The 57671-nt window shown below is 58.9% G+C and carries 50 protein-coding genes (2 of these 50 running past the window's edge); 15 read left to right on the forward strand and 35 right to left on the reverse strand.

Annotated elements, in window-relative coordinates; translation table 11 throughout:
- Positions 1–1234: the 5' portion of a chemotaxis protein CheW gene (locus tag DXZ77_RS07890; protein ID WP_115031197.1), read on the reverse strand. It extends 1229 nt beyond the left edge of the window; only the first 1234 of its 2463 coding nucleotides appear in the window; it begins with the start codon at positions 1232–1234; its stop codon lies off the left edge, out of view.
- A 394-nt stretch (positions 1235–1628) separates the two neighbouring features.
- On the opposite strand from DXZ77_RS07890, the gene DXZ77_RS07895 reads away from it, so the two are divergent.
- The 3 genes from DXZ77_RS07895 to DXZ77_RS07905 all read left to right on the forward strand — a co-directional run bounded on the left by DXZ77_RS07895 (position 1629) and on the right by DXZ77_RS07905 (position 3048).
- Complete coding sequence (locus tag DXZ77_RS07895) at positions 1629–2078, forward strand: chemotaxis protein CheX (protein ID WP_115031199.1); 450 nt, start codon at positions 1629–1631, stop codon at positions 2076–2078.
- A 112-nt stretch (positions 2079–2190) separates the two neighbouring features.
- The gene (locus DXZ77_RS07900) at positions 2191–2553 is read left to right on the forward strand and encodes a response regulator (RefSeq protein ID WP_028326752.1); all 363 of its coding nucleotides are present in this window, start codon (positions 2191–2193) and stop codon (positions 2551–2553) included.
- Positions 2554–2559: 6 nt separating this feature from the next.
- Positions 2560–3048 carry a hypothetical protein gene (locus tag DXZ77_RS07905; protein WP_115031200.1) on the forward strand — a complete coding sequence of 163 codons (489 nt, stop codon included), beginning with the start codon at positions 2560–2562 and terminating at the stop codon, positions 3046–3048.
- Between the two features lie 75 nt (positions 3049–3123).
- Here DXZ77_RS07905 and DXZ77_RS07910 read toward each other — a convergent pair whose 3' ends face one another.
- The 10 genes from DXZ77_RS07910 to DXZ77_RS07955 form a co-directional block, all read right to left on the reverse strand.
- Positions 3124–4107 (reverse strand): GDP-L-fucose synthase family protein, encoded by a 984-nt coding sequence (locus DXZ77_RS07910; protein ID WP_115031202.1) that lies wholly within the window; start codon positions 4105–4107, stop codon positions 3124–3126.
- Positions 4108–4218: 111 nt separating this feature from the next.
- The gene (locus tag DXZ77_RS07915) at positions 4219–4791 is read right to left on the reverse strand and encodes a hypothetical protein (RefSeq protein ID WP_115031204.1); all 573 of its coding nucleotides are present in this window, start codon (positions 4789–4791) and stop codon (positions 4219–4221) included.
- Positions 4792–4907: 116 nt separating this feature from the next.
- Positions 4908–5804 carry a flagellar hook-associated protein FlgL gene (flgL, locus tag DXZ77_RS07920; protein ID WP_115031206.1) on the reverse strand — a complete coding sequence of 299 codons (897 nt, stop codon included), beginning with the start codon at positions 5802–5804 and terminating at the stop codon, positions 4908–4910.
- Between the two features lie 33 nt (positions 5805–5837).
- The gene (gene flgK, locus DXZ77_RS07925; protein ID WP_258553211.1) at positions 5838–7322 is read right to left on the reverse strand and encodes a flagellar hook-associated protein FlgK; all 1485 of its coding nucleotides are present in this window, start codon (positions 7320–7322) and stop codon (positions 5838–5840) included.
- Between the two features lie 186 nt (positions 7323–7508).
- Entirely contained in the window at positions 7509–7823 is a 315-nt protein-coding gene (locus DXZ77_RS07930) for a hypothetical protein (protein WP_115031210.1), read from the reverse strand.
- A 3-nt stretch (positions 7824–7826) separates the two neighbouring features.
- Positions 7827–8216, reverse strand: a complete 390-nt coding sequence (gene fliS, locus DXZ77_RS07935; RefSeq protein WP_115031212.1) for a flagellar export chaperone FliS — start codon at positions 8214–8216, stop codon at positions 7827–7829.
- A gap of 180 nt (positions 8217–8396) precedes the next feature.
- Positions 8397–9752: a flagellar filament capping protein FliD gene (gene fliD / locus DXZ77_RS07940; protein WP_181816073.1), complete on the reverse strand. Its 1356-nt coding sequence runs from the start codon at positions 9750–9752 to the stop codon at positions 8397–8399.
- 132 nt (positions 9753–9884) lie between these two features.
- Complete coding sequence (locus DXZ77_RS07945; RefSeq protein ID WP_115031215.1) at positions 9885–10703, reverse strand: flagellin N-terminal helical domain-containing protein; 819 nt, start codon at positions 10701–10703, stop codon at positions 9885–9887.
- A gap of 202 nt (positions 10704–10905) precedes the next feature.
- Positions 10906–14331, reverse strand: a complete 3426-nt coding sequence (locus DXZ77_RS07950) for a glycosyltransferase (RefSeq protein ID WP_115031217.1) — start codon at positions 14329–14331, stop codon at positions 10906–10908.
- Complete coding sequence (locus tag DXZ77_RS07955; RefSeq protein ID WP_115031219.1) at positions 14328–14837, reverse strand: histidine kinase; 510 nt, start codon at positions 14835–14837, stop codon at positions 14328–14330. The genes DXZ77_RS07950 and DXZ77_RS07955 overlap by 4 nt, the downstream gene beginning before the upstream one ends.
- A 144-nt stretch (positions 14838–14981) precedes the next feature.
- Here DXZ77_RS07955 and DXZ77_RS07960 point away from each other — a divergent pair, with 144 nt between their 5' ends.
- Together DXZ77_RS07960 and DXZ77_RS07965 are read left to right on the forward strand one after the other, a co-directional pair.
- On the forward strand, positions 14982–15659 hold the full coding sequence (locus tag DXZ77_RS07960; protein ID WP_115031221.1) for a glycosyltransferase family 32 protein: 678 nt from the start codon (positions 14982–14984) through the stop codon (positions 15657–15659).
- A 50-nt stretch (positions 15660–15709) separates the two neighbouring features.
- Positions 15710–16507, forward strand: a complete 798-nt coding sequence (locus tag DXZ77_RS07965) for an FkbM family methyltransferase (protein WP_115031223.1) — start codon at positions 15710–15712, stop codon at positions 16505–16507.
- 121 nt (positions 16508–16628) lie between these two features.
- On the opposite strand, the gene DXZ77_RS07970 is transcribed toward DXZ77_RS07965, so the two are convergent.
- The 3 genes from DXZ77_RS07970 to DXZ77_RS07980 form a co-directional block, all read right to left on the reverse strand.
- On the reverse strand, positions 16629–17429 hold the full coding sequence (locus DXZ77_RS07970) for a S1 family serine peptidase (protein ID WP_115031225.1): 801 nt from the start codon (positions 17427–17429) through the stop codon (positions 16629–16631).
- Positions 17430–17820: 391 nt separating this feature from the next.
- Positions 17821–19719, reverse strand: coding sequence for a chorismate-binding protein (locus DXZ77_RS07975; protein WP_115031227.1), 1899 nt, complete (start codon positions 19717–19719; stop codon positions 17821–17823).
- A gap of 89 nt (positions 19720–19808) precedes the next feature.
- On the reverse strand, positions 19809–22385 hold the full coding sequence (locus DXZ77_RS07980) for a glycogen/starch/alpha-glucan phosphorylase (protein ID WP_115031229.1): 2577 nt from the start codon (positions 22383–22385) through the stop codon (positions 19809–19811).
- A 164-nt stretch (positions 22386–22549) separates the two neighbouring features.
- On the opposite strand from DXZ77_RS07980, the gene DXZ77_RS07985 reads away from it, so the two are divergent.
- Positions 22550–23470: an NADP-dependent oxidoreductase gene (locus DXZ77_RS07985; protein ID WP_115032763.1), complete on the forward strand. Its 921-nt coding sequence runs from the start codon at positions 22550–22552 to the stop codon at positions 23468–23470.
- Here the strand turns inward: DXZ77_RS07985 and DXZ77_RS07990 are convergent.
- The 7 genes from DXZ77_RS07990 to DXZ77_RS08020 form a co-directional block, all read right to left on the reverse strand.
- Positions 23457–24551 carry a flagellin N-terminal helical domain-containing protein gene (locus tag DXZ77_RS07990; RefSeq protein WP_115031231.1) on the reverse strand — a complete coding sequence of 365 codons (1095 nt, stop codon included), beginning with the start codon at positions 24549–24551 and terminating at the stop codon, positions 23457–23459. The two genes, DXZ77_RS07985 and DXZ77_RS07990, sit on opposite strands and share 14 nt — an antisense overlap.
- A 123-nt stretch (positions 24552–24674) precedes the next feature.
- Positions 24675–25355, reverse strand: coding sequence for a Wzz/FepE/Etk N-terminal domain-containing protein (locus tag DXZ77_RS07995; protein WP_181816074.1), 681 nt, complete (start codon positions 25353–25355; stop codon positions 24675–24677).
- A gap of 72 nt (positions 25356–25427) precedes the next feature.
- The gene (locus DXZ77_RS08000) at positions 25428–27173 is read right to left on the reverse strand and encodes a glycoside hydrolase family 71/99 protein (RefSeq protein WP_115031235.1); all 1746 of its coding nucleotides are present in this window, start codon (positions 27171–27173) and stop codon (positions 25428–25430) included.
- 34 nt (positions 27174–27207) lie between these two features.
- Positions 27208–28485, reverse strand: coding sequence for a hypothetical protein (locus DXZ77_RS08005; protein WP_115031237.1), 1278 nt, complete (start codon positions 28483–28485; stop codon positions 27208–27210).
- Positions 28486–28661: 176 nt separating this feature from the next.
- Positions 28662–30002, reverse strand: a complete 1341-nt coding sequence (locus tag DXZ77_RS08010) for a glycosyltransferase family 2 protein (RefSeq protein WP_115031239.1) — start codon at positions 30000–30002, stop codon at positions 28662–28664.
- A gap of 2 nt (positions 30003–30004) precedes the next feature.
- A complete protein-coding gene (locus DXZ77_RS08015; RefSeq protein WP_115031241.1) occupies positions 30005–31081 on the reverse strand; it encodes a glycosyltransferase family protein in 1077 nt (358 codons plus the stop codon).
- Between the two features lie 555 nt (positions 31082–31636).
- Positions 31637–32653: a sigma-70 family RNA polymerase sigma factor gene (locus DXZ77_RS08020; protein WP_258553214.1), complete on the reverse strand. Its 1017-nt coding sequence runs from the start codon at positions 32651–32653 to the stop codon at positions 31637–31639.
- A gap of 385 nt (positions 32654–33038) precedes the next feature.
- Between DXZ77_RS08020 and DXZ77_RS08025 the strand changes: the two genes are divergently transcribed.
- Positions 33039–34454, forward strand: a complete 1416-nt coding sequence (locus DXZ77_RS08025) for a class I SAM-dependent methyltransferase (RefSeq protein WP_115031243.1) — start codon at positions 33039–33041, stop codon at positions 34452–34454.
- A gap of 312 nt (positions 34455–34766) precedes the next feature.
- Here the strand turns inward: DXZ77_RS08025 and DXZ77_RS08030 are convergent, their stop codons facing one another.
- The gene (locus DXZ77_RS08030) at positions 34767–35687 is read right to left on the reverse strand and encodes a sigma-70 family RNA polymerase sigma factor (protein ID WP_258553216.1); all 921 of its coding nucleotides are present in this window, start codon (positions 35685–35687) and stop codon (positions 34767–34769) included.
- 453 nt (positions 35688–36140) lie between these two features.
- On the opposite strand from DXZ77_RS08030, the gene flgN reads away from it, so the two are divergent.
- From flgN to DXZ77_RS08050, 4 genes are all read left to right on the forward strand, one after another.
- Positions 36141–36668, forward strand: a complete 528-nt coding sequence (gene flgN, locus DXZ77_RS08035; protein WP_115031247.1) for a flagellar export chaperone FlgN — start codon at positions 36141–36143, stop codon at positions 36666–36668.
- An 88-nt stretch (positions 36669–36756) separates the two neighbouring features.
- Positions 36757–37158, forward strand: a complete 402-nt coding sequence (locus DXZ77_RS08040) for a flagellar assembly protein FliW (RefSeq protein WP_115031249.1) — start codon at positions 36757–36759, stop codon at positions 37156–37158.
- An 80-nt stretch (positions 37159–37238) separates the two neighbouring features.
- Positions 37239–37547, forward strand: coding sequence for a carbon storage regulator CsrA (gene csrA, locus DXZ77_RS12755; RefSeq protein ID WP_115031251.1), 309 nt, complete (start codon positions 37239–37241; stop codon positions 37545–37547).
- A 270-nt stretch (positions 37548–37817) separates the two neighbouring features.
- Positions 37818–38024 (forward strand): DUF3073 domain-containing protein, encoded by a 207-nt coding sequence (locus tag DXZ77_RS08050; protein ID WP_028326778.1) that lies wholly within the window; start codon positions 37818–37820, stop codon positions 38022–38024.
- A gap of 163 nt (positions 38025–38187) precedes the next feature.
- Here the strand turns inward: DXZ77_RS08050 and purM are convergent, their stop codons facing one another.
- The 4 genes from purM to DXZ77_RS08070 form a co-directional block, all read right to left on the reverse strand.
- A complete protein-coding gene (purM, locus tag DXZ77_RS08055) occupies positions 38188–39324 on the reverse strand; it encodes a phosphoribosylformylglycinamidine cyclo-ligase (RefSeq protein ID WP_115031252.1) in 1137 nt (378 codons plus the stop codon).
- Positions 39325–39355: 31 nt separating this feature from the next.
- On the reverse strand, positions 39356–40957 hold the full coding sequence (gene purF, locus DXZ77_RS08060) for an amidophosphoribosyltransferase (RefSeq protein ID WP_115031254.1): 1602 nt from the start codon (positions 40955–40957) through the stop codon (positions 39356–39358).
- 60 nt (positions 40958–41017) lie between these two features.
- Entirely contained in the window at positions 41018–41362 is a 345-nt protein-coding gene (locus DXZ77_RS11815; protein WP_147279234.1) for a magnesium transporter, read from the reverse strand.
- 104 nt (positions 41363–41466) lie between these two features.
- Positions 41467–41859: a sterol carrier family protein gene (locus DXZ77_RS08070; protein WP_115032768.1), complete on the reverse strand. Its 393-nt coding sequence runs from the start codon at positions 41857–41859 to the stop codon at positions 41467–41469.
- A gap of 135 nt (positions 41860–41994) precedes the next feature.
- Here DXZ77_RS08070 and DXZ77_RS08075 point away from each other — a divergent pair, with 135 nt between their 5' ends.
- Entirely contained in the window at positions 41995–42927 is a 933-nt protein-coding gene (locus DXZ77_RS08075) for a spermidine synthase (protein WP_181816075.1), read from the forward strand.
- Positions 42928–42965: 38 nt separating this feature from the next.
- Here DXZ77_RS08075 and DXZ77_RS08080 read toward each other — a convergent pair whose 3' ends face one another.
- Both DXZ77_RS08080 and purD read right to left on the reverse strand, forming a co-directional pair.
- A complete protein-coding gene (locus DXZ77_RS08080; RefSeq protein WP_115031259.1) occupies positions 42966–43886 on the reverse strand; it encodes a phosphoribosylaminoimidazolesuccinocarboxamide synthase in 921 nt (306 codons plus the stop codon).
- Positions 43887–43892: 6 nt separating this feature from the next.
- Positions 43893–45218 (reverse strand): phosphoribosylamine--glycine ligase, encoded by a 1326-nt coding sequence (gene purD, locus DXZ77_RS08085; RefSeq protein WP_115032773.1) that lies wholly within the window; start codon positions 45216–45218, stop codon positions 43893–43895.
- 74 nt (positions 45219–45292) lie between these two features.
- Here purD and DXZ77_RS08090 point away from each other — a divergent pair, with 74 nt between their 5' ends.
- Both DXZ77_RS08090 and DXZ77_RS08095 read left to right on the forward strand, forming a co-directional pair.
- Positions 45293–45979: a helix-turn-helix transcriptional regulator gene (locus DXZ77_RS08090; protein ID WP_115031261.1), complete on the forward strand. Its 687-nt coding sequence runs from the start codon at positions 45293–45295 to the stop codon at positions 45977–45979.
- 93 nt (positions 45980–46072) lie between these two features.
- Entirely contained in the window at positions 46073–48394 is a 2322-nt protein-coding gene (locus tag DXZ77_RS08095; RefSeq protein WP_220181613.1) for a HelD family protein, read from the forward strand.
- 73 nt (positions 48395–48467) lie between these two features.
- Here DXZ77_RS08095 and DXZ77_RS08100 read toward each other — a convergent pair whose 3' ends face one another.
- Both DXZ77_RS08100 and DXZ77_RS08105 read right to left on the reverse strand, forming a co-directional pair.
- Entirely contained in the window at positions 48468–50231 is a 1764-nt protein-coding gene (locus tag DXZ77_RS08100; RefSeq protein ID WP_115031263.1) for a lysine--tRNA ligase, read from the reverse strand.
- A 14-nt stretch (positions 50232–50245) separates the two neighbouring features.
- Complete coding sequence (locus tag DXZ77_RS08105) at positions 50246–51529, reverse strand: adenylosuccinate synthase (RefSeq protein ID WP_115031264.1); 1284 nt, start codon at positions 51527–51529, stop codon at positions 50246–50248.
- Between the two features lie 534 nt (positions 51530–52063).
- Between DXZ77_RS08105 and DXZ77_RS08110 the strand changes: the two genes are divergently transcribed.
- On the forward strand, positions 52064–52615 hold the full coding sequence (locus tag DXZ77_RS08110) for a hypothetical protein (RefSeq protein ID WP_115031266.1): 552 nt from the start codon (positions 52064–52066) through the stop codon (positions 52613–52615).
- A gap of 107 nt (positions 52616–52722) precedes the next feature.
- Here the strand turns inward: DXZ77_RS08110 and fbaA are convergent, their stop codons facing one another.
- The 5 genes from fbaA to DXZ77_RS08135 form a co-directional block, all read right to left on the reverse strand.
- Complete coding sequence (fbaA, locus tag DXZ77_RS08115; RefSeq protein WP_115031268.1) at positions 52723–53754, reverse strand: class II fructose-bisphosphate aldolase; 1032 nt, start codon at positions 53752–53754, stop codon at positions 52723–52725.
- A gap of 124 nt (positions 53755–53878) precedes the next feature.
- The gene (locus DXZ77_RS08120) at positions 53879–54559 is read right to left on the reverse strand and encodes a TrmH family RNA methyltransferase (protein WP_115031270.1); all 681 of its coding nucleotides are present in this window, start codon (positions 54557–54559) and stop codon (positions 53879–53881) included.
- Positions 54560–54659: 100 nt separating this feature from the next.
- On the reverse strand, positions 54660–55397 hold the full coding sequence (locus tag DXZ77_RS08125) for a LemA family protein (protein ID WP_115031272.1): 738 nt from the start codon (positions 55395–55397) through the stop codon (positions 54660–54662).
- 135 nt (positions 55398–55532) lie between these two features.
- Complete coding sequence (pyrE, locus tag DXZ77_RS08130) at positions 55533–56138, reverse strand: orotate phosphoribosyltransferase (RefSeq protein ID WP_115031274.1); 606 nt, start codon at positions 56136–56138, stop codon at positions 55533–55535.
- A gap of 112 nt (positions 56139–56250) precedes the next feature.
- A protein-coding gene (locus DXZ77_RS08135) for a methyl-accepting chemotaxis protein (RefSeq protein ID WP_115031276.1) crosses the window boundary here: on the reverse strand, positions 56251–57671 show its 3' portion. Its footprint extends 223 nt past the window's final position; only the last 1421 of its 1644 coding nucleotides appear in the window; its start codon lies beyond the right edge, outside the window — the gene reads right to left on this strand; it ends in the stop codon at positions 56251–56253.

Genomic DNA, 57671 nt, shown 5'->3' on the forward strand with positions numbered 1-57671 from the left:
GGTAGGCCCGCATCGTCAGTACACCTTCGGGGTCTTTGCCTCGGGATTGGCGTACGTCTGGTGGCTCGATGCCGTGGTCACAGGAGTTACGCACCAGGTGCGTCAGTGGGTCTTTGATGGCCTCGAGGATCGTCTTGTCGAGCTCGGTTTCTTTACCTTCGAAATCCACCCGGATCTGGCGGCCTAGGGAGGTCGCTAGGTCGCGGACAACGCGGGGGAAGGTGCGCCACACATGGTCGATGGGCTGCATACGCGTCTTCATGACGCCTTCTTGCACCTCGCTAGCCACGAGCGAAAGCTGGTGCATTGATCGGACGAGCTCTGGGTCATCAGATCGGGCAGCGTGCTGGATAGCTTGGTTACGGGCCAGAACGAGCTCGCCGACGAGGTTGACGAGGCTGTCCAGCAGGTCCACGTCAACACGGATGGAGCTGTCGGCTACGGAGCGTTTGTTCTCGTCGGGTTTCTTAACCTTTGGCGCCGGCTTTTCTGCCTCTGGAGCTGTTGTTTGGGGAGTTTGGGCATCGGCGGCAGCCTGGGCTTGAGCCTCGGCTGCTGCTTTGGCTGCGTCTTGGGCAGCTGTCACTGCGGCTGCTTGGGTGACAGAGAGGTTTTCTTCTGCCGGTGGTTGTTCCGGTTGCGCAGGTACCTCTGCCGCTGGTGGTGCTGTATCTGAGCCTGCAGGGGTGGAGGTTGCTGTTGCTACCGCAACCGCGACTGCCACTTCAGCTTCAGCTGCACCGGCGGCTGCGTCGGCAGATGCTTCAGTTGCGGCTGCCGGGGCTGTTGCCTGCTCCCCCATCGCCAATGTGCCCGCTTTAGCTGCATCGACGACTGCCTGGGCATCTTGGCCATCCAAAATGGCGTGGAGCTTGGCTCGCAGTTCGTGGTACTCCTCGGTACCTTCACTGCCTTCGTTTTCGATTTTTTCCAGCAGGGCACGCACCGCGTCGACCATCTCTAGCAACACGGTTGTCATTGCGGGGTTGAGCGTCATCTCGCCGTCGCGCAGCTTGCTCAGCAGCGACTCACCGGCGTGTGCGACTTTTTCCAGCGTGTGCAACGCAAGGAATCCTGCTGTGCCCTTAATTGTGTGCAGCGTCCGGAAGATGCTGGACAGCAGATCGCGCGACGTCGGATCCTGCTCCAACGCGAGCAAGTCCTGGTCCAGCTGATCCAGGTTCTCGTGGGATTCGACCAAGAATTCTTGGACGATCTCCTCCATGCCTTCCATCGGCAGTCTCCTCGGGGGTGGTCAATGGGAACCGCTCTGCTCATCGGCCCCGGCGACACCGACCTGAGCCACGTTCACCACCAACGTGTCTGACTCGGGTTTGCGGCGGCATTGCTGCAGCGTTTCCGCACCCTCTCTCCCCGTATATATGCCTCGGTTGTATTCGCTGTATATGTTGTTGCACCGAAAATGCTGCCAATACAGGCAGATCGAACCTGACCCTTAGAACGTGATCCCTCAAGTCCGTTGCGACACCGCCGATATGGCGTGTGTCCACACTCATGGGCTCGAGACACGACGGGGTTTCGCCGACGCGGCAATGCTTCCCGCCTCGGCAGATCCTCGAGACCACCCGCTCGGAGGGCGAACCCCGAGACTCACCGAAGGACCGAGAATGCAACTGTTGAGCGACGACGTCGCCGCGATCGTCCAAGAGGTCTGGAGCTCAATGCTCGGACTCGACATCGAACCTATCGGCGAAACCGAGGGCGTTAAAGGCCAGGCCATCGCCGGATCCGTTGGGGTCACCGGCGCTAGCGACTGCCTCATTGCCCTTGAAATGACTGTCGACACCGCCAAGCTTGCCGGAGCGACGATGTTCATGATGGGCCTCGATGAGGTCTCCATGGGTGATGTCACCGACGCCGTCGGTGAACTCACCAACATGATTGGCGGCAACATTAAGTCTTTGTTGCCTGAACCCAGCACGCTGTCGTTGCCGGTCGTTGCCCAGGGCGAGCCCCCCACGATGAAAGTTATTGGCGGGGAGACCATTCTCTCCCAGGGCTTTGCATGTGGAGATGGCCGCGTTTCTGTGACGGTATGGAACCGGCAGGCCAAGTGAGGCGCGTTCCTACTCTCTCGCACTATCTATCTTTCAGCCCTTTAACGCCGGGAGTGGTTCTGCTACCGGTTTTTGATTCACTGCCTTCTGGGCAGTAGGAAGCGAGTTACTTGTGAAGGTCGTAGTCGCCGACGACAGCCGAGCAATGCGCATGATCGTGGTCCGCACACTTCGCCAGGCTGGGTATGACTCTGCCGAGATCATCGAGTGCGAGGATGGCGCTGAGGGTTTGGCCAAGGTGAAGTCTGAGTCTCCCGATCTGGTTTTGTCTGACTGGAACATGCCAAACATGAGCGGGATTGAGTTTCTTCAGGCTCTTCGTGCTGAGGGAAACAATGTGAACTTTGGGTTCGTAACCTCTGAAGGGTCCGATGCGATGCGTGAGCAAGCTTCTGCTTCCGGAGCTTTGTTCCTCATCGCCAAGCCGTTCACTGCTGACATGTTCTCTGAGGCACTTGCGCCGGTTTTCGGCTGATCTGATATGCCGATCGCGATACCCGACCCCAAACCGATCAAGGACTTGTTTGAGTCGTTGCTTGGTCGGGATGTCAGCATGCTCCCTTTGGACAAGCCCGTTGTGCCTACGGCTCGACGTGCTTGCTGTGTAGGGCTCTACGTCGATACAGATCAGAATGTGAAAGCACTGGTAGCGGCGGATCTTCCGTTGGCTGCTCGTGCTGGTGCCGCGCTTGGTCTTGTTCCTAAAGCAGGGGCAGATACCGCTATTGAGAACGATGAGTTGCCTGCTGCGTTGTACGACAACTTTTACGAGGTGATGAACATCTTCTCGTCGTTGTTCAACGTGGGTGATCCGGAGGATCACTTGAAGTTGTCTCAGGTGTTTCAGCCGGGGATGGTGATTCCGACGAATGCGGCGAAGATGCTGCGTGGGTTGGGCAAGCGCGCAGACTTCACGTTAAGTGTCGATGGGTACGGCGATGGTGCTCTTGGTGTGGTGGTTCCTTTCTGATTGGTATCACTTACGTGCATGTGTGAGGGTGGCGCCCGGTGTGGGCGCCACCCTCACACATGCATTGTCCGGTGGTTAAGAGTGGGTGGTGTGGTCGGCGACGTTCGCGCCGCGGGCGTCAGTGGTGTTGTTTTTGTACCAGTTGTAGGCGTCGGTGATGCCTTCGCGCAGGCTGATGCGGGGCTGCCAGCCGAGTTTTTTCATGTTGGTGACGTCTAGGAGTTTGCGGGGGGTGCCGTCGGGTTTTGTGGGGTCGAGTGTGATGGTTCCGGTGAATCCGACGATGTCGGCGACGAGGTGGGCTAGGTCGGCGATGGTGATGTCTTCGCCGGTGCCGATGTTGATGGGGGCTGGGTTGTCGTAGTTTTCCAGGAGGGTGAGGCAGGCTGCGGCGAGGTCGTCGACGTGGAGGAATTCGCGTCGGGGGGTGCCTGTTCCCCAGATGGTGACGGTGTCGGTGCCGTTTTCTTTGGCTTCGTGGAAGCGGCGGATCATGGCTGGTAGGACGTGGCTGTTTTGGGGGTCGAAGTTGTCGCCGGGGCCGTAGAGGTTGGTGGGCATGGCGCTGATCCAGTGGCGGCCGTATTGGGTGCGGTGGGATTGGATGGCGATGATGCCGCTGATTTTGGCGATGGCGTAGGCGATGTTGGTTTCTTCTAGTGGTCCGGTGAGCAGGGAGTCTTCGCGGATGGGCTGTTCTGCATGTTTGGGATAGATGCAGGATGAGCCGAGGAAGAGGAATTTTTCGACGCCGGCGGTGGCGGCGGCGTCCATGAGATTGAGTTGGATGCGTTGGTTGTCTGAGAGGAATTCGGCTGGGTAGGTGGAGTTGGCGAGGATGCCGCCGACTTTGGCTGCGGCGTCGATGATGACGTCTGGTTTCTCGCGGTGGATGAAGGTGTGGGTGGCGTGTGCGTCGCGGAGGTCTAGTTCGGTGGAGGTGGCGCCGATGAGGTTGGTGAATCCTTGGTCGTGGAAGTGGCGCCAGAGTGCGGAGCCGACGAGGCCGCGGTGGCCAGCGATGTAGATTTTGGCGTTGCGGTCGAGGGTGCCCGGCATGGCTCTCCTTGGGTCGCGTTGGGTGCACCGGTGCCGTTGGTGGCGTGGTGTGTGAAAAACAGTAACGCGGCCGGTGGGGTTGGTTGGGTGGGCGCGACCGGTGGCGGGTGGTTAGGGGATGTTGGTGGTGGGGGTGTAGGCGTTGAGGCGGCGACGAAGTAAGGGGTTGGGGCCGTCGGGTGGGGCGGGGTTGGCGTCAAGGGTGGCGGGGTCGGTGCAGGTGAGGGTCAGTTCGTGGCAGGCGGTGATGGCTAGGGCGAGGTCGCGTAAGAGTAGTTCGGGGTCGCCGGTGGGGATGATGGAGGCGATGGCGTGTTTGGTGGCGGTGGTGTCGAAGGATTCGATGAGGATGCCGGCGTGGGGAGTGTTGGGTGCGAGGGATTGCAGGAGCAGTCGGGCTGCGGTGTGGTCGCGGCGGGTTGGGGTGTGAGGCAGGGTGAAGACGAGGTCGATGGGGGCTTGTGGTGGGACGATGCGGGTGAAGGCGTGGAGGATGAGGTAGGGGACGGTGGCGGCGTGCCAGTCGGTGGCCACGACGATGCGGTAGTGGCGTGGGATGGTTTCGGTGTGGCGTGGGAGTGTGTTGGGGGTGCCGGTCAGGCCGCGCAGGATGGGGCCCATGATGGTGTCGATGTCGTGGGCGAGGTGGCGTTGTTCTTTGGGTAGGTGATCGTAGGTGCCCATGCTGGAGTCCTTTCCGGTGCACCGGTGGCGGTGGTGGGGCCGCGTCCGTGCGGCGGTGGGTGGTGCATGAGGCAGGGCGCCGCGGTGTGGCCGTGGCGCCCTGGGGTGGGGTGTGGTTAGCGGAGGAAATCCATGAGGGAGGGTTGGATGATTTTTGCTGAGGCGGACAGGGCTGCTTGGTAGGCGTTGGATTGGATGGATAGGTCCATGGCGGCTTTGATGAAGTCGGTGTCTTCGACTTTGGAGAGGGAGATTTTGGAGGAGTCGTCCATGCGGCCGTTGAGGTTTTCGAGGCTTTGGAGGCGGTTGACGCGTACGCCGACGCTGGTTTGGACGTTGAGGATGCTGTCGTTGAGTCCTTCGACAGCGGTGAGCCCGGCTTGGATGCCGGCGTTGTCGCCTGCTTCGATGGCGTCGGCGAGTTTGTCGAGGGCGCCGCTGCCTTTAACGAGGGCTGTGCCAAAGGCGTCGGATCCGCTGATGCCGACGTTCATTTGTCCGGCGTCGCCGGGTGAGTCGGAGACTTGGCGTAGGACGGGCAGGGTGTTGCCTTGGTAGGTGCCGTTGGCGTCGAAGGCGTTGTCTAAGGGGGTGGTTCCGCCGAAGAGGGGTTGGCCTGCGTATTGGGAGTTGGCTTGTTGGAGGATGCCCACGCGTAGTTCGCGGATTGATGAGGCGAAGGCTTTGCGCTGGGCGTCGCCGTTGACTCCGTTGAGCGCGGAGACGGTGGTGGAGCGGATTTTTTGCACCATGCTCAGGGTTTGGGAGAGGGCGTCGTCGCCAGCGGAGAGGCGGGAGAGACCGTCGGTGATGTTGGCGCCGAATTGGGCGAGTTGGCTTTGTTCGGAGCGGAAGCGTAGGGCTTGGACGGTGCCGACGGGGTCGTCGGAGGGGCGGTTGAGGCGTTTGCCGGTGGTGAGTTGTTCTTGGGTTCCTTGCAGGCGAGACAGGCTGGTGTTCAGGCCCATCATTTGGGTGCGGTTCATTGCGTTTTGGGTGATGCGTAGTGACATGGTTCGCTCCTTTCTTGCGGTGTGAGGGCCTGATTAGTTGGTCATGTGGATGAGGGTTTGGAGTGTCTCGTCGATGACGCCGATGAATTTGGCGGCGGCGCTGAAGGAGTGCTGGTAGCGGACGAGGTTGGTCATTTCTTCGTTGAGGGAGACTCCGGCGACGTTGTCGCGGGCGTCTTCGGCTTGGCGGACGACGTTTTGTTGGACGGTCACGTTGCGGTTGACGGACTGGGTTTCGACGCCCATTTGGACGATCATGGCGTTGTAGGTGGCGTCGGCACCGCTTTTGTCGTTGATGTGGCGTGACATGGCCAGGGCGTTGTTGCCGTCGAGGCCGGCTTTGGTGGGGTCGCTGTCTTTGGGGTTGGAGGAGGAGACGGCGATGCTGTTGGGGACGGCGTCGGCGGGCACGCGGATGTTGCCGGCGGTGATAGCTCCGCCGGTGGCGCTGACGAAGAGGTTGCCGCCGGTGGCGCCGTTGACGGTGTACCCAGCAGCTTGCTGGGTGTTGACGGTGGCGGCAAGGGAGGCTGCCACCTGGTCGAACTGCTTCATGTAGTTCGGGATGGTGGTGTTGAGGTTGGTGAGTTGTCCGGCAACACGACCGGTGTCGATGCCGACGTCGGCTCCGGCGGATGGGCCGTTGGGGTCGTTGGCTGCGGGTTTGGCCCATTGCACGGCGATAGGTTTGGGGTCAGAACCGTCGGTGGGGTAGGTGCCATTGTTTGGGTCATTGACCTGGAGTTGGGCAGCTTCTGTGCCGTAGACGAGGGCTTTGTCGCCGATCATGACGTCGACGGCTTGGCTGTGGAACTCTGCTCCTGCGTCCATGGCAGCGGGCCGCACGGTGGCGCCGGTGAGGGTGGAGAGTTTTTTGATCAGGACGTCGCGTTGGTCGAGCAGTTCGTTGCTGGGTACGCGGGCGATGTCGTTGTTGCGGATTGCGGCGTTGAGTTTGCTGACGTCTTCGGCCATCTTGTTGATGTCGGTGACGTTGGCTTGCAGCTCAACGGTGGTGTCGTGCCACTGGGTAGTGGTGGAGTTGCTGATGAGGTTCAGTTGACCGGCAACGCCTTTGGCGCGCTCTAGTGCTTCGGCGCGGGGGGCCTCATTAGCGACGCTGGGGCTGTTGCCTGCGGCGCCCATGGCGTTCCACATTTCTTGCAGTTTTTTCTGCAGGCCGGTGTCGCTGGGTTCCCCGACGGTGCGTTCGAGGGCGGCCATGGTTTTTTGTTGTTCTTCGAGTTTCCCTAGGGCGGCGTTGGAGTTGCGCGCCCGCGCCTCGAGGAACTCGTCGTTCATGCGGGTGACGCTGGTGACTTTGACGCCTTCGCCGGTGCCGTCGTAGCGGGACCAGAAGGCGGGGACGCCGGGGCCACCGACTGCTTCGAGGTTGACGCGTTGGCGTGTGTAGCCCTCGGTGGCTGAGTTGGCGATGTTTTGGCCGGTGACATCGAGGCCGCGTTGGGCGGCGTGCACCGCTGAGGTGCCGATGAAGAGTCCTCCGAAGGCTGACATGATTTCCTCGTCCGTGAGTGTGGTGGCGCCAGCGGTGGTGGGGTCCGTGGTGCCGATCCGTGGGGTGGTTTGAGTGCTGTTCAGGCCGGGAGGGTGATCTGAACGGTTGTCTTTTACATCGGCTGTTGGGGCGGTGGTGTGAAGGTTTGTGCGAAGTGTTCACACCTGGGTGGGTGAGCGGAGGGTTTAGACGCTGGCGTCGAGGAATACAGCGACGGCGTGGTTGAGGGTGTTTTTGTGTTCTTGGCGGCGGGCGTGTTCTCGGTCGGCGTCGAGAGCTTGAAGTTGGTATTTGACGAAGGTGGAGAGCAGGTTGACCCGTTCGAGGAGGTGGTGGACGCGGTCGGCGAGTTCTGGAGGCAAGTCGCCGAGATCTTCTGGTGGTTCCCATGGCGGGACGGGTGCGGTGGAGCCGTTACGAACGTCGGCTTCGTGGGCGTTGAGTTCGTCTTCCATGCGGGTGAGGGCGGCTTCCCAGGCCGTGCGGTTGTAGGCGGGCATGGTTTATTTCTCGCCGGTGATGCCGCTACGGGCTACTTCGGCCCAGGTGTCGCGCAGGGGCTGCATGACGTCGCGGGCGTTGGCGACGTGGGTGGCGTTCTTTTCGAGGTTGGCGGCCATGAGTTCTTCGAGGACCCAGTCGTAGAGACGGGCGAGGGATTCGCCTTCTTTCCAGATGGAGGTGTCGAGGGAGGAGCGTAGTTCGCGGACGATTTCTTGGGCGTGCATGAGGCTGCTGTGGGTGGCAGCGATGTCGTTGCTGCCGAGGGCGGTTTCGGCGGTGGAGAGGTCTTTGAGGAAGCGGTCGTACAGCATGACGACCAGTTGCGCTGGTGTTGCTGTGGTTACTGCCTCGCGGGCGTAACGGCTGCGGAGTTGGGCCTGCGTGCTCATGAAGTGTCCTCTCGGTGTTCCGCATCCGGCGGTGGGTGGGTTGGGGGGTGCCGGTGTGGTCTTTTTCTCATCGGTTGGGCGGGGGTTCTCTTTACCTATGTGGGGATTTGGGGTGTTACCGATGAGTGGGGATACGTGATGGTGCTGGACCCTGAACAGGGTCCAGCACCATCACGGGTTTTACTGCAGCCCGGCGAGCTGTCCGGAGAGCCAGTTGCCTTGGGTTTTCATCTTGGATAGGAGGGAGTCCATGGCTTTGAACTGTGCTTCGAGGGACTGTTGGCGCAGTTCCATGCGTTCGTTGAACTTAGTGATTTGGGAGGAGTAATCCTTAATCACTGAGTTCTGACCGTTGATCTGCATGGTGATCAGGCCTTTGTCAGCATCCGTGGCTTGGGTCGAGACGTCAGACAGGGAGCTAGCGAAAGCGTTAACTGCTTTTTGGGCTGCTGCTGGATCTTTGGCGTAGAGCTCTTCGAACTTTTTCTTGTCGAAGGTGATAGCTCCGGTCTTGTCGATAGAGATTCCAGCAGCCGAGGGGGCTGCTGCGGAGGTACCGACAGCGGCGCTTTGGAGCCGGTTGGTCAGATCGCGGGTGAGGGAATCCCCGACGAAGGGTCCGGAGTCCGATGGCTTGTCTTTGACGTACCTGCTGTTGATGCGGATGTTTGAGAGGGCATCGTTGGCAGCGGTGACAAGGTCTTCGACTTTTTTGCTGATCCCGGCGGTGTCTTGGCCAACATCAACGGTGACTTGAGTGTTGGGGTCGGCTTTGACAGGTGAGATGGTGATGCCAGGCAGAAGGTTTTTCACTTCTTTGGTGGTGGAAGTGACGTCGTAGCCGCTTGTGGCATCACCAATGTGCAGAACGGTGTCTTGGCCTTTGGTGACCTCATTGAAGTTTCCGAGCACGTCGGCAACGACTGGCGGGGTGGAGCCGTTGGTGACGGTGACACTGCTCTGCGCGCCAGTGGTGGCTGAGGTGAGCTGCATCTGGTAGCTACCGGTAGCGGTTTGCACCATGGTGGCTTTAACGTCGGCGCCAGCCTGCTGGTTGATCGCGGCGACAACGTCAGCAAGTTTGGCGCCTTGGCCAACGGAAACGTTAGTGGTTTTTCCGTTAGCAGTGATGTTGAAGTCGAAGGCTGCACCACCATTTGCGCCGTTGATGGTGTCCGTGCTGTTGAATGACTTGTCAGCCAGGGAGGTGCTGGCTTGGGCGATGCTCTTGACTGCGAAAGTAAGAGTTCCTGCCTGAGCACCGGTTCCAGTGGTGACTTTGGCAATGCTTTCGTCGCTGCTTTTGGCGGTGACGCTGTTCCACGCCGGGGTGTCAATTACCGATTTGGGCACGAATTGGTTGGCGGCATCTCCGATAGCCTTCATTTTGGTGTTGAGGCTGGTGTACGCGTTAACGAGTGCCTGGGCGTTGATTTTGCCTTTGGTGAGGTAGTTACCAGCTTGGCGCTCAACGCTCATCAGCTGGGAAACCATCGCGGCGGTGTCGACGCCTGATCCGAGTCCTGAGATTTGCATGGGTTTCTCCTTTTCCTTCCGTGGATTGGTGTTCCGGGTGAGCATATGAGAGGGGGCTTCATGCCCAAGGGGGCGCAGGCGCAAGGCCTACGCCCCCTTGAGGGTTATGAAGTTTTCTCAGATCACTCCGGATCAGCCCAGGAGACGCAGGACGCCCTGGCTGCTCTGGTTTGCCTGCGAGAGCATCGCGGTACCGGCCTGCTGCAGGATCTGCGAACGGGTGAAGTTCGTCATTTCCTTGGCCATGTCGGTGTCGCGGATGCGGGACTCGGAGGCGGCCAGGTTCTCGCTCGAGACACCGAGGTTCTTGATGGTGTGGTCGAGGCGGTTCTGGAGAGCACCCAGGTCAGCACGCTGGTCGGAGACCTTGCTGATGGCCTTGTCGATCTTGCCAAGAGCGCTCTTGAGGCCGGTTGTGGTGGAGACGTCCAGCCCGCTGATGCTCAAACCTGCCTGGTCCATCTTCTTGATGGAGACGGACATGGTCTGGCCGCTGTTGGCACCGATCTGCAGGGACTTTCCGGAGAAGGTTCCGTCGAGCAGGTTCATACCGTTGAACTGCGTGCGGGTGGTGGTCGAGTCGATCTCTTTGAGGAGAGCGCTGACCTCCTTCTGGAGAGCCTTGCGGTCCGACGAGGTGTTGGTGTCGTTGCCAGCCTGAACGGCAAGCGTGCGCATGCGCTGCAGCATGGAGTGGGTCTCGTTCATCGCGCCTTCAGCGGTCTGAATGAGGGAGACACCATCCTGAGCGTTGGCCTGGGCCTGGTTGAGGCCGTTGACCTGCGAACGCAGTTTCTCGGAGATCGCCAAACCTGCAGCGTCATCCGCAGCACGGTTGATACGAAGACCAGAGGACAGACGCTCGAGGGAGGTCTGCTGCGAGCCTTGCGTACCGGACAGGTTGCGGTATGCGTTGAGGGCGGCGACGTTGGTGTTGATCTGAAGACCCATGATGAAAGCTCCTTCGTGGAATCGGGTCCGGGTTCGCCATCCGTGGTGAACCCGAGGGACTTCCGCTGTGAAAGCCCCGACGGGGTGTGGCCCCGGCACAGTGCCGAGGTCTTGTCCCCGACACCTGCCTTATCGACGTCGGTGAGGGCGCTCTGAGGAATCCGCGGCAGTTTTTATGCCGCGTCCCGAACATGCGACCCGGTCACGGCAGCTGCAGGGCAGCACGCGCTTTGTGGACTAGCTCGTCATCGCCCCGGACTTGGCCTAGGCGTACGAGGGCCTGAGCAACCGCTCGGGCATCGTCTGCTTGGCGTGCGGCCACGAGCTGTGCTTCGGCGAGATCTTCAGGCGGCAGTAAAAGACCTACTGCATCAACTACTTCGTCAAGTCGCTGCAGTATCTTGCTGGCCTGGCTTGCGTGTTTGTTGGCTAGGAGTAGGTGTGCTTCTAGCCAACGGGTGTAGGAGTCGGTAGGGGCCATGCCTTTGAGGGCATCGATGGCTTCGGCGGCTGCTTCCGGGGTGCCTTCGGTGAGCTCGAGGCGGGCGAGCCACTGGTACGCCCAGCGGTAGTAGGTGGTGCTTGAGCTCATCGCTGTGGCTTGTTGCAGCGCTTCTCGAGCGTGTTCGACATCTCCGTGTGACCACAGGGCGCGGGCTTTGTCGACGAGAACTGCCAGGCTGTCTGATGCATCCGCGCGGCTGGTTGCAGCCACATCCGTGAGGTGCAGGGCCCGGGCAATGCTGGCTTTGATGCGGTCTTGGCCGAAGCCGTCGTTTTCCAGCCGGATGGCTGTTCGAGGAACATGCGTTTCGCGGCTGTATCTTTTTCCTTTTTTGCTGCGTAGCTCTGCGTGCACGGGGCGGGCATAACTGGCCAGGTCAGGCCGGTACAGGCGGGGGGACATCCAGTACTCACCGCTTGCTCGAACTTTGCCGTCCGTATCGGTGGGGGCGGCTTCGATATAGAGGGTTTCGTCGTTGCGCTGCTCGCCTTTAGCCAGTTCGAGAGCTAGCTCAGTGGGGTTGGCGAATACTCGTTCGTCTGCGTCAACAACAAGTAGCCATGGTGAGTTGCTCATGGCTGCGGCGGCGTTACGGGCGCGGGAGTAGTTGTCGTCCCAGAATCCTTGCTCTAGTCGGGCGCCGTGATCACGAGCGATTTGTTGGGTGTTGTCCGTCGATCCGGTGTCGTAGACACAGATTTCGCCAAGCAGTGGGCGCAGACTTTCGCATGATTCCAGGGTTTGGGCTAGGTGTGCTTCTTCGTTTTTGACGATCATCACCACGTCGAGAGATCCAGCAGGCAGAGGTGTTAGGTCAGCCCATTCCTCGCTGTCACCTCGCGATTCATGGATTGATGATGGTGAATCATCACCTACAGATGAGCTGGTTGTTTGCTGTGGTAGTTGGATTCCTAGGTCGCGGCATCCTTGCTCAACAACTGCGAGGTTGCGGGCGGCAAGGTGGCTGCCGCGTCCGGTGACGTGCCCGGGCAAGTCATCAGGTTCGCCGAGTTCGAGGGCGCGCCTAAATTCGGCAACTGATTGTGGGAGTAGTTCAGCGGCAAGGTCAGGTTGTTGGGTAGCGAGGTCGAGCAGCACATTTCCAGCAACAAAGTGGCAGTCCGGAGAGTGATCGAACCTGTCTGTGTGCGCCGCCAGCAGGGTCAGCGCATCGACGCTGCGCCCGATGGAGGTAAGGGTGTGGGCGTACTGAACGATGAGGATGTGCTGCCATGGTTCTGGCTCGAGGGTTGCGAAATCGATTGTGTCGTACTGCGTTGCGGCCTCAGCCAGGCGGCCTTGTGTTTCTAGGTTGCGCCCGAGTTGATAGCGCAGGTAGGCGTTGTTGGGTTCAGCGTTGACGGCTGCGTGCAGGAGCCGTTCGCGTCGGGGAAGTTTTTCGGCGAGTTGTTCTGGCTCGTATCCGTCGTGCTCGATCGTTATTTGTACTTGGCGTAGCGGGAAGTCATGTTCGGGAGTGGCATGCACGAGGCCGCAGTACCGGACACTGCCAGGAAGAATCCTGGATTGAGGTTCGCTCTCGGTGGTGGTGGCCTCGCCTAGGCGGAAAGAGCTGATGACGTTGACGGTGAGAACAAATTCGGGTGAGAGGTCGTGAAGGTCGCGCAGTTCACGCCCGCCAGCTGCGATGGTTTCGTCGGCATCGATGATGACGTGCCAGTCGGCTGCGGCGGCGTCCAAAGCGGTGTTGCGTGCTGCAGCGAAGTTGTTTGTCCACGGAACGTGGATGACACGTGCGCCTGCTGCTTGGGCGAGTTCGGCGGTGTTGTCTTCGGAGCCGGTATCGGCAACGAGCACTTCATCGACGAATGGTTTGATGCTGTTAATGCAGCGCTGGATGCAGCGTGCTTCGTCGCGGGCGATGATGACGGCGGCAACGGAATAACGTTGCCGATGTTGACGTATGACGCGGGCTACGAGGTTTCCTGGGTAGGGGCTGTGGTCAAATTCTTCAGCGATGTCTTCGAGGTGGTTTGTGCGGGTGGAGAGGATCACCTCGGCCAGATCTTCGGGGCGGCGTTTTCCCCACAAGTTCAGTAGTTTTTTTCCTGCGCCTTGGATTTCCATTCCTGCTACGAGTAGGGTAAGCCTGCTGGTGAGTTCATCGTGTTGGCGGCCGGCGCGGCTCGCGAGGCGCAGGCGAGCTCTCAAAACAGCGTCCTCGGGGAAGGAGGTTCCGAGGGTAGGCGTGGGGGGTTCTAGATTTTGCATGAGCTCAAGGGCTTGGGCTGTTTTACCTGCTGCTGCGCACCATTTGGCGCGCAGCCAGGCCGCAAAATCGGGGTTGGGTCCAGCTTCAAGTTGTTCTAGCAGTGGCGCGGCGGCTTGGAGATTTTGCTGGCTGGTGAGCAGGTCTGCCCAGGCTTCGCGTGCGGCCCAGGCCCAGTCGTCTTCTCCAGCAGATAGTTTCGCGTAGGCCTGGCAGGCGGTGTCGATTTCGCCGAGGTGTTGGTATTCGGTGGCTATTTCATAGTCGCACTGGCGGTTATCAGCGGTTTTTTCTTTTTCTGCCTCGCGGAGAAGGCGGGTGAGACGTCGGGGATGCTGCTGGCTGCTGATTCGGCTGTGTTCGGGGTGTTGAGTAATGCGTAGCGTGTCTGCGGGGATGTGGGTTGCGTATTGCTCAGGCAGAAACGCGGTGTCGAGGGTTTCCCACACGGTGGTGTCCGTGGCTGCTTTTCGGGGGCGTACTACACGCCCGTAGTGAAAGGTTTGTGCGGGGGTAGTGACCTCAACGATGCCGTAATCGTCGTTGTGATGGTGCGGATCGTTGAGGAGGGTGGCGAGTTTTTTGGCGTCACCACTAAGACGGTCGTAGACGGTGAGAATGATTGCCCATTCAGCGGTTGCGGTGTTGAGGGCGTCGAGGCGTGCTCGGCCTAGATCATTGTCCCAAAATCCTCGGACCAGCTGAACTTGTTCGCCCCATGAGTGGGCGGTGATGTTATCCCAGTTCCCGCTGGCGTCGTAGACGCACACGGTGTTGAGTTTTTTACCTGCCCATTGTTGTGTGTGATCAATGAGTGCTGCGACATCGTTGACGGTGTCTCCTGGCTGCAACACGGTGATGATGTCTAGCAGGAGGTCGCCTTGGGGGATCATGCGGAAAACTCTCCTAGGCGCTTGTGTAGCGCGGCGCGATCCCCTTGATTGGCGCCTTTGGGCAGGCTGGAGCCGTCTTCGGGCATGCTGCGCGCGATGTCAAACATACGGGTGATGAGTGCTCCGACCTCCGTGACCAGGAGTGAAGGATTGCTGGTGGGGATAATTGCGCAGTCGTAGGGGGTGTTGCTTACTTCGTCGAAGGAAGCCACGCTGACGCTAGCTAGTGCTGCGCCGTTGAGCCCTTCGATGAGGATGGCTGCGCATTCTTCGTCTACCTCGCCGGGCTCGTGGGGAACGGCGAAGCATAGTTCTACTGGCGCATCGGGGGTGAAAGCAGCTGAGTAGGCCCGCAGTGTGGCCAGGGCTGCGGCGGCGTCAGACCAGTCTGTCGCAACGATGAAGCGCACGCCGGTGGCTGGGGAGTCGGTTTCTACCGTTTCGGCTTGTGCTTTGAGTTCTTGAAGACGTGCCGCAATGGCGGATAGGGATTTTTCGTCAGACACGAGCTCTCCTCAGATCGTTGGGACTCACTCGCTCATCGGCAAGCGAACGCAGCGACTGAGCCAATCTTCTTGAGTGCAGCCCTCATCGACCGATTAGAGGGTGATTGTTCACCGTTGTGAGATTTCGATTGAAGGAGATCGCCCATGCTGCCTAAGAAGATCCATGTGGTGTGGGTGGGGGATGAAAATCGTCGTCCGCAGGCACTTATTGACACTTGGCAGCGTTTGAACCCAGATTTTGAGGTTCGAGTTTGGGGGAATAAAGACCTTGCCGAATCTAAATGGATCAGCGCCCGACACATGAAGGACATGTGGCTTCAAGAACTTTGCGGGGTGGCTGATCTTATGCGGTATGAAATTCTCTACGAGCATGGCGGAATCGCTATTGATGCCGACTCCGCTTGCCTCAGACCTCTTGAAGACTGGCTGCTTGAAGCTTCTGATTTTGCTTCTTGGTCAAATGAGCTAACTATTCCAGGAATGGTGACAAACGCATTTATGGGAGCTACCCCTGGCTCTGAATTTATCGGCCAAATTATTGCAAATCTGGCCAATGAACCAACTGTGGTTGACAGGCGCGCCTGGCAGAGCACGGGGCCAATGCTGGTGACACGAACCTGGCAAGAGACACAGCATCCATTAACTATCTGGCCTTCACATCTATTCACGCCACGACATCATTCAGGGTGGGTTTACACAGGCACAGGTCCCGTTTTTGGCCATCAAATGTTTGCCTCCACCCAAGACTCCTGGGATGCAGCCATAGATCTCACAAATACAGAAGAAGAGAATCTCTCCGACGCTTTCGGGAAAACTGAATGAAACCCACGATTTTCCTACAAGCCCAAATACTCTAATAGGAAAATTTCATCATGTCGCATAACCTGAACAGCTCCACTGTTTCAAATAGCTTCACCAAAGGTGAGCTTATCCATTTAGAGAATGATCACATAGGTGGAATTCTTCACTCAACAGGCAATTTTTATGAGGTCGACCTACTTGACATATGGGCCTGCATTCCTTTTAGTGAGGATTTTTGCTTTGTTGACGTCGGTGCAAATCTAGGAAACCACAGCATTTACCTGGGCCTCTCCACAACGAACAAAATTTTTTCCCTTGAGCCTCACCCAATCAACTTTTTCTTACTAGAGGAGAATATTAAACTCAACGGACTTGAGGATCGCGTAACCGCAAAAAATATGTGCGCCTGGGACAGAAAGGAAACCGTCTCTTTGCATATTGCGACTGCCGGAAACATGGGCACGGTAACCGCAAGCTCCAGTGGACCTCAAGCTGAAAGCCAGGTTCGAGCGGATAAACTTGATAACATCATCGAAAATGAGCGGGTCGCGGCAATGAAAATTGATGTTGAAGGAAATGAATCACGGGTACTCTCGGGTGCTTCAACTATAATCAACAGAGATCACCCTTTGATTTTCATTGAGACACATAGCCCCCGAGATAAACGGGGAGCTTTTTCCACTTTATCGAAGAGTGAGTACTCCCTTGTGGACTTTCTAGGAATCAGCGATACTGCACTATTTGCACATAGCGAATCGCCAATTGAGATAGGAATATCTGACTTAAACTCTCTCACTTCCAGTATGCGAGAAAGACGAGTAGAGCGACTAACCTCACGCATAGTCCAGGCCTTGCAATCTGCTCGATAGAGCGCGGCCCACATTTACCAATCAAAAGGCGGCGCTCATCAAAAATCTCGATGAGCACCGCCTTTTGGCGCTAATCCTTAAACAGCTAGAGGAACCCTCATCGCAGCCAAGGATAAATTTTTTACTTTCCTGCAGGGAGCTTGCAGGTACTTGCGGAGTAGGAGCCGTCCTTAACGCATCCGAGGAGGATGGAGGATTGGGCGCCGAATCCGTGGACTCGCTTGTCGGGGCCGTCGCCGACCATGGAGACGATGCCGCGGATGCGGCCGTCGCTGTCGCTGATGATCGGGGATCCGCTGGCACCTTCGCGTAGCTGGCCGCACTGGTCGCCGGATACCTCAACGAAGTTGTTCCAGGTCCAGGACTTCACCTTCTTGGTGAGTCCAGTGTTTTCAACCTTGCAGCCGTGTAGCGACAGGCCGATCGCTGGTGCGGGGACCGATACTGCGTCGCCCTTCTTCAGGTCATCGCCGGGGATCTCGCGTGCCTTGATGCCTGCGCCCTGCAGTGCACTGTAGGTCTTGTCAATCTTCATCAACGAGACATCGGTGCCCGTCATCGTGGCGTAAACAACGTCAGTGACGCGGGTTTGGAGTGGGTTGAGGTGGTTGTCTTTGTCCGAGCCTTTGTGGATCTGTACCTGGTTGCCTGTGCCTGCAATTTTCTTGTTGGCGACAGATTCGCCGTCTTTTAGGTGGGGTCCGGGGATGCAGTGGCCGGCGCTGAGCAGGAGGGCTTTGTCAGAGTCTTTTGCACCTGGCAGTTTCACGATTGCGCCGCTACAGGTTTTGTTGCCTTCAAAGTGCAGCGATGCGACGGCGTCGGCGTCTTTCCACTGCCCTGCGGCGTGTGCGGTGCCGGTGCTGCCCAGGCCTCCGGCAGCAGCGGCGGCCACAAGCAATACAGCAAGCTTCTTTTTCATAGAAGAACTTCCTCCGAAATAATTTTTCATAAAAATTTTTTGATAAATATCGGAGGTCAACCGTTGTGACGGTTAGTTGAAAAGGTATGTGCGCGCAGCAAGTATTGGCACCGCCAAGGCAGCACTGAGGATGGTGTTCCCAATGGGTGCAGGCGTGGTGCCGTGGCTGTCGATTCCCCCTATTTCATACCGTCTATCCAGTAGCCCCCAGTGAGGTTTTTCTCTAACTAAAAACTGGAGAAAAACCTCTTCACCGAAAGATGCAGGCGTCAACCTTCATCGCGGTTGGAGGGAACCTATTTGCCGAACCTGGTGATTCAGCCCAAAAAACCTGAAGAGAACATGTGAATTTTGCTGGGACTCAACGTTATTCATGATTCCGGGGTGTGGATCACAGAACGCGACCCCAGCGCCACCCTCGAAGATCGTTAAAAACAGCCACAGCAGTGGCCTGGCGCACATCATCTGGCCGCAAATGCCCTTGCTGAAGCACTCCCGCCTCACACAACACGCGCCTCGCTATGCCAGGCAATAACCCGTCTTCGCACGGGGGCGTAACCCACTGCTGCCCTATCAAGGCAGCCACATTGGTGACTGTTCCCTCAGTCACGTGCCCCTTCTCATTGACCAGTAGCACCTCATCGGCCTCCGGGTGCCGCTCCCGCCGAACCGTGTACACATCACGCAAGCTGGTTTTGTGCCGCAACCGCCAATCTCCCGAGTACACAGGCTCGGGGTCTATCACTAACCCCACCTGTCTCTCCCCCGGTGGGCACTCCCCCGGTGCCTGCAGCGGCAACGGCGAAAACGGTGGCGCTTGCTGCGCAACTACTTTGATGTGGCCATCACGGCGCAACGTCAACCGCACCTTGGCTGCGCCTCCGGCATTGCAGCGAGCAAACCGCGCTACTTCGGTGCGCACCGCCGCGCGCACCGCCTGCTCATCCCACCGGAACCCGCAGAATCTCGCCGAGGAGGTCAACCGCTGCATATGTTCCTCGAAGTGCGTCACTTCATTTCCCAGCGCACGCATCGTTTCGATGAGGTGGAACCGCCCTGGCCCCCGTTCAAGCACCCGTGTTTTTGCCGCAAGCTCACGCCACTCCGACTCTGCGCGTGAATCAAACGTCACCCCGCTACCTACCCCATACACGGCCTGCCCGGCATCGGCATCAACAACTGCTGTACGGATTGGCACGTTAAAACGCGCCCGATAGGGAAGTATCCGCTGCTCTGGCGGCGTCACCATACCAACAGCCCCGCAATACACCCCCCGCGGGCTCGTTTCGAGCTCTTCGATGATCGACATCGTGCTCGCTTTTGGGGCCCCCGTCACTGATCCGCACGGAAACAACACACTGAACAGGTCGGTGAGTCCTATTCCCTGGCGCAGTTGAGCGGTCACTGTCGAGGTCAGCTGGTGCACAGTGGGGTACTTCTCAGCAGTGAGCAGCTCCTGTACCTGCACTCCCCCAACGGTGGCTACCCGCTGCAGGTCGTTGCGCACCAGGTCCACAATCATGAGGTTCTCTGCGCGTTCTTTTTCACTTGCTAACAGGCCAGCTACTGCACGCTCATCGCCGTGTTCATCTGCCCCGCGCGCAGCTGTGCCTTTCATCGGGCGCATGGTGACAGTCCCTGCTCCAGGGTCTTTTGTCTCGGCAGCAGACCACTCGAAAAACAGCTCCGGGCTGGCACCGATCACTGTGTGCTGCCCTGTTTCGATGTAGGCGTTGTATCGGCCGCGCTGCTGTCCTGCTAGCTGCGCGTACGTGTGCAGCATGTCCGCGGCGGCCCTCGTTTTTTTCTTGCGCGCCTGCACTGGCGCATAGCCACGACACGTCAGGTTCACTTGGTAGGTGTCGCCTGCTGCTATTCGTTCTCGGACGGCTTCGATGGCGTTGCTGTAGCTGTCTTCGTCCCAGTCCAGGTGCCACTGCCCTACGTCCATGCGGGTCGCTGTGCGTTGCGGGGTGTTTTTGCGGGTGGAGCGCTGTTGTGTGTTCCCTACTGCAGGAGCGAGCGCGACGTGATCTGCGAACCCAAACCACAGCAGCGGTAATCCCGGCATGGGGGCGTGTGTGGTCAGAGTCGGGTCGAAAGCTGGGGCTGCTTCGTAGGCGACGTACCCGAAGGCCCACTGCCCCGCTGCGGTTCGCCGTTCAACCTCGGCCAGTGCAGGCAGAACCCCTTGTAGGTTGTGTGCTGCTATCTGGCCTCGGCTGGCCTGAATGACGACGGCGGTGCCGTCGAGAAGGTCATCGAATCTGGCCCATCCCCGGAATTTCACGGACCACACTCTGACACTGCAAACACCACCCACGCACCCAGACAGCTTCAGGTGGGCGTGTCCAACACCCACCTGAAGCTGCCGACTGGCTACTTCCAGATGCGGTCCAGGTAATCACGCATTGACCGGTCCGAAGAGAAAAACCCAGAGCGGGCCACATTAAGAATCGCGGACCGAGTCCACGCTGCTTCATCGGCGTAGAACGCTTCTACTCGTGCCTGCGCTTGCATGTAGGAATCGAAATCAGCGAGCGCCATGAATCGGTCTGATCCGAGGAGGTCGCCAACGAAGGCGTCCGTGGCGTGACGGTCGCCGTTGGTGAAGTGTCCAGAGGAGATGAGGTCGATTGCGGCTTTGAGGGTGGGGCTGGATTCATAGAACGAAGCGGGTTGGTATCCGGTGTTGTCGAGTTCGACTACTTCGGGTTCGGTCATGCCGAAGAGGAAGAAGTTGTCGTCGCCGACTTTTTCTCGGATTTCGATGTTGGCGCCGTCGTCGGTGCCAATGGTCAGGGCGCCGTTGAGGGCGAGTTTCATGTTGCCGGTGCCAGATGCTTCTTTTCCGGCGAGGGAGATTTGTTCGGAGAGGTCCGCTGCGGGGATGACGCGTTGGGCGAGAGTGACGTTGTAGTTAGGTGGGAAGGCAACAGCCAGGCGCCCGGCAACGCGTTCATCTGTGTTGATGGTGGCGGCGATGGCGTTGATGAGAGCGATGGTTTGTTTGGCCATGAAGTAGCCCGGGGCAGCTTTGGCGCCGAAGATGACGGTGCGTGGGGTGATGGTGCGCGGGTCGCTCGCACCGGAGATGATGCTGTTATAGAGGGCGACGATGTGAAGCAGTTTGAGTGATTGGCGTTTGTATTCGTGGAGGCGTTTGACCATGACGTCTACGAGGTGGCCTTCGGGTAGGTCGATGCCGTCACGGTTTTTGAGCAGTGCCCGCATGCTGCGTTTGTTGGTGTTTTTTACTTCGCGGAATCGGGCTTGGAATTCGGGGTCGTCGGCGTATTTTTCGAGTTCGGTGAGGCGTTCGAGGTTGGTGACCCAGCCGTCGCCGATGGTGTCGGTGATGAGGCTGCTCAGGGGTGGGTTGGCCAGGCATAGGAAGCGGCGGGGTGTGATGCCGTTGGTGACGTTGGTGAATTTATGAGGCCAGTATTCGCAGAAGTCGGGAAGGACTTTGTCGCGCAGGAGTTGGCTGTGTAGTTCGGCGACTCCGTTGACTTTGGTGCCTGCGATAGTGGCTAGGTATGCCATGCGTACGGCGCGTACCGGGGTTTCTTGGATGATGGACATGCGTCGTACGCGGGCTTCGTCACCGGGCCATTGGCGGCGTACTTCGTTGAGGAAGTCTTCGTTGATGCGGTAGATGATTTCGAGGTGTCGCGGTAAGAGCCGGCCGAGGAGTTCTACGGGCCATACTTCTAGTGCTTCGGGTAGCAAGGTGTGGCAGGTGTAGGCGAAACATTGCTTTGTGATGTCCCATGCTTCATCCCAGGTGAATTGTTTTTCGTCGACAAGGATGCGCATCATCTCGGGGATGGCGATGACGGGGTGAGTGTCGTTGAGCTGGAAGATTACTCGTTCTGGCAGGTTATGAAGGTCGAGATTTTCTGGCATCGTCTGTTCAATGAAATCTTTCAGCGATGCTGCGACGAAGAAGTATTGCTGTTGGAGTCGGAGTTCTTTGCCTTGTGGAGTGGAGTCTTCTGGGTAGAGAACTTTTGTGATGTTTTCTGCGAATGTTTTTGCCCGTACTGCTTCTGCGTAGTCGCCTTTGTTGAAGAGGTTGAGGTCGAATGCTTCTGTTGCGCGGGCGCGCCATAGCCGTAGTGTGTTGACAACGCCGTTGCGGTATCCGGGAACCATGATGTTGTAGGGAATTGCTTCGACGTTCCAGCCTGGGTTCCAGCGCACGTGCTGGGTGCCGTCGTTGTCGGTGTATTGCTCGGTGTGTCCACCGAAGTTCACGATGACCGCGCGGTCGGGTTGGGGGAATTCCCATGGATCGCCGAGTTTGAGCCACCGGTCGGGTATTTCTACTTGTTGTCCGGTGTGGTCAAAGGTTTGTCGGAAGATGCCATACTCGTAGCGGATGCCGTAGCCGATGCTGGGGGTGTCCAAAGTTGCCAGAGAGTCTACGAAACATGCGGCTAGGCGCCCGAGTCCACCGTTGCCTAGGCCTGGTTCGATTTCTTGTGCCCGTAAGAGTTCGAGGTCGATACCGAGTGAGCTCAATGCTTGGCTAGCGATTTCTTCTAGCCCTGTTTGCAAGAGTGCGTTGCCAAGTTGTCGGCCGAGGAGGTATTCGGCGGACAGGTAGCCAATGAGTTTTGTGGCTGTGCCGGTTTCGGTGGCTTCGCGGCGGCGGCGGGCAGTTTTCAGCCAGTCTGCTTGCATGAATTGCCGCACTGTGCGCGCTAGAGCTAGGTATTGATCGTTTACTGTGGCTCGTTCTAGGGAAACCCCCTGGCCAAAGTTCAGTTCTTCGAGGAATTCTTGGGCGAAGCCTTCCACTGTTCGTGGTGGTGCTACTGCCGCTTTCCCTGCGAGGTCGCTCGTTGGCGTGAATTGTGGCCCTTTTCCGTATAGAGCCAGTTCTGGTGTTTCATCGGCGAGGTCCTCCAGGCTTGGCCCACTGGGTACGGGTTCGCGAGCAGCGGTCATGGTGCCTCCACGGGTCTGAAAGGTCAGGGATTTTCAGCTATGTCCCTCAACGGTATTCGCGGATTCTTCGCTTCTACTGTGAGACCGCACAAAATCCATCACAAAGCTGTAAATACATGCTCGTGGTAGGGAATGTCCCGCAGGCCTGCAACGCTGAAGAAGCTATGAAGGCAATCGCATACTCCAGCTATGGCGGACCGGAAGTTCTCACCCACACTGACCTACCAGAGCCGAAAGTCGGCCCCGGAGAACTGCTCATCCGTGTCAAAGCCGCTGCCGTCAACCCAGTGGATTGGAAAATAATGCAGGGGCATCTGGATCCCGTCATGGATGTCACTTTCCCTGCTATTCCGGGATGGGATGTGGCTGGTGTTGTCGAAAAAGTGGGATTCGACTGCCCTGAATGGCAAGTCGGTGACGAACTCATCGCATATGCCCGCAAAGACTGGGTCCAGCACGGAACGTGGGCTGAACAGCTCAGCGTGCCAGTGCGTACCGCAGCTCGTAAACCTCGTTCACTCACTTGGGAGCAAGCAGCCGCGCTTCCTCTGGCAGGTTTGACTGCTTACCAAACAATTCACCGTCTTGCTGTCGAGGCGGGCCAGAGCGTGCTCATCCACGCTGCAGGTGGAGGTGTGGGGTCTTTCGCTACCCAGATCGCAGCCGGGCTGGGGGCTCGTGTTATCGGCACTGGTTCGCCTGCTAACCATGACCGTCTGCGTGAGCTTGGCGCGGAGCCTGTCGCGTATGGCGAAGGGCTTACTGAACGGGTGCGTCACATGGCACCCGAGGGGGTAGATGTTGTTCTGGACTACATCGGTGGCGTGGTCGATGTGACTACGGCAGTGCTTGCTCCGGGTGGACGCCATGTTTCGATCATTGACCCCACCGTTATCGGGTATGGCGGGCAGTACATGTGGGTTCGGCCAAGCAGCACAGACTTGACCGCGTTGGGGCAGCTGGTCGATGAGGGCACAGTCCGGGTCGATGTTGCTGCTTCTTACCCTCTGGAGCAGGCTGGCGATGCGGTGCGTGCATCGATGGAGGGGCATGCTGCGGGCAAGATCGTTCTTACTGTGGAGTGACTGGGAGTTTTTCTGTCGGCTTGTGTGACCAGGTCGCTGCCGCGGCTGTTGGTGAACGGTGAACTGGCTCTGGTGTCGTTGTGTCCTTGGGTTCAATGACTGTGGGGGCGGTTTCTTGCTGCATCGGGTGTGTTACCGCAGTTGCTGTTGCAGGTGCAGCGAGCACAGATGTCGAGTTCGTGGCAGCGACCTGCACAACTGATCCAGGTGAGGGGGAACTCTCAGTTGTGGTGTCGTGATTTTGCGGCGGCGTTGGTGGCAAGAGCATGTCGAGCACAGATCGTTGAACAGTGAGCACTTGTGCCATGAGAGCGGCACTGGTGTTCACGAGGAGTTCGGAATGCGCTAGCCGGACACTGTCTGCTGCGATGTCGGTGTCTTCTCGGCGTGAGAGCGCTTCATTTTGCTGAAGCTCGGCTACTGCTAGTGCCCGCGCGGCGTGTGCCATGCGGGTTTCCATGGCTGCCACAGCGGCCTGTTCGGCGAACAGTTTGTCGAGGGCTTCATTGAGTATTTCGAGAGCAGACTTAGCGCCGTCAGCTGTGCGCAGGTCAATGCCTGGGTTGTTTTGTTCTCCTAAGCCCAGCGAGGCAGGGTCAACTTTGGCTTTGTCGAAGGTGACACTCTGGCCTGCGTAGGCGCCGGTTTGAATGGTGATGGTGCCGTTTCCTAGAACGGATTGGCCATCGACCCGCGTGCGTTCGATCATCGCTGACATCTCGCCAAGGTTGAGCACAACGACGCTGTGGAGCGCGGCACGTTGACCGTCGCTATATGTTCCGGTGGCAGCTTGGACGGCCATGGTGCGCATGCGCTGCAGCATGGCCGTCATCGAGGTCATCGCTCCTTGTCCTACCCGGGCCAGGGCGATGGCGTCTTGTGCGTTACCTCCTGCTGCGGACATGCTGCGAGCCAGGGCGCCTTGACGCTCGGCGATTGTGAGTCCTGCACTGTCGTCAACGGCGAGTTGGTGTGTGCCATTGGTCAGGGATGCGGCCGCTTTTGTTGCGATGTCAGCGTGGTGTTCCCAGTTTCGGTGTATGACGCTGGCCAGCGTATTCATGTCTGCGGGGATACGCATGGTGGACCTCCTTGTGCTGTTTCACCTTCCGTGGTTGTTGACCGGCCAGCGGCCGAGGCACACATGGGGTCGTTTGCCTTATCGGCAAGTAGTGGCAGGCAGTGAAGAGGTTTTGTTACCTGTTCAGGACACTTGTTCAGTGACCTGTAGGGATGTTGTGGCTGGCTGCTCGGCGGGGGCAGCGCTGGGGGTGATTGCGGCGGCATTAGTGTTTGGGGTGTTTGCGCGGGCTCGTGCGAGCAGCAGTGCAATGACGAATCCGGTGATGAGTGCGCCGAGTGCGTAAATGCCGGTGGACGCTCCCTTGGTGGTGACGGAGTCAGCTCCACGGGTCATACGGACGGTTGTCATGGTGGGTTGTCCGTTGGTGGGGTTTTTGGGGGCGAGTTGCCCGACGACTTTGGAAAGGGAGTCGGCGGTGGCGTCAGCTAGGGATACGGCTTCGTTAGAGGAGGTTCCGGTTGCGGTGATTTCTAGCAGGGTGGAGGCGGTGGGCACATTGACTTTGATGCGTTTGCGCAGAGTGTCGAGTGATTCTTCGGGGGTAACGCTTTGTTTGACGGGGCTGAGCACTTCACCAGTGGTGGTAGAGGTGGCGAAGGTTTGCATCATGCTTGCGATCGCGCCTGTCATGGGGTCTTGGTTAGCGTTGCCAGTGCCTTGGGCGGGAACGACGGCCAGAGTGGCTGTAGAGGTGTATGTCGTTGGGGTCAAAGCGGCCCAGGATCCGCCGATGACTCCTCCGAGGACAGCGAGAGCGCCAATCATGATGAGGTTTTTGCGGATAAGCCGCAGCATGTCCATAAATGTCACTTTTATCCCCCGAGAAGTTTTATTTTTCTTACTATTCATCATTGGTGGATTAGGGGAAGTGTCTCAACTGCGTGGGTCGCTGATGTATACGGGGTCTGAATAAGCGACTCTTTCATTGGAATCAATGATGCGACCAACATAAAAACCGGCGGAATCGGTGGTTATTTTCTGATTTCCGACAATGGTGCGCGATAGGGCCGAAAGGGCACTGGTAGCTGTTGCGGTATCGAAGCTGAGTTTGGCTGAGCGTGTGTTTTGGAGGATTTCGACGAATCGCATGGGGTGCGCGGCAGTAAGTGTGGCGTTTCCTTGCGTGGCGTCGCCGGTGAGGCTCAAGGTTGGGTTGGTTGGCAGGGCGCGAGCTGCGGGGATGGAGTAGTAGTGGGTGCGTTGGTTGGTGGTGCGCAGTTTTTCGTTGGCGCCGTAGACGACAACGGGTGCGGAGACAACGTGTTGTAGGGGTGTCCCGCCAGTGGTGAGGCTCCAAGCGTGGGCGCGTAGAAAACGCCGTGATGGTGGCTGATCTGCAGGAAGGGGGGTATTGGTGGTGGCTGCGGTGGCTTTACCTGCAGGGGCAGTCATACGGATGGGCTCTCCGACGGGGGCTCCGCTGCCGTCATGGAGTTGCACATTGACGATGACGTCGGTTTTTCCGCCGTTGAGGATGAGCGCTTCTGCGTGCACCGTTTGGCCTGCTCGGGTGTGGTTGGGGGTGGTGATGTAGAGCTCGGCGCGGGGTGCGGGTGGGGGGAGGCCGCGGAGTTTGGCGGCATAGAAGGCGTTGATGTCTGAGCGGGTGATGTTCCAGTCGCTGCTGGGTTTGATGTCGGTGTGTTCGACGAGGTCATTCCAGGTGATGATGTTTTGCCAGGGGGCACCGGAGGTAAGGGCAGCTTCCCACTGATTGCGCATCATGGTGGTGCCTTGGGCGTCGACGAAGCCCCCGCCGGGTGTTTCGCGGTTGTAGCCGGGCATGATTCCTCCGGCGTAGGGCAGGCTGCGGGAGACGGTGTAACGCAGAATGTCGTTCCAGATGTACTGGGAGCTGTCTTCAAAGTTCCAGGCAGCGTCAAAGGCGTGGGCATAGGTGTCGATACGGCTGGCATCGAAGGTGTGCCCGGTTTGGGAGGAGTCGGTCTGGAGGTCGCCGATGAGGTAGACGGGCAGCTGCTGCTGGTCAATGGTGTCGCGGACTTTTTCCCATTGTTGTGGCGGCATATTTCGGGGACCGTAAATGTAGATAACGAATTTGTCGCCTATTTTTGCCGCTGATGCATGTTCTTTTGCTATTTCAAGGTATTCGCGGATCATACGGATGAGCCCGTCGGAGCTGGATGCCATAAAACATGGAGCGATAGAGAAGTCGTTATCTGGGTGGGAGTCATTCCATGTTGGGTCGGCTTGTTTCATCCATTCTTTTGTGAAGTCGCTGCCGCGGTTAATTCCTTCGAATGTGAGTATTTGCATTCCGGTGAGTCCGGCTGCTTGGGCGCGGGGTAAACCTGAGGTGGGGCGAGGAGGTGAGCTAGGGCCGCCGGGGATGAGGTCCAGGGGGTAGGTCGATCCGTAGTCAGTTTTACCTGGCTTTTCGTGGTAGTCGGCGAGTCCGTGAGGAACCATGTGTGCCCACACTTGTTTGCCGGGCAGCTGGGTGGATGTTGCAGCGACCAGGGTGGCCAGAGTGCTGTCGGGTGAGTGGGCAAGGATGCTGCGTCGGGTTTCTGCTGCGATGGGGGTTTTACTGGTAGCGATTCCGGCACCTGCGGTTAGGAGGATCGCGGCTGTGATGATCGTGGTGTGTCGTGTCATACGTCGAAGTGAGGTACCCATAGCGCTCTTTTCCTCAGGTTGTCAGGGCGGGTGCGTCAGGGGGCTGTAGTTCGCTAGAGCGGAAATGAGCTAGGAATGCTTTGGCTAGATAGAACGCCAGGGCCAGGGCGATCATCATCGTGACGACGCGGTTGACGTTGCGGGTGTTGTATTGGGTGATGTAGAGGACGCTGATGAGGGATAGGCCTAGTTGGGCGGCCAGGAAGAGCAGGGATAGTCCGCAGTCGGGGTCGGCGACGAGTTGAATGCATAGTCGCAGCAGGGTTCCCCAGACGAAGACGGCCACAGTGAGTGCGAGGGCGCCGAAGCTGGCGAATTCTCCGAGCATTGAGTAGGGGATGTAGTAGTGGACCCGCATGGAGGTGACGATGCGGTCCCACCCGGCGATGGAGGCGGGGGCGGGGTTGAGTTCGATGAGGATGTCATCGATGGTGATGCCGCGTTCTGCGGCGACGTGGACCAGGAGAGGGACGGTGAAGCCGACGTTTTCAGCGATGGTGGAGATGACGGTGGAGAGGTACCCGGGTTCGCTGAGGTGGCTGATAGTGGCTTCGGTGTAGGGGATGAGGCCGTGGGTGAGTTGGTTGCGTAGCAGTAATGGGATGGGTAGGGCGATGGCGGCGGAGGTGCCGCCGAGAAACCAGGCCCACACGTGGACGCGGATGCCGCCGAGGAGTCGACCGATGAGGAAGAGTACGGCCGATCCGGCGAAGAGTCGGGTGGCGCCGGAGAAGAGGATGGTAGCCATGGCGATGGCTAGGAGTGCGCCGGTCCAGGGGTGTCGGGTCGAGACGATGCCTGCGGCGATGAGTGCGACGGGGGCGATGACGCTGGCGAGGGAGATGATGGGTGGGGGTGCTTCGAAGGTGAGGTAGGCCGGTGCCCAGAGAAGGTATTGCCCTTTGGCGATGAGACCGAGGGTGACTCCGCTGGCGGCGATGGTGAACCAGAGGGCGGTACTGCGGGTGGTTGGGGTGTGGGTGGTGGTGCGCCAGGTGAGGGGGATGGGGTGTTTGAGGGGGATGGTGGCGGCGCCGAGTAGGCCGATGAGCGCGGCGGTGACGAGGGCGATGGCGGTGGCGCGGTCGTAGGAGGCCCAGACGGGTCGGAAGGGGGTGTCGGGGATGACGAGTCCGGAGTTGAGGTAGATCTCTGCGCCGGCGAGGCTGAGGATGAGGAGGGCGGCCAAGGCGAGCAGGGGGACGCGGTCGAGGGTGATCCAGGTGTAGCGGTGGTGTGGCTTGGTGGTGTGTTGGCGCGTGTGCCTGGTGTCGGGCGTGGTGCTCGTCACAGGTGTCCCCTTGTGGTTGTTCCCCCGGTTTGATGCGGTTGTGCACCTTTGTTTGTGAAGGTATAGATGGGGGCTTTCCACATGCGGTGTGGCTGTATACCAGCGGGTGTTTTCGGGGACCCTGTGGCGGTGTTTGTGCTGGTGGCTTGTGGTGTTGTGTTGCGTGGATGGGGTGGTTAGTGGGTGGGGGCGGTGGGGGTTTTTTCGCTGGTGGGTTCGAGCAGGCTGGCGGCGATGGTGGGGCCGGGTTCGGCGAGTTGGGCCAGGGCTGCGGCGACGGCGGTTTGGTTGGGTCCGCCTGTTTCGATGAGTCGTTCGGCTAGTCCGGCGGCGGATCGTCCGCCCCAGAGTTTGAGGAGCATGCGGGCGAAGCGTTGTGGTTGGCCGTGGACGGAGACTAGGCGGATGCAGCAGTCGAGGGCTTCGTCGAATTCGCCGATGCGGGCGGCGAGGATCATGCGTTCGTTGAGGATGGTGGTGGTGGGGACTTTGCGGCCGTCGGCGGCGGTGACGTTGTGCAGGGTGCGTAGGGTGCGTAGGGCGGAGTAGGCCTTGCCTTGTGAGGCTGAGGATAGTGCGCGTAGCCAGGCGGTGTATTCGCTGTCGGCTCCGTCGCGGTCGAGTTCGGCGATGACGGCAGTGGCGGCGTTGTGGTGGTTGTGGGCGATGAGCAGGGAGGCGAGGTCTTGGCGGGCGCGCCAGCGGCAGATGCGGGTGGCTCGGGTGGTGCGTGCGCGGGTGAGGTCGGTGAGGGCGGCGTTGTCGTCGCCGAGGGCGCGGTGGAGTCGGGCGCGTTCGACGAGTGCGGTGACGAGGGCGTCGCCGGCGGTGCCTTCGTGTTCGAGGGTGGTGATGGCTGTGGTGGCGCGGTGGCGGCGGCGTTCGAGGCGGGATCGGTTGGTGGCGGGGTCGGGGGTGTTGGTGGTGCGGTTGATGGTGATGACGTCGCGGCCGGGGGTGAGGGTGGTGGGTTTGCGGCCGGGGATGAGTGGTTCGAGTTGGGGGTTGTGGATTCCGCGGAAGCGGGCGATGGCTGGGCGGTAGAGGAGTTTTTCGCGGTGTTCGGTGGGGTCGTCGTCGTGGGTGAGGAGGATGGATAGGAGGTCGGGTTGGGCCATCATTCCGGGGGTTGCTTGGATGAGGCGTTCGAGGCGTTCGGTGTCGGCGGTGACGCGGTCGTTGGGGGTTAGGTGCAGGACCCAGGTGGCGTCGGTCATGGCGGCGGCGTTGTTGCGGGCGAGGCTTTCGTCGTATTCGCCGGTGCCGGTGGTAACGGTGGCGCCTGCGTTGGTTGCTTGGTCGAGGATGCGGGGGTCGGCTCCGATGCTGTAGACGCAGATTTCGGAGACGAGTGGGGTTAGGCGCTGCAGTGATGCGATGCACGCGCGCAGGTCGGTGGCTTCGTCGGTGGCGACGATGCAGGCGGCGAGCAGTTTGGTGGTCATGGTGTGCTCATCGGCGTTGTTTTTACTCGTTTGAGTAAGGAATTTGTCTGTGTTGCTTGCGTTTTGCGGCACGGTTAGCCGAGTAGTCGGGGGCGGGCGGCGTAGGGTGCTGCGCTGCGTAATTCGTGTGCTTTGGCGAACCAATGGTCGGCTTCGTCTGGGTGTTGGAGGGTGGTGTGCATGACTGCCATCGCTTGAGCTGCGAGGAAGCTTCCGCGCCCGGTGACGGTGCCGGGCAGGTTTGTGGTGTCTCCGATCGACATCGCTCGTTTCCAGCACGCTTCGGCCATGGGTGCGAGCGTAGCTGCTTTGTTGGGGTCAGCGAGGATCATGTCGAAGAACAATTCGCCTACTAGGTAAGGAAAGTCAGGTGATTTTTCCCACTGTCCCATTTCTGCATCGATGAGTGCTAGGGCGTCACTGTGGCGTTTGGCGGCGCGTAGGGCATCGAGGGTTTCCATCACGTAGGTGTGGCGGTCTAGCAGTCCAGGGGCGAGGGCGTCGGCGGCGCGGGCGAAGCTGCCTGCGGCTGCGCTGGGGTCACCTTGGGCGCGTTGCCATTTGCCGAGTTCGGCGAGGATGCGGGGATCATCTGGGTGGATGAAGAGGGCTTGGGCTACTGCGGCTCCGACGAGGTTGCGATCGAGGGACCAGCCGAGGACGTCGGCGTCGTCGCAGGCGATAACGGTGGGCAGGGGGTGGGTTTTCATGCCGGGGTAGGCCGGTTCGGGGTGGAATCGGCCAGTGAAGCGTACGGATCCGGGCAGGATTCGTGGTTGGAGGTGAGGTGCTTCGGCTCCTCGGGATGTTGCTCCGGGGATGATTTCGATCAGGCCTACGCGGTTGGGAGGCCATGTGCGTATGTGTTCGAGCTGGTGAGCGCCGCTGTCGATCCACTCGTGGGCTTCGAGGATGAGGTGCCAGTCGGCGTTGGCTGCAGACAGAGCTTGGTTCCACAGCAGTGAGGGGTCGTCGTGCCAGGTGGCTTTGGTGACGTGGGCTCCGGCGCGGCGGGCGCGTTGTGCGGTGTCGTCGTGTGAGCCCAGGTCGAGAACGATGCTGGAGTCTACGTAGGGGTGAGCGCTGGCGAGGGCTCGTTCTATGTATCTGGCTGAGTCACGCGCGATCATCACTAGGGCGATTCGGGCCACGTGAGTTCCTTTCGGCTGTGCTCACAGCTGTGTTTGCGCAGTACGTTGGCGTTCTTGTGGCTGTGTGTCAGGCCGGGTGGGGTTGAGTGTTGGCGTGAATAGGCTCCCGCCGTTGATCGGCGGGAGCCGTGGTTCGTGCTGAGTGTTGCTTTCCTCGAGGGTTTTCGCGTCCATGCGTGCGTGTGACCGCTCCTGAGTGTGTGACCGCCCCCGACCGATCATGTCTGCTCTCGAGGCCGCAATCACGTCGGTGTCTGTTCGGGACAGGCTCCCATTCGGCATGTGTTTATGGGCGTTGACAACATTCGTGGGGAAAGTCTGGACAACCTGTCTTGCACGGGTGTTTTACGCCCGAATGGGTGGGTCTGACTGTTTTCTTGCTGTGGCTGTGACCAGCGATAAGTCTTGTGTTGCAGTGTTTTTCATGGGTGCCTATTTTTCTTGAGTGTGACTCACGCCACACAAGAGATGTGTCTCATTTGCCGAGATGGCTCGAGTTGCGAGAGGCAACCGCCATGTGACACGCAGGGGCAGCCCCGCTATTTATGAAACACCTCACGCTGATTCGCGTGAGCTAAATAGTGTGATCTCGTCTGAGGCATCAATAGCGGTCGTCAGTCGTTCGCGGTAGTTGGAACGAGCAGCGACCTGCGCGTAATACGCAGCCTTACGCCGCGCTACCGCACCACCACCGCCAACACCACCCCGCCCACCAGACTCCAACATCTCCGGCGACAACTGCGAATTCATCCCATCACGCAACAACTTCAACGCCTCCGCACGCATCTGCGAAATACGCGACTCCGTCACCCCCAACTCCTCAGCCAACTCACGCATCGGGCGATCCTCGAAAAAACACCCCCGCACCACAACACGCAACCGCTCAGGCAACACAGCCACCGCATCACGCAAATACGCACGACGCTCACGCGCCAACAACGTCGCCTCAGGCGTAGCCACACTCGAAGGCAACAACGCATCCACCCCAGAGCCATCACCACCGGCCCCATCAGTAATCACATCAAGACGCAACACCACCGACGAATGCAGATCAGCATCCAACTTCTCCAACTCAGACACCGACGCACCCAACGCCTGCGCAACCTCGCCCACCTCAGGGCGACGCCCCAACTTCGCAGCCAACTCATCATGCACCGCATCACGACGACGCACCTTTGAGCGCAACGAACGCGTAGCCCAGTCCGCAGAACGCAACTCATCCAACAACGCACCACGAATACGCCGCACCGCGTACCGACCAAACGGCACACCCAACGACGGATCAAATGAGCGCGCGGCAGCAGCCAACGCCGCCATACCCGCAGACACCAAATCATCCATATACACATGCGAAGGCAACCGAGAACCGATCGACCTCACCTCAAAATGCACCAAAGGAAGATGCACACGACACAACTCATCAATGGACATTGGTTCAGGGATTTCCAACTGTTCCTGACCGTTTTCACTTTCGTTGAGCAGTGCGCGGGCAGCGAACCTATTCATGTGGATGTTCTGGTTTTCTTTTTCGCCCTTCCCCTTGGGGCTTGTCATTGAATTAGAAGCAGTCACGAAACGAAACCTAGAAATCACTAAACACCCTGACTACCCGTGTCTATATAATGAGACACAGCAGGTCAGGTGGTCAATATCAGGATATTCACAGTTTTATCCACGGCCTCATGCGTGCATGGGATAACCATTTATCAATGTTGCGCAAAAAAATTTACCCACCTATAACCAGCTCAATAATACGGAGCTTGTAATTCCGAACGTGACATCAAGACAACCGTTCACAACAAAGAGAAAACGCTTTCCTTACTCATTCAAAAGCGTTCCCAGACCAGTGAATTCATTTACAACCGCGCCATATTCGCCGATTGGCTTCACATCCCGGACCGGGACCGCGAACCCCGCACAGCCCGGACCCCCTCTTTCCGGGCAAGCAGGAGGTTCCGTGTTCGTCTTCGGTGTACACATCGAGTGCCAAGACGTTTTCGACAAGCACTGTCTACCCGGCATCGCCGACCACGGCGGTCGGGATGCAACGTTGATCACCACTACAGACTTGCCACGCAGTCAGGCATACGCCGACATGATGGAAGCTGCCGCTGCCATGGAGGCAGTCGAAGCAATCATCCTGCTCTCCGAAAAAACCCGCATCACCGATCCTCTTTTCGCTATCAAAGTCACTCGCGCCCTGACCGCAGACCCCGCCCTGGATGTTTTCGGCCCTGAACGCGATGGCGACGTCGCCACCGACTGCCTCATACTTCGCCCTGAGGCCCCACGTCGCCTAGCACCCCTGGAGACAGCGCACACTCCCCCAGTCGGTTCAGTTCCCGTAACACCAACCGAACCGCCCTGCCCACAAGACCTTGACGAAATCGACGCTGTCGGCAGATCGATCTTGGAACGGGCACGCCTGAGCGGAATGAACGTTTCTCCCATCGAGCTATCCACCACAGACTTCACCGCTAACAATCCCCTTATCGACCAAACACAACAGTTCCAGATGGCCGCTGTGGCTTGGCAAGGACGCGCAGCTCACCGCATCACGAAAGCAATGCTGCAACGCTGGCGCGAACATCCGACCAACCCCACAAACAACCTCACTTTTGAGGCTCAACTTCCCCCCACTACTGAAACCCCCACCAACATCCCCATGGGCGATGCCCTCGCCCTTGAACGAGGCGAGCTCCTACATCACATCCCTGAAGGAACCCGGCGCGTTCTTGATGTCTCATGCGGAACAGGTAGTCGAGGGGCAGCAGTCAAAGACCGCTTCGGTGCACACGTCGTGGGCATCGAATCCAGCGCTCCCCTGGCAACCGCTGCCCGCACCTGTCTGGATGAGGTACACCACCTAGACCTCAATTCCGTCGACTTCACCCGCCCAAGAGCGCTGCCTTTAGACGGCGAACCTTTCGATGTCATCGTCCTCGCAGGGACCCTCGAACGCCTTGTCGATCCCGAAGGGCTCTTGCGCACCCTCATCGATCACCTCACTGATGATGGACTCCTCATCGCAACCCTGCCCAATGTCAAACATTGGTCGGTCATCCTGCCGTTGCTACTTCAAGACCGGTTCACCTACACCACCACAGGCCCGATTCAGCCCGCCCACCTGCGCTTCTACACCATGATCGAAGGAGCAAGCCTACTGCGACGTAGCGGCTTTAACTGGTGCGAAGCAGCAGCCGCCACTACACTGCCACTGGCTGACCCCTCCCAGCTCACTCCGCTTTTAGATGCGCTCAGCGCCTACGGAGTAGATAACAATGAAGCCCGCACCCTGTTCGAGGCATACGAGTTCGTACTCACCGCCCGCAAAGAGCGCCCCGAAGAACACCAGGACAATTCCGATATGTAGCCACCGGGCACACGCAAGGGCCTCTGCGCCGAGTGTTGGGGGCACTCAGGCGCAAAGGCCCTTGTCAAAGCCGGCAGGGGGAAAGCCGGCATGCGGGGGGAGGCTGGGGAATCCTCTGACTTCCCGCATCGCAACAAAGTTTTCAACTCCACTGTGTGGAGGTCCAACCCACCCGCTAGCCGTCCCAAGCACGTAGCCGAAGACCATCAGGCGATGATTGTTCATCGAACTCACCTTCGTATCGACCTTTTCCTTCGCTGCTTAAGAAAAACGACCGATACTTCCATTAATACGCCTCACCGACGTGAGTCATCACATCGCGGCATTGTGGTTGTCAATGTCCTCATCACCTTGTGCTAGGGAGAGTCGTTCGCGGTAGTTGGAACGAGCAGCGACCTGCGCGTAATACGCAGCCTTACGCCGCGCTACCGCACCACCACCGCCAACACCACCCCGCCCACCAGACTCCAACATCTCCGGCGACAACTGCGAATTCATCCCATCACGCAACAACTTCAACGCCTCCGCACGCATCTGCGAAATACGCGACTCCGTCACCCCCAACTCCTCAGCCAACTCACGCATCGGGCGATCCTCGAAAAAACACCCCCGCACCACAACACGCAACCGCTCAGGCAACACAGCCACCGCATCACGCAAATACGCACGACGCTCACGCGCCAACAACGTCGCCTCAGGCGTAGCCACACTCGAAGGCAACAACGCATCCACCCCAGAGCCATCACCACCGGCCCCATCAGTAATCACATCAAGACGCAACACCACCGACGAATGCAGATCAGCATCCAACTTCTCCAACTCAGACACCGACGCACCCAACGCCTGCGCAACCTCGCCCACCTCAGGGCGACGCCCCAACTTCGCAGCCAACTCATCATGCACCGCATCACGACGACGCACCTTTGAGCGCAACGAACGCGTAGCCCAGTCCGCAGAACGCAACTCATCCAACAACGCACCACGAATACGCCGCACCGCGTACCGACCAAACGGCACACCCAACGACGGATCAAATGAGCGCGCGGCAGCAGCCAACGCCGCCATACCCGCAGACACCAAATCATCCATATACACATGCGAAGGCAACCGAGAACCGATCGACCTCACCTCAAAATGCACCAAAGGAAGATGCACACGACACAACTCATCAATATCAACCGAACTCTCAGTGGAACTCGCTGCGGAGAGTTGGTTTTCATCAGAAACGGTCACGAATCCACTGTCAGACCAGATACTTTGAAGCATCAAAGATTGACCACATTTTGAGAAATGCCTGATTGTGCCCCTATTTGAGCTTGATTACTTTACGATTTACTGAACACTTGAATGCAAGAAAACAGTCACCTCGGAGAGTTGTCGACAATCAACTGGACATACGACTGTTTTAAAAAGAAGCAATAAAACGACCAACAAAGACGAGTGCACAACTTTTCATCGAAGCTCGAATTCTCCACCTGAGAATATTTTCCCAAAAAATCACACCCACGTATTTCTCAGTGATTTTTCGGAATCATTTACTCACTCAACATTCTTCGTCAGATTAATTATCGAAAAAAGTTCTTTTTAAGGTAACTGCACGCAGAGAAACTCCTGGTCACCACCGCTTTCACTCAACTCCACCGCTGGCACGTCGATGAGCCGAATGTGAACGACACGCAGACCGCGATGAGGAACTTGTCCCTCGACGACACAGCACTCATGGCGCTGTCCAACCTCTCCACAGGGTTGTGGCGCATCCAGGAGCTGCTTGAACTTCTCACTTACCGCCTCGACACACAACAGGCGCTAGTGGAAACAGGCAGATCTCGTTGGCTGGGCCGCTCAACCCGGGAGATCGAGCTCGTTCTTGCAGAAATGCGAGAAGCAGACCTGATGCGCGCAGTCGATGCCCAACCCGTATGCGAAGCACTCGGACTAAGCCCCGAAACCCCTCTCAGCGCCATCGCTGCAGCAGCTCCTGCACCGTGGAACGAGGTACTGGCAGAACACCGCCAGGCCCTCAGCGTTGCCAGCGCAGAACTAGCAGCACTGAGCCGCACCAACAGCGAAATGCTCGAGGTTAGCTACAAAGCAGTGCAGGACACGCTCGAAAAGTTCAATCACACCCCCGGTCCCACTGGCGATGACACTTACACAGCCAAAGGGGCCCGAGCAAATAGCCGTTCACGCCACCTGTTCGACCAAAAATCGTGACCCTTACGACCATGGCCGAACTGACCGCCGGGCGACACCAGGCCGTCCGGGAAGACAACCAACCAGTACAAGGGTGGGAGACACACCTATGACCACAACGACCGATGTCAACACAAGCGTCGACATCACTCTCGATGCCGGTCTCGTCGGATTCCCTCTGGCGCAGCACTTCCGTCTCAGCGAGGCAGAAGGCGGCCTGTACGAAATGGAGTGCCTAGACATTCCTGACATGGCGTTCGTTGTTATCGCACCGAACCCGTTCTTCCCCGATTACTCACCAGTCATCGACCCGTCCACTGCTGCCCGACTGGGCATTGACTCCCCCGAAGAAGCATTGGTTTTCCTCGTTGTGAACCTCGGCTCTGAAAACGAAGGGCCCGCAGCGAACCTCATGGCACCCCTCATCGTCAACACAAAGACACGCAAGGCAATGCAGGTAGTCCTCGACGGGCAGAATCTGCCACTCCGTGCGAGCCTCCCTGTCAGTTGAGTACTGCCGCGCTACCGTAACCAAAAGCAGCAGTTCCCACCCCTCCACCTTCGGTGCACCTGCCGAGAAAAGGAATTCACGTGCTGGTACTCAGTCGCCGACCCCAGCAAAGCCTCCTGATCGGTCACGACGTAGTCGTGACCGTGTTGGAGGTGAACGGGGACACCGTCCGGATCGGCATCAAGGCTCCTTCTGATGTTGATATCCACCGCGAAGAAATCTATCGGGACCTTCAAAAAGCTAATGCGGCAGCCGAGGCCAAACCTGGCTCCGCCGCTGAACTGGCTCGCCGAATCCACGCGGGGAGTAAGAAGAAATCCGAAGAAAGCTCTGCGGCGGGCGAACAGACCGCATCACATGCGGAACCCGGAGCTCAATACCAACCGTGACCGGCGGTTCCGCTGGCTAGAAAACCGGTTTTGGTACAAAGAAATGACACGCAGTATCCCTGATGTGCGTTTCTGATAGCCGCCACGGTTCCTGGTTGGCGATTCCGTCCTGTACGGTAGAGGTACGAACCATGACAGAATTTCCGGAGCCGTCCCGGCTCCACCCCGAACATGCTGGACCACGCTGCCGAGATTGTGTCGGCCACGTGGTCTCTTCGTGGGAAGGGCGAGACGGGATCACTCCGACGGACGCGTGAGGGGGTCGACGCCATGGGGCGCGGCCGAGCCAAGGCAAAGCAGACCAAAGTCGCTCGGGAGCTCAAATACTGGACTCCTGACACTGACTTGAGGGCACTTGAGCGCGAGCTCCACGGAGAGCAGACGCGTCAGCCAGGTCGTGGGAATGCAAGTAAATCCCACGATGACTGGGACGACGACGAAGACGATTACTCGGGCTGGGCTTCGCGTAGTCACTGACGTTTCGCTCACCAGTAAAGCCACGCACAGTAGTTGAGGGACCGCACCATTCGTGGTGCGGTCCCTCAACTACGTCCAAAACAGCCCAACAAGAGCGTGTGGTGTGAGTAACAGGCCCATTGCCTGTACTCACACCACACGCCCCGTCAGGCCTTCGTGAACCTCAGGCGCCTACACCATTGCCATGATGCCCAACCATCGCGACAGCACCGCCCTGCACGCCCTTGGCTCCCTGAACAAGCCCAGAACCATCGGCAAGACCAGCAGCCTCATCAAGACCCTTGATCTCACCCATATGCCAGGCATCCACACCAGCAGCGCGAGCCTTCTCGATCACAATTTCAGCCGTCTGCGGCGCCACTACAGCAACAAACCCAACACCCAAGTTGAGGGTTTTTTCCATATCTGCGCCAGGAACCGCTCCCAAGCGCTGAATCACCTCAAAAACAGCCGGAGGATTCCACGTAGAACGGTCAACCACAGCCGCAACGCCAGCGGGCAACACCCGCGCAAGGTTGGCTGCCAAACCTCCACCTGTCACGTGCGACAACGCATGCACATCGGCACCAGGTGCACGCAGCACATCCAAAAGCAGTTTTGTGTAAATACGGGTCGGCTCCAGAAGCTCCTCCCCCACCGTGCGGCCAAACTCATCCACGTGACGGTCATACCCCCACCCGGCAGAATCCATCACCGCACGCACCAAGGAATATCCATTGGAGTGCACCCCAGAAGAAGCCAAGGCAATCACTGCATCGCCAAGACGAACCCGGTTCGGGGTGAGCACATCGTCATACTCAACAACACCAGTTGCCGCGCCAGCACAATCAAACTCATCCGCAGCCATAAGACCAGGGTGCTCTGCCGTCTCACCGCCGACCAGAGCCACACCCGCTTGGCGACACCCCTCAGCAATCCCAGAAACAATCGATGCGATCCGGCTGGGCTCCACCTTGCCGCATGCGATGTAATCCGTCATGAACAGCGGCTCAGCACCACACACAACAATGTCATCCACGACCATGCCGACTAGATCAATACCGATCGTGTCGAGAATGCCCGTTGCACGTGCAATCGCAACCTTCGTGCCAACACCATCAGTGCTCGTTGCCAACACAGGTCGCTTCATCCCCGCCAGCGCAGAGGCATCAAACATCCCCGCGAAGCCGCCCAACCCTCCCAGAACCTCAGGGCGCTGCGCACGGGCCACAGAGGCCTTCATCAACTCAACAGCACGGTCGCCAGCCTCAACATCAACGCCAGCCGCGGCATACGTGATCGGTGAAGTGTTTTCGCTCATGGCGGTCCTTCCAGAAACAGGCTTACGAGGGTCAGTGGTCGCTGCCGGCAGGGGCATGAGCCGACGGCGCATCAGGAGAAACAACACGACCCGTACCGCCATGACGCACCTCAGTAAGCTGTGCATCAAGCAGACCCGAATCGGCCTCGGCATCAATAGCAGGGCGCAGCCCCTTCTGCTCAAGCACAGACTTGCCTAGATCTCCTGGCTCAGGCAGCTCGATCGGATAGTTACCCGAGAAGCACGCCGTGCACAGGGTGCTTACTTCCTGCTCAGTAGCCGCGATCATGCCCTCATCACTGATAAATCCCAGCGAGTCAGCACCGATACTTGCGCAGATCTCATCCACATCAAGCCCATTAGCGATGAGCTCAGCACGAGTAGCGAAGTCAATACCGTAGTAGCAAGGCCACTTCACCGGCGGAGAAGAAATACGTACATGCACCTCAGCTGCACCGGCCTCACGGAGCATCCGCACCAGGGCACGCTGTGTATTCCCCCGCACAATTGAGTCATCCACCACCACGAGCCGCTTACCAGCGATCACCTCACGCAGCGGATTGAGCTTCAAACGAATACCCAACTGGCGGATGGTTTGGCTAGGAGCGATAAACGTACGCCCCACATACGCGTTCTTCACAAGACCGTTGCCATAGGGAATCCCTGACTCCTGGGCGTACCCAATAGCTGATGGCACCCCCGACTCTGGCGTAGCCATCACCATGTCGGCTTCGACTGGGTGCTCACGCGCCAGCGCCCGCCCCATCTCCACCCGAGACGTGTAGACATTACGGCCATGGATAGTCGTATCCGGGCGAGCCAGGTATACATATTCAAAAACACATCGAGCCGGAGCAGGATCAGCAAAACGCGTGCTGTGCAAACCATCGGGACCGATGGACAAAAACTCACCAGGCTCAATCTCGCGCACGTGGCTGGCACCGACGATGTCCAAAGCCGCGGTTTCACTGGCAACCACCCAGCCGCGCTCCAAACGCCCCAACACAAGCGGACGCACACCCTGCGGATCACGTGCCGCATACAACGTGTTCTCATCCATGAATACGAAGGAGTAAGCACCCCGCAGCAGCGGCAATACCTTCAGCGCACGCTCTTCCAAAGACGCACCTTCGCTGTGCGACAGCAACGCCGTCACCAACGCAGTATCCGTAGTGTTCCCCTGCTTCAGCTCACCGTGATGAGCCCCACCAGAAAGCTCCTGCACAGCCTCACGAAGCTCCGCCGAGTTAATGAGGTTGCCGTTATGCGCCAGCGCCACCGTGCCCTGGCCAGCATCCCCCAAAGTGGGCTGGGCGTTCTCCCAGCGGCTAGCCCCAGTAGTGGAATAGCGGGTATGGCCAATAGCGATGTGGCCAGTCAGCAAGCTGAGACTGTTCTCGTCAAAAACCTGGCTAACTAGTCCCATGTCTTTGTAAACCAGCATGCGCTTGCCATTACTGGCAGCGATACCGGCAGACTCCTGGCCACGGTGCTGCACGGCATACAGACCGAAGTAGGTCAGCTTGGCGACCTCCTCCCCCGGAGCCCAAACACCGAAGACGCCGCAGTGGTCCGCAGGGCCGTGGTCGTCGTCGAGAAGGTTGTGGTTCAGTCGTCCGTCACCGCGATGCACGTGTTCAGTCTGTCACAGGCACGACGGCGGGCAATTTCTTCGTGGGCAGATCCGTACCCTTCAGCCCTTACGGTCAAGAGCCAAAGCCAGCACGCACCCCAGGAAAGCACCAACAAGACCAATCACAGCGACAACGAACATCGTCATCGACGTATCGCTGTACTGCACTGCCCCGCCCGAAACCCCACCAGCCCAGATAGGGGCATAGAAATCAAGAAGAAGACCAATCAGCATCCCGCAGATAAATCCCACACCAATAAACCGGCCATACCGCGGTGACCTGCGAACACGCATCCGAGCAGTAATGATCGGATCTTGCCCCGAGAAAGTCACCGGTTGAGGCACAGGCTGACCGGAGGCATCAGTGGACTCATCATCAGTAGGTGGAGTCTGCTCAGCATTCACACCCCCAGCCTACGTGGACCCGCAGCCCAATTCAGGACCCGACAACCGACGCTGCGCCGCTGCTTAACTTACATACAACACCCCAACAATGCACCTGTTGGCCATCACGCAAACAGCGGCAACATCCCCGATAAGTCAGAACGCTCACCCGAAGCCGACACGCGACCCGCGGCGCACATGTGCTCCCACGACAGCTGCCCCACCACCAGCCCTAGCCACGTCTGCGCATCCATTTCCACCACATTCGGAGGAACTCCCCGTGTGTGCCGAGGCCCCTGCACACACTGCACCACCCCAAACGGCGGCACCCGCACCTCCACACTGTGCCCAGGATGCCGCTGACCAAGCTCCTCTAAGGAATATCGCACCGCCGTCGCCACCAATGACCTATTCACCTGCACAGGACGCTCCTGCTGCAGTGAGCCATCCTGCTCAGCCTGGTCACGCCACTTCACTAATGCTTCATGTCCAACAACTGGGTCTACCCGACGCCCCATAGCAAAACCCTCCACATGCACAGCCCATCACCCTGTGACAGCCATCGACACAAACACCTCCTCATCCTCCACCAACCCGCCCGGCACGCGAACACTGTTCAGGGCTTCCCAAGCTGCGCGGCGTACGATGCAGTGATGGGCAGACGTTCCACACGCCGCGGCGCACGACTCACAACAACCCAGGCCACAGCCCGCACAAACACCACCTTGGCCTCCTCTCACACCGACGTGCTCGACCGCACTACCGACCCAGGCACAGAAACCACCGACACCTTCGAACTCATCCCTGACGAACTCGGCGGAGTCACCGTCATGATCGATGGGTTCCCCCAGTCCTACGTCCACACTGCTGACCCTGGCCTCATCCCCTTCGAATACATGCAGCAACTCGCCGCCGTAGTCGATGTGCTGCCCATCGGGAAGATCACCACCACACACATCGGCGGCGCAGGCCTAACCCTGCCCCGCTACATCGAATACACCCGCCCAGGATCCCCCCAGATTGTGCTCGAGCCCCGAGCAGACGTCACCGCACGAATCCGCGAAGAACTCCCCCTGCCCCGCGGGCACCGCATCCGCGTGAGAGAACAGCTCGGACAAGATGGCATCACTGCCCTCGCCGATGACAGCGCAGATTTACTCGTTGTCGACGCCTTCGCCGCCGGACGCATCCCTGCACCACTGGCCACATCTACGTTCTGGAATCAGATTGCGCGAGTATTGCGCACCGCCGGACTCGCAGCATTCAACGTGCCCGACAAACCCGGCCTAGCCTACGCAGCCCGCATGGTCGCCACCGCTGCCAGCGCCGGTCTAAGCCACGCCGTCATGATCAGCACCCATGACGTACTACGCGGACGCCGATTCGGCAATGTAGTGATCGTCGCTTCAGCAGTTGCATTACCCGAAGAAGAACTACGCCGCCGCATCCTGCGCGCCTCATTCCCCACCGGGATGCGCGGGGAAGAAGAAACCCGACGCCTGAGCGCCACCGCCGCACCCATCGGGGCACACGAAGACGCCCCCTCCCCCGAACCGCCTACCCCATCAGTATGGCGGGCGGTCTAACCGAAATAACCACGAAGTTAAACCGCCCGCCATCACACTCACACGAACGTGACTCCCGTCAACGCCTCATAAGCAGCTACATACGTAGCCCGCGTTGCCTCAACAACCTCCTCCGGCAATGCCGGAGGAACCTGACCACTACGGCGATCCCAGCCACTAGCCGGTGACAGCAACCAATCCCGCACAAACTGCTTGTCATACGATTTCTGTGCCTGCCCCGGAGTCCACTCCTGAGCCCGCCAAAAGCGCGAGGAGTCCGGAGTCAAAAGCTCATCAGCCAAAATCACATTCGGAACTCCATCAGCATCCACACCCTCGACACCAAACTCCACCTTGGTATCTGCCACAAGGATGCCCCGCTCCCCCGCAATCTCATTGCCACGCTTAACAATCGCGACAGTCAAATCACGGACCTTCTCTGCCAACGCCTCACCGATCTCCTCCTGAACCTGCGAGAACGTCATCGGCGCATCATGCTCACCCAACGGAGCCTTGGTCGTCGGCGTGAAAATCGGCTCCGGCAACTTCGAAGCCTCACCCAAACCATCAGGCAACGCCACACCACACACGCTTCCCACCTGCTGATACTCCGCCAAACCACCGCCTGTCAGATACGCCCGACCGATGCACTCCACCGGCAACATCTCCAGACGCTTGACCAACACAGCCCGACCCTGCACCTGCTCAGGCACATCGGTGGAAACCACATGGTTAGGAACCAAATCAGCGAACTGCTCAAACCACCACAGCGACATCTGCGTCAACACTCGACCCTTGTCAGGGATATCACTATCCAACACGTAATCGAATGCAGAAATACGGTCAGAGGCAACAAGCAGCACCTGATCCGATCGCGGCTCACCCGTCACCTGATCCAACGGCGCATACAAATCACGCACCTTGCCCGAATACACGTGCGTAAAACCATCCAAAGCCGTTCCCGGCGTGTAAGCACCCATACCTGCTCAGCTCTCCAATCCTGCGCCAGCAGCATCAGCGCCACCGGCCATCACACGACCCTCAATTGCGGCAACAGCAATGTCGCTGCGGTGATGCCCGCCCCGCAACCCAATCGACTCAACACCGGCATACGCAACATCACGCGCAGCTGCCAGATCCTGACCCAAACCAACAACGCTCAACACACGACCACCTGCCGAAACAACACCACCCTCACCAGCAGCCGTACCCGCATGCAACACATACGGGCCAGACTCCCCAGCCTCTACAAACACCGAAGAATCAAGCCCCTCGATCACATCCCCCGTCACCGGAGAAGCCGGGTAATTCTCCGCCGCCACAACCACAGTGACAGCAGACTCCGAACGCCACCGCAACGGCTCCATCTCACCCAGACGTCCCGTGGCCGCCGCCATCAGCACACTCGCCAACGGCGTCGCCAACCGCGCCAACACCACCTGCGTCTCCGGATCACCGAAACGGGCATTGAACTCCACCACCCGTGTGCCATTACTGGTCAACGCAAGCCCTACATACAGCAACCCCACAAAAGGAGTACCACGACGCGCCATCTCATCAACCGTTGGCTGCGCCACCTGCGCCACTACCTCATCCACCAACCCCGCAGGCGCCCACGGCAAGGGAGAATAAGCACCCATACCACCAGTGTTCGGGCCCTCATCGTTGTCGTATGCCCGCTTGAAATCCTGAGCAGGCTCCAACGGAACCACATTCACACCATCACATAAACAGAACAGCGACACCTCCGGGCCATCAAGGAACTCCTCAACCACAACCCGGCCACCCTCAACCTGCACACACGCACGCGCATGCTCAAGTGCCACATCACGATCCGAAGAAACCACCACCCCCTTACCCGCAGCCAAACCGTCATCCTTGACCACATACGGCGCGCCAAAAACATCAAACGCCGCCTCCACCTCAGCAACAGAAGCACACACCCGTGCCCCAGCCGTCGGCACTCCAGCAGCAGCCATCACATCCTTAGCGAAAGCCTTACTACCTTCAAGACGAGCCGCCTGCGCACCCGGACCAAAACAGGCAATCCCCGCAGCACGCACCGCATCAGCAACACCAGCCACCAACGGCACTTCAGGCCCCACCACAACCAAATCCACGCCCAACTCAGACGCCAACTCAGCCATACCCGCAACATCACTCAACCCACCCGGCAACGGATGACGCATAGCCAGCGCCTCCATCCCCGGATTACCCGGAGCAACATGCAAAGCATCAACCGACGCATCAGCCGACAACGCGCGAACGAGCGCAGCTTCCCGCGCCCCCGTACCCAGGATCAGGATCTTCACGCCCCCAGCGTAGACGGCCCCCCGCGCCACCAAACACCGCCCAATCCCAAAAACGCACCACCACAATAGAAACCATGAACCCCACACCCACCCACCTCCGAACCCTCAACGACATACTCGAACACCCCACACCAGAAGTCCCCCTGACCCACCCCGACGAAATCACCCTCATCGCCAACCACATCTTCACCACCGCACGACGACACGTCATCGGACTGTTCGACAACGCCGCCAACACCAGCCGCTACTTTCCCCACCCCCACCTAACCCCCACCCGACCCACCCACCGCATCACCCAACTCATCTTCGAACCCTCCATCCTCACCTACCCAGAAACCCTCAATACCCTCCAACACAGCGGCAACCGCCACGACGCCATCCGCATCCTCGACCGCATCCCCATCACTGTGCTCATCGCCGACAATGACCTCGCCCTACTAGACCTATCCACCTACGACGACCACACCACCAACTCCCTCCTCATCCGCAACCACCGCCGCATCCTGGCCTGCCACTCCCTCTTCGACACTTTCTGGTCCCTCGCCCTACCCGCACCATCGCGCGGAGCCCCCAACCTCGACCCCAACACCCACCGCATCCTGGCACTCCTAGCCTCCGGCGCCACCGACACCACCATCGCCGAAATCACCGGCCAATCCGTACGCACCATCGAACGCCGCATCCACAACCTCTTCACCCACCTCGGCGCCACAACACGATTCCAAGCTGGCGCTCAAGCCGCTCGCCGCGGCTGGATCTAACCCCCTAAACTTGACCCCCTTCGCTCTCACGCGGACACAACACATCCCGCGCGAAGCACTCCACCCCCACAGCTCACAGCGACAGGCGGTCACGTGAACCAACGCGAAAACGGCGCAACCGACGACATCCTCAACAACGAACTGGCCACCGAACAGGCCTACGTCGACAATGTGTACGCACACCTCGACGCCGCACGCACCCGCGCCGATCTCGTCGCCACCGAAGGAATGTCACGCGGACGCACCGACCGCACCGGAGACATCCGCGACGAAGAAGTAGCCGGCCTCTTCGAACGAGACGCTCTCGTCTACAACGCAGGACGCCGACGCGCCAACCTCGAACGCCAAGACGAAGGCCTCGTCTTCGGACGCCTAGACATGGATCACTCCATGCCCAAAGAACCCACAGAAGACGACCCCCGCGAACCCGGCGCCCCCATCAACGACACCGACCACGAAATCCGCTACATCGGCCGCCTAGGCGTACGCGACAACGACTACGAAGCCCTCGTCATCGACTGGCGCGCCCCCGCAGCAGCCCCCTTCTACCGCGCCACCCCCACCGACCCCATGCAAGTTGTGCGCCGCCGCGTCCTACGCAGCCGCGGACGCACCATCATCGGCGCCGAAGACGACCTCATGGTCACCCAACCCCCCGAAAACATGCCTGTCCTGGGCGAAGGCGCCCTCCTAGCCGCCCTCAGCCGCTCCCGCACCGGAGGCATGCGCGACATTGTCGCCACCATCCAAGCCCACCAAGACGAAGCCATCCGTGCCGCAGCACGAGGCGTCACCAGCATCACCGGAGGACCCGGCACCGGAAAAACCGTCGTCGCCCTCCACCGCGCCGCCTACCTCCTCTACTCCGACCGCCGCAAATACGAAGGCGGCGGCGTCCTCGTCATCGGCCCCTCCGCCGCATACACCGCCTACATCGAACGCGTCCTGCCCTCACTGGGCGAAAACTCCGTCTCCCTACGATCCCTCGGCGACGTCAACGAAACCCTCTCCGCCACCCGCCTAGACACCGCCACTGCCGCCCATGTCAAAGGCTCCAGCAAAATGGCGACCTTCCTCAACCGCGCCGTCCGCGACAGCATCCCAGAAGCCCCCACTCAACTACGCACCTTCGTTGCCGGACACCCCATCCGCATCGAAAAAGACGAACTCGACCGCCTGCGCGCCACCATCCTTAAACGCAGCCAACGCAACACCTCAGCCCGTCAAGCACGCCTAGCCCTCAACCAGCTCGCCTGGGAACAGGTACGCGAAGGCGAACGCGAAGACTTCAACGAACGCTTCAATGAAAACGGTGACGTCGACACCTTCCTCGAAACGTGGTGGCGCCCCGTCGACCCACGCGAAGTACTGCTTTGGACCGGGGACTCAGAACGCGCCCACCGCTACGGCCATGACCTATTCACCGCCGAAGAACTCCATGCCTACACCGCATCAATCCAAACTGCCTTAGACACCGCTACCTGGTCCGTCGCCGACGTCGCCCTCATCGACGCAATCTCCCCCAAAATCGGACTCGTCCCCGAAAAAGATGACGCCGAACGCGGCTTCTACGAAGTAGAACTTCTCGAAGATGCCGAAGCAGAAGCCGTCGCTGCCGGACAACTGCGTGCCTACACCACCTCGAATGAATCCCCCTACCGCGAGCGCACAGCCCGAGACGCCGCCTGCCTGACCCCTGAAGACCGACGCGACATCCTCTTGCAAGGACGTATTGGTGCTGTCGATAAGTTTGCTCACGTCCTTATCGACGAAGCCCAAGACATCTCCCCCATGCAGTGGAAAATGATCGGACGACGAGGTCGGTGGGCGAGCTGGACCGTTGTCGGTGACGCAGCGCAAGCATCCTGGCCAGATGCGCAGGAGGCGCAGGCTGCCCAAGAAGAAGCCTTTGGCACTGGCCCCCGCCGCCACTTCCACATGACAACGAACTACCGCAATGCCAAAGAAATATTCGATGTCGCCGCTGAACTGATCCGCGAGGTGATGCCTGATGCAGACATCCCCAACGCCGTCCGGATCACTGGCATTGAGCCTGTACAGCGATCACTTGAAACAACCAGCCCTGAGGAAGACACCGCTACCGTGGTCAGTGCCGTGACTCAAGCCATTACACAACTGGGAAGCGAAGTGGACGGTTCGATTGCTGTTATTACGCCCAGCACTTGGGCATCGGCGCTGACCACCGCGCTAGAAGAAAACACTCTCACTGACGAAGCCAGTGTGACTCGTCGAGTGCAAATCCTCGATGCCATGACCACTAAAGGCCTCGAATACGACGCCACCATCGTCGTAGATCCAGACGGAATCGTCACGGAATCTCCCGGTGGGGAACGGGTGCTCTACGTCGCCCTCACTCGCGCTGCTCACCGGATGCACGTCCTACGCCTGCGCTGATGAATTAAACGAGCCCGACGCCTGTACACAAAGCGTGTACAGGCGTCGGGCTCGTTTAATTCATCCCAAAAGGTTAGTGCCCTATGAGAGTGCGGATTTTTTCCGGACCCACGATGAGCAACAACGTCGGTAGGCGTGGCCCTGTCTCGCTGCCAATCAGCAGGCGGTACAAAAGCGCGAACAGCGAGCGCTGCGCCGTCTTAACCTCCGGCGGGAGCTTTTTCTCATGAATTGGTAGCCCCGCCTGCAACTTCGGGACCCCATAGACGAGTGTGGTCAGCCCTTCCAAAGACCAGTCCTCTTCGAGCTTGTCTGCGAGCAGGGCCAACGACTCACGCTGTGCTTCATCAAGCGAGGCAAGCAGTTCGGTGTCGGGTTCGCTGCGCACCTGGGTGCGATCTTCTGGAGCCATCTGGGTTTCGACCCATTTCATAGCTTTGCTTAACCGCGGCTGCAGCTCCTCCAAAGAACCCAGCTCCGGCTCGCCAGAAGCAATCATCGCCCCAAGGATGCGCTGCATCTGCTCGGGGTTACCGCCGGTGATGTCCGCTGTGGAAGCAATCGCTCGATACGGCAAGGGGCGTTCTGTGCGGGGTAGTTCACCAGCGGCGGTGCCGATGGATCGTTTGTACACCGACAAATCGCCGGGCTGGGCTTTGTCTGTGCCGATTTTGCGGCCAAGCGCATCCCATTCATCGTATAGACGCTGAATTTCGGCGTCGAAGGCGACCTGGAAAGACTGATTCGGTTTACGACGTGCATACATCCACCGCAACAGCTGCGGTTCCATGATGCTGAGCGCATCTGCCGGGGTGGGCACACCGCCTTTAGAAGAGCTCATCTTGGCCATACCGGCAATACCGACGAACGCGTACATCGGGCCAATCGGACGCTGCGCACCGAAAATTGGCGCGATGTCCTTACCCACTACCCACGACGATCCCGGGCTCTGGTGATCAACACCTGAGGGCTCAAAATCGACGCCCTCGTGTGCCCACCGCATGGGCCAGTCGACCTTCCAGACAAGCTTGCCGCGGAAGTCCGCGTTAAGGTGCATGCTCTCTTCTACCTGTTCCCCATTGGGACCAGTAGCGGTGTACGTCAGAAGCGTGCTCTGTGGGTCATAGCTGGTGACCTGCGTATTGTCGGTACCGAAGGCCAGACTGTACGGCTTGAACGGGTAATAGTCTCCCGCGCTCGAACCGTCATCCTCGCTAGCGGCACCAGAGCCCTCCACTGCCGTTACCTCAGCCTCGTCTGCTCCCTCAGCGCGGGCGATTTCGGCTGCGGCTTGCGGGTCTACTTTGGTGCGGTATCGAGCCAGGACCGCGTCGATCTCAGCGCGGTGCTCCATTGCGTGCAGGATGGCCTCGACATACACCCCCGAGGTGTACTGAGCTGTCTGGCTGATGCCACGGAACTGCACACCCAAGTGGCCCAGCGATTCGGTCATCGCTGCTTTGAAGTGTTCAGCCCAGTTCGGGTATTGGCTGCCGCGGGGCGCAGGAACGCTGGTCAACGGTTTACCGATGTGCTCGGCCCACGACTCGTCGATGCCTTCAACACCGAACGGCACCTTGCGATAGCGGTCGTAGTCGTCCCAGCTGATGATGTGCTCGACGTCGTAGCCACGGCGGCGGATCTCATCTGCCACCAGGTGCGGCACCATCACTTCACGCAGGTTGCCCAGGTGAATGGGGCCCGATGGGCTGAGCCCGGAAGCACATACGATTTTCTCACCGGGCTTACGTGCGGTAGCGGTCTCGATGACCTCATCAGCGAGGCGGTCGACCCAGTCCCCGATTTCAGAGGTGTTTGTGGAATTGCTGCGTGCCACGGATGCGCTCCTTCTTAGATCAGGTCGTGGCGGACGATGACCTCATCACGGCCCGGGCCCACACCGATAACGGAAATACGAGCACCGATCTGCTTCTCAACGAAGAGGACGTAGTCCTGGCAGTTCTTCGGCAACTCCTCGAACGTGCGAGCGCCACTGATATCAGACTTCCAGCCCGGAAGAATCTCGTAGACGGGTGTTGCGTGGTGGAAGTCCGACTGACTAACTGGCATCTCGTCCATCCGTACTCCGTCAACCTCGTAGGCGACGCAGACAGGGATCTCGTCGAACTCGGACAAGTTGTCCAGTTTGGTCATCACAAAGTCGGTGACGCCATTGATGCGTTGGGCGTAGCGGCCTACTACTGCGTCCTGCCAGCCGATCCGGCGGGGGCGTCCTGTGGTGGTACCGAACTCGCCACCGATGATGCGTAGCCGGTCCCCGACCTCGTCATGCAGCTCCGTGGGGAACGGCCCTTCGCCCACACGAGTCGTGAACGCCTTAATCACGGCAACCACACGATCCACGCGTGTAGGAGGCAAACCCGCGCCGGTGCATGCGCCACCAGCTGTCGCGTTAGAACTTGTCACATAGGGGTATGTGCCGTGATCAACATCGAGCATCGTGGCCTGTCCTGCTTCACAGACCACCGTCTTGCCCTCATCTAGAGCCTGCGCGATCACCAGGGAGGTGTCACAGACCATCGGGCGCAGACGCTCGGCATAGCTCAACAACTCCTGCACGACCTGTTCAACTTCGATCGCGCGGCGGTTGTAAATCTTCACCAATGTTTGGTTCTTGATAACGAGTGCGGCCTCTACTTTTTGCCGCAGAATCGACTCGTCATACAAATCCTGGACACGAATACCGACCCGGCTCATCTTGTCCGCGTACGACGGGCCAATACCTCGACCAGTTGTGCCGATCTTTCGGCTGCCCAAGAAGCGTTCATTCACCTTGTCCAAGGTGACGTTGTAAGAAGGAATCACGTGCGCATTCGCTGAGACCTTCAATAGCGATGTATCCACACCGCGCGCATTCAACGCATCGAGTTCTTCGAACAACACAGGCAAAGACACCACGACACCGTTACCGATGACCGGCGTCACACCTTCAGACAGAATCCCGCTGGGAAGAAGGTGCAGCGCATATTTCTCTTTGCCAATCACCACCGTGTGGCCTGCATTGTTGCCACCGTTAAACTTCACAACCACATCGGTGCGGTCACCGAGCAGATCGGTGGCCTTGCCTTTACCCTCGTCACCCCATTGGGCACCGATCAGCACAATTGCAGGCATCGGGCCACTCTCCTCACGTCTCTCATCTCCTGACCGAACTCAGCCACATGGCTACAAACGCTGGGCCACCCGTGGTCAGGCTGCTGGCGGGCGCCTGCGCCGTTCAACTCCCCCTCCCAAGGCGAGGAGGACAGCGCGAGCCTTACAAAGCCACAGCGACAAGCGCACATATGCGTGCACTCGCGATGCTCAACCCTACCGTGTGAGACACACGCTCAGGAATGAACACGATCCGCACTGCCACCCACAAAAACACGACCTGGCTCGCTGACAACACCCACTCGCCTTCGCCTCAACAACGCTGAAGAAAAGCAACAATGTGAAAACAATATGGTTTCAAGAGGGATTAATAAATGGACGATCACTTTTTCCCTTCTACTCTGAGTTTGTTACCTCATGCGTGGTCATGCCCCGGCCACTACTCACCGGCTTCAATACCCGATCACACCAGGCGCAGTTATCTGAGAAATCGCCCCTCACAGCCGATCAGGAAGAGAAGCCAACCGGCCTAGCCGAGCAAGGAAGAAGAAGATCATGAAACGCCAACTGTCTACAGGCGCAGTGATCGCTATTGCGGCCACCGCCCTTGCCGCTCTCTCTGCATGCAGCAATCAGGCAGACACCCACAACGTAGCCTCCACTTCCACCCCTTCGGCATCAACCAGCGCACCTGTCACCCCCAGCACCACCCCCACCCCCACACCAACTAAAACCAGCAGCACCAGCCCCACACAGCACACTCACCCAGCTGACGAACTTCGCAGCGCGCAAACCTCAACCAAAAACAGCGGACGAGCTAACACACAAATCGGCACGCTACCCACCTCAGCAGGTGACTACACAGAATCCCTCGTTCAAGCGTGGAACGCTGGCGACAAAGGCGCTATGAACACCTACGCCACCGCCGGAGTGGTCGACAAACTCACCTCTAGCTCTCCTAAAGGCGCGCTCCTACGCACCGCCTGCGAAGACGATATGTGCAGCTATACCAGTGAAAGCGGGCGCCGCGTCACTCTCACTGTTGACCCAGCCAAAGTTGATGCTGGCACTCGCCAGGCCGTAACAGGCGTAAAAATCGATCATTAACTGACGCCAATAACAACGTAAAGAGCGGGCCGTGAGAATCCTTTCCCTAGGAAATCTCACGGCCCGCTACCACATACGGAGAAAACAACCGTTATCTCCGCGTCACCTCACTTAAGCGACTTACCTGCGCTACGCAGGTTTTCACACGCCTCAACAACGCGGGCGGCCATACCCTCTTCAGCAGCTTTGCCCCACGCACGCGGGTCGTACTGCTTCTTGTTGCCTACCTCACCGTCAATCTTCAGAACACCCTCGTAGTTGCTCATCATCCAGCCAGCAATCGGGCGAGTGAACGCGTACTGAGTGTCAGTGTCAACATTCATCTTCACAACGCCGTAATCCACTGCATCGGAAATCTCCTGCTCAGTGGAGCCCGACCCGCCGTGGAACACCAAGTCCAGTGGCTTGTCCCCTTGAGCGTCACCGAACTTGGCGACGATAGCGTCCTGAGCCTGCTTCAAAATCTCCGGGCGGAGCTTGACGTTGCCAGGCTTGTAAACGCCGTGCACGTTACCGAACGTGAGCGCAGCCATGTAACGGCCCTTCTCGCCCAAGCCCAACGCTTCAACCGTGGCAATCGCGTCTTCAGGGGTGGTGTACAGCTTGTCGTTGATCTCACCAACAACGCCATCTTCTTCACCACCAACGACACCGATCTCCACCTCAAGGATGACCCGTGCAGCGGCAGCCTTCTCCAACAGTTCCTGCGCGATCTGCAGGTTCTCTTCCAGCGGAACCGCCGAACCATCCCACATGTGCGACTGGAAGTACGGAAGACCGTCCTTCTTCACCTTCTCCGTAGAAGCCTCAAGCAGCGGACGCACAAAGCCATCCAGCTTGTTCTTGGGGCAGTGGTCGGTGTGCAACGCAATGTTGACGTCGTAGTTCTTAGCGACCTCCTGCGCGAACGCAGCCATCGCCAACGAACCCGTCACCATGTGCTTGATCGTCGGGCCGGAGAAGTACTCCGAACCACCCGTGGAGACCTGGATAATGCCGTCCGAACCAGCCTCGGCAAAGCCTCGGATAGCAGCATTCAAAGTCTGAGAAGACGAGACGTTGATGGCTGGGTAGGCGAAGGAGCCCGCCTTAGCCTTGTCGAGCATCTCCGCGTATACGTCCGGGGTTGCGATGGGCACGTGACTCTCCTTGCAGTCGAGTGTTGACTCCAACCATCCTAGAGCCGACCACCAGAACCTTTCTGGCACTCCCACTGTCTGTCACGCGGCTACGTGCACGCACTACCACCAATCGTGGCGAACCTCACCCAGCCACCGATTGCCCAAACACATGCGCCCTAACCCAGGCATGCATAGCAATCGCTGCCGCAGCTCCGGCATTCATCGAACGAGTAGAACCGAATTGGGCGATATCCAAGATGACGTCACACGCAGACACAGCCGCATCCGTCAAACCAGGCCCTTCTTGCCCAAACAACATCACACACCGCTGCGGCAACGAGTACGTCTCAATCGGCACCGATCCCGGAACATTATCGATTCCAATAAGCGGAATCCCTACACCCCCGGCTCCATCTGACTGCTGAGCCGCCCACTGCTGCAACGCCGCCACATCACCATGATGAAACTCATGCTGGTATCGGTCCGTCACCATCGCACCCCGCCGATTCCAACGACGCCGTCCAACAATATGGAACGCCGCCACATTCATCGCATTCGCAGTGCGAATCACCGAACCGATATTGAAATCGTGCTCCCAGTTCTCCACAGCTACATGCAACCCATGGCGCCGTGAGTCCAAATCAGCAACCACTGCCTCATGCCGCCAATATCTGTACCGATCAACCACATTCCGGCGATCTCCTTCAGCGAGAAGCGCGGCGTCATACGGCCAGGCCACCTCACCTCCAGCATCTCGAGGCCATGCCACCTCACCACCAGGCCACGGCCCCACCCCAACCCCGCGCGCATCATCCGAACTCATGCTGCCCTCCTCATCTGCTCAACTCGCACCATGCACTCACACCGGCGCGGGGTGACTCACCAACGGTGAGCCACCCCGCGCCAGAAAACGTGTTACCGAATCACTGCTCGCCTGGGCGCTTGTCCTGAATTGGGCTCGGCGTGTAGTTCTGCCCTAGCCCCTGGTTTGGGTCATACCCAGAAAGCTGTCCCGGCTGCTGAGTACCCACGGCTGGAGGCTGCGGCGCCGCCTGCGCAGCAGCTGGCCCTCCCTGACCTGGGCCAGCAATCGTGCCGCCACCTTGACCAAAGTTGATCGTCGGGGCGTTCTTCGCGGCCGTCTCTGCCTCGAAGTAGTCTGCCTTGGCCACGCCAGCCCGCTTAGCGAAGAAGCTCGAGGGGAAAGAGTCAACCATCGTGTTCAGATCACGCACCGTGGCGTTGTAGTAGCGACGCCCCGAAGCGATCCGGTCCTCGGTGGCAGAGAGTTCACGCTGCAGTTCGGTGAAGTTGTTGTTTGCCTTCAGATCCGGGTAAGCCTCACTGATACTCATCAAACGGCCCAGAGCCGAGGAGAGTTCACCCTCAGCCTGCGTAGCCTGACCAGCCGAAGGACCAGCACTGACAGCTTTGTTACGAGCCTCAATAACCTGCTGCAACGTGTCACCCTCGTGAGCAGCGTATCCCTTCACCGTCTCAACCAGGTTGGGAATGAGATCATGCCGACGCTTGAGCTCGACATCAATCTGGCGCCACGACTCCTCCGTCAAGTTGCGTGCCTGCATCAACTTGTTATTGGTCGAGATTCCATACACGACAACCCCCACCACGATGAGGATGAGCAGAAGAAGGACAACCATGGGCAACTCCCCTTGAATTCGGTGTTAACAAGCAACGCGCAATACCAGCGCAGGCCACAACACAATCGCGTTGCAGCCTGCGAGTTCGCTCACCTCATCCTACCGAGGGAAAACGCCGTTCACCGAGGCCGAACATCAAGCCAAGCCGAGGTCCTCAAGACCATACGCATAGAAGTACGGAACGCCCGCCTCTTTCCTAATCCGCTCAGCGGCACCAGAAGAACGATCAGCGATAACAGCAACGCCAACAACCTCAGCACCGGCTTGACGAACCGCCTCTACCGCTGTCAACGGTGAACCACCCGTGGTAGAGGTGTCTTCCACTACGAGCACCTTACGGCCAGCGATCGAGGGCCCCTCAATACGCTGCTGCAGACCATGCGTTTTCTCCGCTTTACGGACCACAAAAGCATCCCGCCGAATACCACGGTGGGCACCAGCATGAAGCATCGCCGTCGCCACCGGATCAGCACCCATCGTCAACCCGCCAACCGCATCGAAATCCAGCTGCGAGGTCAAGTCCAGCATCACCGCACCTACCAACGGGGCAGCCTGCGCATCCAAGGTGATCCGACGCAAATCAACGTAATAATCGGCCTCTTTCCCCGAAGACAACGTCACCTTGCCCCAGACAATTGCCTTCTCTTTAATGAATTCCAACAGCTCTGCCCGCGCCTGCGCAGCCTCCGCTGGAGGAATCACAGCAGCCAGGTCGCCATGACATGAAGAGTTCTCGGTCATACCGATCAGCGTACGTGCGAGATCACCCCCACCTACCTACATAGCGAGCGTCGCAGCAGAAACTATCTGCTGCGACGCTCGCTATGTAGCATTCCTCAACCTAAGAGCAACCTCAGATACTGAATCCATCCACCAATTGCTGCAGCTCTGTCGCCCGACGGGAAAGCTCCTCCGCCGCTTGCACCGTCGAAGAAACCGCCTCATTGGTGTCTTCAGCAGCCGCCGATACCTCTTGAATCCCCGAAGAGATCTCACTGGTACCCGCAGCCGCTTCCGAGGCGGAACGACTCATCTCATTCGTCGTCGCCGTTTGCTCCTCCACAGCCGAAGCGATCGTGGACTGTGTGTCATTAATGGAAGCAATGATTCCACTGATCTCAGCAATCGCAGACACTGCAGCCTGGGTATCCAGCTGGATCTGCTCTACTCGGCGCCCAATATCATCTGTGGCCCGGCTCGTCTCTTGGGCTAGATCCTTCACCTCATTAGCAACCACAGCGAAACCCTTACCTGCCTCACCAGCACGAGCCGCCTCAATCGTGGCATTGAGCGCCAAAAGATTCGTCTGCTCAGCGATACTCGTGATGGTTTTAATAACCTCACCAATCTCCAAGCTCGACTCACCAAGTTTGGCGACCGTGACGTTAGTCTGGTCAGCTACCTGCACAGCTGAAGCAGCAACAGCCGCAGCATCAGTCGTATTTTGGGCGATCTCGCGAATAGACGCCGTCATCTCCTCCGTGCCTGCAGCAACAGTCCCCACACTTTCAGAGACCGAAGCCGCTGACTGAGCAGCCACCCCCGCTTGACGCGAAGACACCTCTGAAGACGAACGCACCTGCGAGGCAGTGGCAGTCAACTCCTCAGAAGCAGCCGCGACCGAACTCGAAGCATCCGCCACCCTCGACATCACCTCACGCAAAGACAAACGCGTCTCTTCGATCGCCTCAGCCATGTCGCCCAACTCATCATTCGTCTTACGGACGCTAGGCACACTTAAATCTCGACGACGAATCGCCTCCACCGAAGCAAGCACTCCCTGCACCGAAGCAATAATCGACCCACTAATCCGCATAGCCAGAACACCGACTACTACCGCAACAACAACAAGAACCAGAAGCCCCACCCATATCGCAGAAGTACGCGCGCTCAGCACAGCTGCCTGGGCTTCCTCAAAATTCTGTTTAGCAAGGCTATTCAACCTGTCCGACGAAGCCCGGAGCTCGCCCATGATGGTGCCAGCCTGATTAGTGGCCAGAGCACTGGCTTCTTTATTGCCAGCAGCCGTTTTCAACAGCAACGCAGAAACAACCTTGGCGTCGTTGTTTTTCCAGTCACCGTAAGCACTCTTCACTTTGCCCAACAGCTCCTGCTGCGCGGGGTCATCAAAAACCTCATCAGCCTGAGCCAACACCTGATCCATCTGCCCTACGGCTTTCACATAAGCCTTCCGCGAACCAGCCGTATCACTCACCGGCGGGGCCTCAGTAGGCAAAGCCTCAATGACATACCCGTTCTGCTGACCATTCAACT

Origin of the sequence: Dermatophilus congolensis (genome assembly GCF_900447215.1) — a bacterium.
In the GTDB taxonomy this organism is placed as follows: Bacteria; Actinomycetota; Actinomycetes; order Actinomycetales; family Dermatophilaceae; genus Dermatophilus; species Dermatophilus congolensis_A.

What these genes read in the sequence shown, in the direction of transcription:
- DXZ77_RS08105 (WP_115031264.1), bottom strand. Translation starts at nt 51,529, where the DNA reads ATGCCTGCAATTGTGCTGATCGGTGCCCAATGGGGTGACGAGGGTAAA.
- DXZ77_RS08070 (WP_115032768.1), bottom strand. Translation starts at nt 41,859, where the DNA reads ATGGGGCGTCGGGTAGACCCAGTTGTTGGACATGAAGCATTAGTGAAG.
- DXZ77_RS07945 (WP_115031215.1), bottom strand. Translation starts at nt 10,703, where the DNA reads ATGGGTCTTCAGATCAACACCAACGTCGCCGCCCTCAACGCATACCGC.
- DXZ77_RS07950 (WP_115031217.1), bottom strand. Translation starts at nt 14,331, where the DNA reads ATGATCCCCCAAGGCGACCTCCTGCTAGACATCATCACCGTGTTGCAG.
- DXZ77_RS08090 (WP_115031261.1), top strand. Translation starts at nt 45,293, where the DNA reads ATGAACCCCACACCCACCCACCTCCGAACCCTCAACGACATACTCGAA.
- fliS (WP_115031212.1), bottom strand. Translation starts at nt 8,216, where the DNA reads ATGAGCACGCAGGCCCAACTCCGCAGCCGTTACGCCCGCGAGGCAGTA.
- DXZ77_RS08125 (WP_115031272.1), bottom strand. Translation starts at nt 55,397, where the DNA reads ATGGTTGTCCTTCTTCTGCTCATCCTCATCGTGGTGGGGGTTGTCGTG.
- DXZ77_RS08110 (WP_115031266.1), top strand. Translation starts at nt 52,064, where the DNA reads ATGAAACGCCAACTGTCTACAGGCGCAGTGATCGCTATTGCGGCCACC.
- DXZ77_RS07970 (WP_115031225.1), bottom strand. Translation starts at nt 17,429, where the DNA reads ATGAAAAAGAAGCTTGCTGTATTGCTTGTGGCCGCCGCTGCTGCCGGA.
- flgK (WP_258553211.1), bottom strand. Translation starts at nt 7,322, where the DNA reads ATGTCAGCCTTCGGAGGACTCTTCATCGGCACCTCAGCGGTGCACGCC.
- DXZ77_RS07905 (WP_115031200.1), top strand. Translation starts at nt 2,560, where the DNA reads ATGCCGATCGCGATACCCGACCCCAAACCGATCAAGGACTTGTTTGAG.
- DXZ77_RS08050 (WP_028326778.1), top strand. Translation starts at nt 37,818, where the DNA reads ATGGGGCGCGGCCGAGCCAAGGCAAAGCAGACCAAAGTCGCTCGGGAG.
- DXZ77_RS07930 (WP_115031210.1), bottom strand. Translation starts at nt 7,823, where the DNA reads ATGCCCGCCTACAACCGCACGGCCTGGGAAGCCGCCCTCACCCGCATG.
- pyrE (WP_115031274.1), bottom strand. Translation starts at nt 56,138, where the DNA reads ATGACCGAGAACTCTTCATGTCATGGCGACCTGGCTGCTGTGATTCCT.
- DXZ77_RS07985 (WP_115032763.1), top strand. Translation starts at nt 22,550, where the DNA reads ATGAAGGCAATCGCATACTCCAGCTATGGCGGACCGGAAGTTCTCACC.
- DXZ77_RS07910 (WP_115031202.1), bottom strand. Translation starts at nt 4,107, where the DNA reads ATGCCGGGCACCCTCGACCGCAACGCCAAAATCTACATCGCTGGCCAC.
- DXZ77_RS07995 (WP_181816074.1), bottom strand. Translation starts at nt 25,355, where the DNA reads ATGGACATGCTGCGGCTTATCCGCAAAAACCTCATCATGATTGGCGCT.
- DXZ77_RS08075 (WP_181816075.1), top strand. Translation starts at nt 41,995, where the DNA reads ATGGGCAGACGTTCCACACGCCGCGGCGCACGACTCACAACAACCCAG.
- DXZ77_RS08080 (WP_115031259.1), bottom strand. Translation starts at nt 43,886, where the DNA reads ATGGGTGCTTACACGCCGGGAACGGCTTTGGATGGTTTTACGCACGTG.
- DXZ77_RS07895 (WP_115031199.1), top strand. Translation starts at nt 1,629, where the DNA reads ATGCAACTGTTGAGCGACGACGTCGCCGCGATCGTCCAAGAGGTCTGG.
- flgL (WP_115031206.1), bottom strand. Translation starts at nt 5,804, where the DNA reads ATGTCACTACGCATCACCCAAAACGCAATGAACCGCACCCAAATGATG.
- DXZ77_RS08120 (WP_115031270.1), bottom strand. Translation starts at nt 54,559, where the DNA reads ATGAGTTCGGATGATGCGCGCGGGGTTGGGGTGGGGCCGTGGCCTGGT.
- DXZ77_RS08000 (WP_115031235.1), bottom strand. Translation starts at nt 27,173, where the DNA reads ATGACACGACACACCACGATCATCACAGCCGCGATCCTCCTAACCGCA.
- DXZ77_RS07915 (WP_115031204.1), bottom strand. Translation starts at nt 4,791, where the DNA reads ATGGGCACCTACGATCACCTACCCAAAGAACAACGCCACCTCGCCCAC.
- fliD (WP_181816073.1), bottom strand. Translation starts at nt 9,752, where the DNA reads ATGCAAATCTCAGGACTCGGATCAGGCGTCGACACCGCCGCGATGGTT.
- DXZ77_RS07980 (WP_115031229.1), bottom strand. Translation starts at nt 22,385, where the DNA reads ATGACCGCTGCTCGCGAACCCGTACCCAGTGGGCCAAGCCTGGAGGAC.
- DXZ77_RS07990 (WP_115031231.1), bottom strand. Translation starts at nt 24,551, where the DNA reads ATGCGTATCCCCGCAGACATGAATACGCTGGCCAGCGTCATACACCGA.
- DXZ77_RS08040 (WP_115031249.1), top strand. Translation starts at nt 36,757, where the DNA reads ATGACCACAACGACCGATGTCAACACAAGCGTCGACATCACTCTCGAT.
- flgN (WP_115031247.1), top strand. Translation starts at nt 36,141, where the DNA reads ATGAGGAACTTGTCCCTCGACGACACAGCACTCATGGCGCTGTCCAAC.
- purM (WP_115031252.1), bottom strand. Translation starts at nt 39,324, where the DNA reads ATGAGCGAAAACACTTCACCGATCACGTATGCCGCGGCTGGCGTTGAT.
- DXZ77_RS07965 (WP_115031223.1), top strand. Translation starts at nt 15,710, where the DNA reads ATGTCGCATAACCTGAACAGCTCCACTGTTTCAAATAGCTTCACCAAA.
- DXZ77_RS07960 (WP_115031221.1), top strand. Translation starts at nt 14,982, where the DNA reads ATGCTGCCTAAGAAGATCCATGTGGTGTGGGTGGGGGATGAAAATCGT.